This window comes from Avibacterium sp. 21-595 (assembly GCF_023611905.1).
In the GTDB taxonomy this organism is placed as follows: Bacteria; Pseudomonadota; Gammaproteobacteria; order Enterobacterales; family Pasteurellaceae; genus Avibacterium.
On sequence record NZ_CP091455.1, the window covers coordinates 115,343 to 173,013 of the forward strand.

Annotated in this window: 57 protein-coding genes (1 of these 57 cut by a window edge); 33 read left to right on the forward strand and 24 right to left on the reverse strand. The window is 41.0% G+C overall.

Annotation, left to right across the window (positions count from 1 at the left end):
* Positions 1-181 precede the first annotated feature (181 nt).
* From L4F92_RS00465 to L4F92_RS00490, 6 genes are all read right to left on the reverse strand, one after another.
* The gene (locus tag L4F92_RS00465; RefSeq protein ID WP_250363813.1) at positions 182-277 is read right to left on the reverse strand and encodes a methionine/alanine import family NSS transporter small subunit; all 96 of its coding nucleotides are present in this window, start codon (positions 275-277) and stop codon (positions 182-184) included.
* Entirely contained in the window at positions 267-1,799 is a 1,533-nt protein-coding gene (locus L4F92_RS00470) for a sodium-dependent transporter (RefSeq protein ID WP_250363814.1), read from the reverse strand. Before L4F92_RS00470 ends, L4F92_RS00465 begins: the two co-directional genes overlap by 11 nt.
* 339 nt (positions 1,800-2,138) lie before the next feature.
* A complete protein-coding gene (gene aroE / locus L4F92_RS00475) occupies positions 2,139-2,942 on the reverse strand; it encodes a shikimate dehydrogenase (RefSeq protein ID WP_250363815.1) in 804 nt (267 codons plus the stop codon).
* A gap of 11 nt (positions 2,943-2,953) precedes the next feature.
* Positions 2,954-3,517: a Sua5/YciO/YrdC/YwlC family protein gene (locus tag L4F92_RS00480; protein ID WP_250363816.1), complete on the reverse strand. Its 564-nt coding sequence runs from the start codon at positions 3,515-3,517 to the stop codon at positions 2,954-2,956.
* The gene (locus L4F92_RS00485; protein ID WP_250363817.1) at positions 3,510-4,073 is read right to left on the reverse strand and encodes a DNA topoisomerase family protein; all 564 of its coding nucleotides are present in this window, start codon (positions 4,071-4,073) and stop codon (positions 3,510-3,512) included. The genes L4F92_RS00480 and L4F92_RS00485 overlap by 8 nt, the downstream gene beginning before the upstream one ends.
* Positions 4,066-4,689: a Maf family protein gene (locus L4F92_RS00490; protein ID WP_250363818.1), complete on the reverse strand. Its 624-nt coding sequence runs from the start codon at positions 4,687-4,689 to the stop codon at positions 4,066-4,068. Before L4F92_RS00490 ends, L4F92_RS00485 begins: the two co-directional genes overlap by 8 nt.
* A 153-nt stretch (positions 4,690-4,842) precedes the next feature.
* Here L4F92_RS00490 and rmuC point away from each other — a divergent pair, with 153 nt between their 5' ends.
* On the forward strand, positions 4,843-6,462 hold the full coding sequence (gene rmuC / locus L4F92_RS00495; protein WP_250363819.1) for a DNA recombination protein RmuC: 1,620 nt from the start codon (positions 4,843-4,845) through the stop codon (positions 6,460-6,462).
* Between the two features lie 68 nt (positions 6,463-6,530).
* Positions 6,531-7,082: a TIGR00645 family protein gene (locus tag L4F92_RS00500; protein WP_250351261.1), complete on the forward strand. Its 552-nt coding sequence runs from the start codon at positions 6,531-6,533 to the stop codon at positions 7,080-7,082.
* A 146-nt stretch (positions 7,083-7,228) separates the two neighbouring features.
* On the opposite strand, the gene mutS is transcribed toward L4F92_RS00500, so the two are convergent.
* The gene (gene mutS / locus L4F92_RS00505; RefSeq protein WP_250363820.1) at positions 7,229-9,802 is read right to left on the reverse strand and encodes a DNA mismatch repair protein MutS; all 2,574 of its coding nucleotides are present in this window, start codon (positions 9,800-9,802) and stop codon (positions 7,229-7,231) included.
* 306 nt (positions 9,803-10,108) lie between these two features.
* Here mutS and recA point away from each other — a divergent pair, with 306 nt between their 5' ends.
* The 7 genes from recA to L4F92_RS00540 all read left to right on the forward strand — a co-directional run bounded on the left by recA (position 10,109) and on the right by L4F92_RS00540 (position 17,686).
* Entirely contained in the window at positions 10,109-11,176 is a 1,068-nt protein-coding gene (gene recA / locus L4F92_RS00510; RefSeq protein WP_250364517.1) for a recombinase RecA, read from the forward strand.
* Between the two features lie 87 nt (positions 11,177-11,263).
* Positions 11,264-11,722 carry a recombination regulator RecX gene (gene recX, locus L4F92_RS00515; protein WP_250363821.1) on the forward strand — a complete coding sequence of 153 codons (459 nt, stop codon included), beginning with the start codon at positions 11,264-11,266 and terminating at the stop codon, positions 11,720-11,722.
* Between the two features lie 136 nt (positions 11,723-11,858).
* Positions 11,859-13,574 (forward strand): proline--tRNA ligase, encoded by a 1,716-nt coding sequence (gene proS / locus L4F92_RS00520; protein ID WP_250363822.1) that lies wholly within the window; start codon positions 11,859-11,861, stop codon positions 13,572-13,574.
* Between the two features lie 173 nt (positions 13,575-13,747).
* Complete coding sequence (gene trmB / locus L4F92_RS00525; RefSeq protein ID WP_250351276.1) at positions 13,748-14,500, forward strand: tRNA (guanosine(46)-N7)-methyltransferase TrmB; 753 nt, start codon at positions 13,748-13,750, stop codon at positions 14,498-14,500.
* A gap of 29 nt (positions 14,501-14,529) precedes the next feature.
* The gene (locus tag L4F92_RS00530) at positions 14,530-14,868 is read left to right on the forward strand and encodes a YggL family protein (protein ID WP_250351277.1); all 339 of its coding nucleotides are present in this window, start codon (positions 14,530-14,532) and stop codon (positions 14,866-14,868) included.
* Positions 14,869-15,415: 547 nt separating this feature from the next.
* Positions 15,416-16,897, forward strand: coding sequence for a ketol-acid reductoisomerase (gene ilvC / locus L4F92_RS00535; protein ID WP_250363823.1), 1,482 nt, complete (start codon positions 15,416-15,418; stop codon positions 16,895-16,897).
* A 156-nt stretch (positions 16,898-17,053) separates the two neighbouring features.
* Positions 17,054-17,686 carry a tellurite resistance TerB family protein gene (locus tag L4F92_RS00540; protein ID WP_250351279.1) on the forward strand — a complete coding sequence of 211 codons (633 nt, stop codon included), beginning with the start codon at positions 17,054-17,056 and terminating at the stop codon, positions 17,684-17,686.
* Positions 17,687-17,825: 139 nt separating this feature from the next.
* Here L4F92_RS00540 and mazG read toward each other — a convergent pair whose 3' ends face one another.
* Positions 17,826-18,617, reverse strand: coding sequence for a nucleoside triphosphate pyrophosphohydrolase (mazG, locus tag L4F92_RS00545; protein ID WP_250351280.1), 792 nt, complete (start codon positions 18,615-18,617; stop codon positions 17,826-17,828).
* Between the two features lie 222 nt (positions 18,618-18,839).
* Here mazG and uspA point away from each other — a divergent pair, with 222 nt between their 5' ends.
* From uspA to trmL, 7 genes are all read left to right on the forward strand, one after another.
* Positions 18,840-19,265 carry a universal stress protein UspA gene (gene uspA, locus L4F92_RS00550; protein ID WP_250351281.1) on the forward strand — a complete coding sequence of 142 codons (426 nt, stop codon included), beginning with the start codon at positions 18,840-18,842 and terminating at the stop codon, positions 19,263-19,265.
* Positions 19,266-19,442: 177 nt separating this feature from the next.
* Positions 19,443-22,067, forward strand: a complete 2,625-nt coding sequence (alaS, locus tag L4F92_RS00555; protein ID WP_250363824.1) for an alanine--tRNA ligase — start codon at positions 19,443-19,445, stop codon at positions 22,065-22,067.
* 149 nt (positions 22,068-22,216) lie between these two features.
* Positions 22,217-22,399: a carbon storage regulator CsrA gene (gene csrA / locus L4F92_RS00560; protein WP_103854347.1), complete on the forward strand. Its 183-nt coding sequence runs from the start codon at positions 22,217-22,219 to the stop codon at positions 22,397-22,399.
* A gap of 22 nt (positions 22,400-22,421) precedes the next feature.
* A complete protein-coding gene (locus tag L4F92_RS00565) occupies positions 22,422-23,786 on the forward strand; it encodes a phosphomannomutase CpsG (protein WP_250363825.1) in 1,365 nt (454 codons plus the stop codon).
* 139 nt (positions 23,787-23,925) lie between these two features.
* On the forward strand, positions 23,926-24,813 hold the full coding sequence (gene galU, locus L4F92_RS00570) for a UTP--glucose-1-phosphate uridylyltransferase GalU (RefSeq protein WP_250363826.1): 888 nt from the start codon (positions 23,926-23,928) through the stop codon (positions 24,811-24,813).
* Positions 24,814-25,067: 254 nt separating this feature from the next.
* Positions 25,068-26,369: a branched-chain amino acid transport system II carrier protein gene (gene brnQ, locus L4F92_RS00575; RefSeq protein WP_250363827.1), complete on the forward strand. Its 1,302-nt coding sequence runs from the start codon at positions 25,068-25,070 to the stop codon at positions 26,367-26,369.
* Positions 26,370-26,484: 115 nt separating this feature from the next.
* A complete protein-coding gene (gene trmL / locus L4F92_RS00580) occupies positions 26,485-26,964 on the forward strand; it encodes a tRNA (uridine(34)/cytosine(34)/5-carboxymethylaminomethyluridine(34)-2'-O)-methyltransferase TrmL (protein ID WP_250364518.1) in 480 nt (159 codons plus the stop codon).
* A gap of 47 nt (positions 26,965-27,011) precedes the next feature.
* On the opposite strand, the gene nfuA is transcribed toward trmL, so the two are convergent.
* Complete coding sequence (gene nfuA / locus L4F92_RS00585) at positions 27,012-27,596, reverse strand: Fe-S biogenesis protein NfuA (protein WP_250363828.1); 585 nt, start codon at positions 27,594-27,596, stop codon at positions 27,012-27,014.
* A gap of 105 nt (positions 27,597-27,701) precedes the next feature.
* Complete coding sequence (locus L4F92_RS00590; RefSeq protein WP_250364519.1) at positions 27,702-28,394, reverse strand: amidophosphoribosyltransferase; 693 nt, start codon at positions 28,392-28,394, stop codon at positions 27,702-27,704.
* A gap of 141 nt (positions 28,395-28,535) precedes the next feature.
* Between L4F92_RS00590 and L4F92_RS00595 the strand changes: the two genes are divergently transcribed.
* Genes L4F92_RS00595 through L4F92_RS00605 form a run of 3 tightly spaced genes read left to right on the forward strand, consistent with a single transcriptional unit; the run spans position 28,536 to position 31,165 of the window.
* Positions 28,536-29,348 carry a Cof-type HAD-IIB family hydrolase gene (locus L4F92_RS00595; protein WP_250363829.1) on the forward strand — a complete coding sequence of 271 codons (813 nt, stop codon included), beginning with the start codon at positions 28,536-28,538 and terminating at the stop codon, positions 29,346-29,348.
* A gap of 12 nt (positions 29,349-29,360) precedes the next feature.
* Complete coding sequence (locus L4F92_RS00600; protein WP_250363830.1) at positions 29,361-30,203, forward strand: hypothetical protein; 843 nt, start codon at positions 29,361-29,363, stop codon at positions 30,201-30,203.
* A 44-nt stretch (positions 30,204-30,247) separates the two neighbouring features.
* Complete coding sequence (locus tag L4F92_RS00605) at positions 30,248-31,165, forward strand: Dyp-type peroxidase (RefSeq protein WP_250363831.1); 918 nt, start codon at positions 30,248-30,250, stop codon at positions 31,163-31,165.
* 91 nt (positions 31,166-31,256) lie between these two features.
* On the opposite strand, the gene L4F92_RS00610 is transcribed toward L4F92_RS00605, so the two are convergent.
* The gene (locus L4F92_RS00610; RefSeq protein WP_250363832.1) at positions 31,257-31,970 is read right to left on the reverse strand and encodes a tRNA1(Val) (adenine(37)-N6)-methyltransferase; all 714 of its coding nucleotides are present in this window, start codon (positions 31,968-31,970) and stop codon (positions 31,257-31,259) included.
* Between the two features lie 81 nt (positions 31,971-32,051).
* Between L4F92_RS00610 and srmB the strand changes: the two genes are divergently transcribed.
* The 6 genes from srmB (at position 32,052) to yggU (ending at position 37,009) form a co-directional block, all read left to right on the forward strand.
* The gene (gene srmB / locus L4F92_RS00615; protein ID WP_250363833.1) at positions 32,052-33,371 is read left to right on the forward strand and encodes an ATP-dependent RNA helicase SrmB; all 1,320 of its coding nucleotides are present in this window, start codon (positions 32,052-32,054) and stop codon (positions 33,369-33,371) included.
* A 170-nt stretch (positions 33,372-33,541) separates the two neighbouring features.
* Complete coding sequence (locus L4F92_RS00620) at positions 33,542-34,597, forward strand: YeeE/YedE family protein (protein WP_250363834.1); 1,056 nt, start codon at positions 33,542-33,544, stop codon at positions 34,595-34,597.
* Between the two features lie 27 nt (positions 34,598-34,624).
* Positions 34,625-34,846, forward strand: a complete 222-nt coding sequence (locus L4F92_RS00625) for a sulfurtransferase TusA family protein (RefSeq protein ID WP_250363835.1) — start codon at positions 34,625-34,627, stop codon at positions 34,844-34,846.
* 347 nt (positions 34,847-35,193) lie between these two features.
* A complete protein-coding gene (gene corA / locus L4F92_RS00630) occupies positions 35,194-36,141 on the forward strand; it encodes a magnesium/cobalt transporter CorA (RefSeq protein WP_250351295.1) in 948 nt (315 codons plus the stop codon).
* A gap of 17 nt (positions 36,142-36,158) precedes the next feature.
* A complete protein-coding gene (locus tag L4F92_RS00635) occupies positions 36,159-36,722 on the forward strand; it encodes a YggT family protein (RefSeq protein WP_250351296.1) in 564 nt (187 codons plus the stop codon).
* Complete coding sequence (gene yggU / locus L4F92_RS00640; RefSeq protein WP_250364520.1) at positions 36,722-37,009, forward strand: DUF167 family protein YggU; 288 nt, start codon at positions 36,722-36,724, stop codon at positions 37,007-37,009. The genes L4F92_RS00635 and yggU overlap by 1 nt, the downstream gene beginning before the upstream one ends.
* Before the next feature lie 40 nt (positions 37,010-37,049).
* Here the strand turns inward: yggU and L4F92_RS00645 are convergent, their stop codons facing one another.
* Positions 37,050-40,373 (reverse strand): polysaccharide lyase 8 family protein, encoded by a 3,324-nt coding sequence (locus tag L4F92_RS00645; protein ID WP_250363836.1) that lies wholly within the window; start codon positions 40,371-40,373, stop codon positions 37,050-37,052.
* 390 nt (positions 40,374-40,763) lie between these two features.
* Between L4F92_RS00645 and L4F92_RS00650 the strand changes: the two genes are divergently transcribed.
* Genes L4F92_RS00650 through L4F92_RS00665 form a run of 4 tightly spaced genes read left to right on the forward strand, consistent with a single transcriptional unit; the run spans position 40,764 to position 43,697 of the window.
* Positions 40,764-41,426 (forward strand): amino acid ABC transporter permease, encoded by a 663-nt coding sequence (locus tag L4F92_RS00650; protein ID WP_250363837.1) that lies wholly within the window; start codon positions 40,764-40,766, stop codon positions 41,424-41,426.
* Positions 41,426-42,094 (forward strand): amino acid ABC transporter permease, encoded by a 669-nt coding sequence (locus tag L4F92_RS00655; protein ID WP_250363838.1) that lies wholly within the window; start codon positions 41,426-41,428, stop codon positions 42,092-42,094. The genes L4F92_RS00650 and L4F92_RS00655 overlap by 1 nt, the downstream gene beginning before the upstream one ends.
* Positions 42,095-42,106: 12 nt before the next feature.
* Positions 42,107-42,871, forward strand: coding sequence for an amino acid ABC transporter ATP-binding protein (locus L4F92_RS00660; RefSeq protein ID WP_250351300.1), 765 nt, complete (start codon positions 42,107-42,109; stop codon positions 42,869-42,871).
* Positions 42,855-43,697, forward strand: a complete 843-nt coding sequence (locus tag L4F92_RS00665) for a cysteine ABC transporter substrate-binding protein (RefSeq protein WP_250363839.1) — start codon at positions 42,855-42,857, stop codon at positions 43,695-43,697. The genes L4F92_RS00660 and L4F92_RS00665 overlap by 17 nt, the downstream gene beginning before the upstream one ends.
* A gap of 68 nt (positions 43,698-43,765) precedes the next feature.
* Here the strand turns inward: L4F92_RS00665 and L4F92_RS00670 are convergent, their stop codons facing one another.
* Entirely contained in the window at positions 43,766-44,146 is a 381-nt protein-coding gene (locus tag L4F92_RS00670) for a hypothetical protein (RefSeq protein WP_250351302.1), read from the reverse strand.
* 48 nt (positions 44,147-44,194) lie between these two features.
* On the reverse strand, positions 44,195-44,629 hold the full coding sequence (locus L4F92_RS00675) for a GNAT family N-acetyltransferase (protein ID WP_250351303.1): 435 nt from the start codon (positions 44,627-44,629) through the stop codon (positions 44,195-44,197).
* A gap of 167 nt (positions 44,630-44,796) precedes the next feature.
* Here L4F92_RS00675 and tpiA point away from each other — a divergent pair, with 167 nt between their 5' ends.
* Both tpiA and L4F92_RS00685 read left to right on the forward strand, forming a co-directional pair.
* The gene (gene tpiA, locus L4F92_RS00680; RefSeq protein ID WP_250363840.1) at positions 44,797-45,564 is read left to right on the forward strand and encodes a triose-phosphate isomerase; all 768 of its coding nucleotides are present in this window, start codon (positions 44,797-44,799) and stop codon (positions 45,562-45,564) included.
* A 233-nt stretch (positions 45,565-45,797) separates the two neighbouring features.
* Complete coding sequence (locus L4F92_RS00685; RefSeq protein WP_250363841.1) at positions 45,798-46,751, forward strand: ROK family protein; 954 nt, start codon at positions 45,798-45,800, stop codon at positions 46,749-46,751.
* A gap of 171 nt (positions 46,752-46,922) precedes the next feature.
* Here the strand turns inward: L4F92_RS00685 and cpdB are convergent, their stop codons facing one another.
* The 9 genes from cpdB to trxA all read right to left on the reverse strand — a co-directional run bounded on the left by cpdB (position 46,923) and on the right by trxA (position 54,864).
* A complete protein-coding gene (cpdB, locus tag L4F92_RS00690) occupies positions 46,923-48,896 on the reverse strand; it encodes a 2',3'-cyclic-nucleotide 2'-phosphodiesterase (RefSeq protein ID WP_250363842.1) in 1,974 nt (657 codons plus the stop codon).
* A gap of 369 nt (positions 48,897-49,265) precedes the next feature.
* Positions 49,266-49,928: an alpha/beta hydrolase gene (locus L4F92_RS00695; RefSeq protein WP_250363843.1), complete on the reverse strand. Its 663-nt coding sequence runs from the start codon at positions 49,926-49,928 to the stop codon at positions 49,266-49,268.
* Complete coding sequence (locus L4F92_RS00700) at positions 49,919-50,599, reverse strand: DsbA family oxidoreductase (RefSeq protein ID WP_250363844.1); 681 nt, start codon at positions 50,597-50,599, stop codon at positions 49,919-49,921. Before L4F92_RS00700 ends, L4F92_RS00695 begins: the two co-directional genes overlap by 10 nt.
* 189 nt (positions 50,600-50,788) lie before the next feature.
* Positions 50,789-51,100 (reverse strand): ArsR/SmtB family transcription factor, encoded by a 312-nt coding sequence (locus L4F92_RS00705; protein ID WP_250363845.1) that lies wholly within the window; start codon positions 51,098-51,100, stop codon positions 50,789-50,791.
* A gap of 480 nt (positions 51,101-51,580) precedes the next feature.
* Positions 51,581-52,366 carry an SDR family NAD(P)-dependent oxidoreductase gene (locus L4F92_RS00710; RefSeq protein WP_250363846.1) on the reverse strand — a complete coding sequence of 262 codons (786 nt, stop codon included), beginning with the start codon at positions 52,364-52,366 and terminating at the stop codon, positions 51,581-51,583.
* A 216-nt stretch (positions 52,367-52,582) separates the two neighbouring features.
* A complete protein-coding gene (locus L4F92_RS00715) occupies positions 52,583-52,903 on the reverse strand; it encodes a thioredoxin family protein (RefSeq protein ID WP_250363847.1) in 321 nt (106 codons plus the stop codon).
* Entirely contained in the window at positions 52,900-53,886 is a 987-nt protein-coding gene (locus L4F92_RS00720; protein ID WP_250363848.1) for an NAD(P)H-dependent flavin oxidoreductase, read from the reverse strand. Before L4F92_RS00720 ends, L4F92_RS00715 begins: the two co-directional genes overlap by 4 nt.
* 110 nt (positions 53,887-53,996) lie before the next feature.
* Positions 53,997-54,539, reverse strand: a complete 543-nt coding sequence (locus L4F92_RS00725) for an OsmC family protein (protein WP_250351315.1) — start codon at positions 54,537-54,539, stop codon at positions 53,997-53,999.
* Between the two features lie 10 nt (positions 54,540-54,549).
* Entirely contained in the window at positions 54,550-54,864 is a 315-nt protein-coding gene (gene trxA, locus L4F92_RS00730; RefSeq protein ID WP_250351316.1) for a thioredoxin, read from the reverse strand.
* Positions 54,865-55,037: 173 nt separating this feature from the next.
* Between trxA and L4F92_RS00735 the strand changes: the two genes are divergently transcribed.
* Together L4F92_RS00735 and L4F92_RS00740 are read left to right on the forward strand one after the other, a co-directional pair.
* Entirely contained in the window at positions 55,038-55,949 is a 912-nt protein-coding gene (locus tag L4F92_RS00735; RefSeq protein WP_250363849.1) for an AraC family transcriptional regulator, read from the forward strand.
* 390 nt (positions 55,950-56,339) lie between these two features.
* Complete coding sequence (locus L4F92_RS00740) at positions 56,340-57,467, forward strand: alpha/beta hydrolase (protein ID WP_250363850.1); 1,128 nt, start codon at positions 56,340-56,342, stop codon at positions 57,465-57,467.
* Positions 57,468-57,504: 37 nt separating this feature from the next.
* On the opposite strand, the gene L4F92_RS00745 is transcribed toward L4F92_RS00740, so the two are convergent.
* On the reverse strand, positions 57,505-57,671 hold the end of the coding sequence (locus L4F92_RS00745) for an MFS transporter (protein WP_250363851.1). The gene runs 1,150 nt beyond the window's last position; 167 of the gene's 1,317 nt are visible here — the last part of the coding sequence; its start codon lies beyond the right edge, outside the window — the gene reads right to left on this strand; it ends in the stop codon at positions 57,505-57,507.

Below are 57,671 nucleotides of genomic sequence, written 5' to 3' on the forward strand. Positions count from 1 at the left end.
ATATGATTTGCTGTTTTCTATGGTTCTTTCAGTTTAAAAGAAGACGAGGTAATGCAATGGGAATGCTCAGCGTGAATATAATTTGGCATTATTTTAAAATGGGATAATCTTATTTAACAGGACAATAAAATGAGTGTTAAAAATAGCCACATCATTTGTGGCTATTTTTCTATGTGTATTTTTATTTTTCTTTAGGTAATCTTTTTATGGAGAAAAGTAATCCTCCCCAAATGATGACTAAAGCGATGACCATCATAATAATTGCATTATTGCTCATTTGATTGTTCTCCTTTGCCGTGTTCTTTAAGATTGAATAATTCTTCATCTTTCCATTTTAATCGTGAAAGAAGGAATGAAATGACAACAAGGGCAACTGCCATTCCCCAACCGAAGGTATTCACAAACCAAGATGGGTAGCCTTCGTAACCGTTTGTAAAGACTTTTGCACCTTCACTTAATAGCATAAATGCTAAGATACCTGTGGTAAGTACAATACATAGGCGCCAAAAGAACCCTACTTTGAAAGAGGAGGTTTCATTTAAATGTTTACCTAAAATACCAAGCTTTTCATTTGCAACAATTGCAACTAATGAAACAAATGCAACAGCAACAATACCAAAATAATTAACAAATTTATCTAATACATCAAGCATTGGTAAGCCTGTTGTTGTACCGAATAGTGCGGTAGAAATAAACATCATCGGTAATCCAACAATAAATGTCGCTTTGGCACGGCGCATTCTAAGCTTATCTTGTAAAGCAGCAATAATAACTTCAAGGATCGATATAAAAGAAGTTAATGCAGCAAAGGTGAGAGAGGCAAAGAATAATACCCCTAATACTTCACCAAATGGGGCTTTATTGATAATCGTCGGGAAGGCAAAAAAGGCTAAACCAATTCCCCCTTTCGCCACTTCACTCACTTCTTGTCCTGATGCGGTTGCCATAAAGCCTAGGGCTGCAAAAACCCCAATTCCAGCTAATAGTTCAAAACTACTGTTTGCAAAGCCAACAACTAGCCCATTCCCAGTTAGATCCGATTCTTTTTTCAAATAAGAGGCATAGGTAATCATAATGCCGAAACAGATTGATAGGGAGAAGAAGATTTGTCCATAGGCAGCAATCCACACACTTGGGTCAGAAAGTTTTGACCAATTTGGTGTAAAGAGTGCATCTAATCCTTTTGCTGCACCGGGTAAAAATAGCGAGGAAACAACAAGAATAATAAACATCACCACTAATAAAGGCATTAAAATTGATGAAGTTTTGGCTATACCTTTTTGTACGCCTAGAGCAAGTACTCCTAATGCTACTAACCATACTGCAATTAATGGTCCAACAATCATTCCAACAAATTTAAAACTAACGCCCTGGGAAATATCCCCCATTTGCAAGAAGTCATGTAAGAAGAAATCTATTGGTTTATCTCCCCATGCACCACTTATTGCGAAATAGGTATAACTAGCAGCCCAGCCAAGTACAACAGCATAATAAATGGCAATAATAACGTTTACCATAACTTGCCACCAACCAAAGGTTTCAAAATGGCGGTTAAAACGACGATAGGATAACGGCGCACCACCACGATGGCGATGTCCAATAGCATAATCAAGGAATAAAAGTGGAATACCCGCAGTTAAAAGGGCAACAAGATAAGGAATGATGAATGCACCACCACCGTTTTCGTATGTAGTATAAGGAAAACGCCAAATGTTTCCTAACCCTACAGCAGAACCGATAGCAGCAAGAATAAATGCACGACTTCCTGAAAAGGTTTCACGTTTTGCTGACTGTGTCATAGTACCACCTGATTAAACGTTAAAGAAATGTAAAGGCTAGGAATATAGCGGAATATCAATTTTAGTCAATAGCAAAAAATACGCAAAATTGGATATTTATATCGTTATTTTTGAACTAAACTAGTTTTTTGTTTTGTAAATTGGTTTATTTTTAGTTTGATATACTTATTTGGGTGGATTGATAAATAATCGTGCTAAAAATGGCAACATATTGCCGAATAAAAAACTAGTAGAAAAATTCAAAAAATTTTATAAAAAATGACCGCACTTTTCTTTATCTTTCTGCCATAAAAACAAACCTCGCCTATTTAGCGAGGTATTTTATTCGGTTTAATCGGATTAAAGGCATTTTAGCAAGGGCGTTATGTCGGGCATTACCCCTCGCCATAAATAAAAGGCGTGGGCAGCTTGACCAACAAGCATTCCAAAGCCATCGCTATAATGCTGTACACCTTGCTGTTTGGCAAGGGCAATAAAGGGCGTGTCTTCGCCTTTGCTGTATTGCATATCGTACACCGCGCCTGCTTGTTGCAAAATGGTTGGATCAATGGCTACGGTTTGACCTTGTAAGCCTAAGGAAGTGGCATTGATAATAAGATCAAATTTTTGCACGGGAATATCAGTAAGGGTACAACCTTGAATATTGCCGTAGGCGTTGAATTTTTTCGCTAATTCCGTTGCTTTAGCTAAGGTGCGGTTAGCCAGCAAAATCTTTTGTTCCGCTTGTAATAGAGGAAACAGCACACCTTTGGTTGCGCCACCTGCGCCTAAAATGAGTACTGATTGTTGCGGTTTGAGCCAGCCTAAGCGTTGTAAATCGCTCACCAAGCCTGCACCGTCTGTGTTGTCGGCATAAAGTGTACCGTCGGGTAATTTTTTCAGCGTATTACAGGCAGTGGCGAGCAAACAACGATCACTATGTTGATCCGCCAATTGAAATGCGCGCTCTTTGAATGGGGCGGTGATATTGCAACCTTTTGCCCCTTCAGCAAAAAAGCCGAGGAGTTGTTGTTCAAAGTGTTGTTCATCACCGAGCATTGCCACGTAGTCTAATGTTTGCTGAGTTTGTTGGGCAAAAATTTGGTGAATTTGTGGTGATTTGCTTTGAGCAATGGGATTTCCCCAAACAGCATATTTATCCATAAAAATCCTTATTAACCTTGACGGAAAAGTTGTTGTGTAAACAGATCGCGTATTTCTGAAGGGTTTGTTGCGTTTCCCACCGCCATTTTTAACACAGGAAAGTGTTCGCCAAACTGGGCTTTCACGGCTTGATAGGTGCGACAAGGCGGTAAGCCGGTTAAATTGGCACTGGTGGAAGTGAGTGCAAAGCCCGCTTGTTCGCAGAGCTGTTTTACCGCAGGGTGATCGCTAATACGAACGGCAATAGTAGAGAACTGTCCCGTGAGAAATTTCGGTGTTGTTGGCTTTGCCGGTACCACCCACGTGGTCGGGTGATCATAATGGGCATTCAAGCGTTGCCAGTGCGTTTCATTAAGCTTACGTTCATCAATAAAAGGCAACAGAAAATCTAACTGCGGTGCGATTAAAATCAACCCTTTTTCCACAGGGCGCTGTTTTAAAAGCAATAATTTTTGCACCGCACTTTCACTGAGAGGATTACAGCCCAAGCCAAACACCGCTTCAGTGGGGTAAGCGATGATTTCATTTTGTTTTAATAGCTCAACGAGTTGAGCGATATTCTGTTCGTTATTCATTGTTTGTTTCAAATTGATGACGACACGCTTTGTTGGCACATAACCAAATGCGACGCAAAGTGCGGTCAGTTTTTTCTTCTTTTTTCAGCGTACTTATCGGATAACCACATTGAGGACAAGGCACTGCATAGGGTTGGCTGGCAAGGGTAAATTTACATTTTGGAAACTGATTACAGCCATAAAACACCTTGCCTTGGCGTCCGCGTCGTGGCACAAGGCTACCCTTTCCACAAGCAGGACAAGGCAGATGCTCTTGTTCGGGGTCAAGCTCTTCGTGAACGATATAATCACATTGCGGATAATCACTACACCCGATGAACATACCAAATTGCCCTTGTTTTAATTGTAAAAAATGACCGCACTTTGGACAGTATTGGTCTAATTCTTTCAAGACTTTTGTTTCGTGAGTGGGGTGTAAAGGCTTGATAAAATCGCATTGTGGATAGGCACTGCAACCTAAAAATAACCCTTTTTTGCCTTTTTTAATTTGTAATACCGAACCACATTGTGGGCAATGTTCGTCGTGTTTGCTGGCTTGAAATAGGCTTTTACTCATCACATTTCTCACTTGATGCGAATAAACTTATCCCAACTTGGCGAAGCAATTGGGCGGTTTCAAACACGGGCAACCCCATCACACCGCTAAAACTGCCATCAATACGCGAAATAAATAGTCCACCTAGCCCTTGAATCCCATAAGCCCCCGCTTTATCCATTGGCTCACCAGTGGCGATATAAGCCAAAATATCTTGCTTAGTCAATAAGCTAAAGGTAACTTGGCTCGTTTGTACAAGGCTATGGATTTGATTAGGCAAACTGACACACACAGCAGTTAGCACTTGGTGCGTTTTACCTGAAAGCAAGCTAAGCATTTGTACCGCTTGGGCTTCATCTTGTGGCTTGCCTAAAATTTTCCCATCGCAAACCACGCTAGTATCTGCGGATAAAATAGGTAAGTGCGGTACAAAATTAGCACGTTTTTCAAGTTGTTGGCGTGCGGCGTGATTTTTCTCTTGCGCCATTCTGCGTACATAATCCACGGGCAGTTCATCGGCATTTGGGGTTTCATCAATATCCGCATTAAAGATTTCCACTTCCAGCCCCAACTGTTGTAACAGTTGTAAACGGCGAGGGCTTTGCGAGGCAAGATAAAGTTGAGCTTGTTTTGACATTTTTTCCGCTGATTAAACAAAAATTGCATTATACTTTATTATAGTTCTGTAAAGATTTCATCTGAAAAATCTACCGCACTTGTTTCATTGTTGATCTTAATTTGAACGAAGAAAAAAGAGCGGGGAAAATTTTGTTAATTTTTAGGAAAAATAATGATCGAATTTACACAATCTCAATGGCTTGGGATAACCGTCCTATTGCTTATTTTATCCTTGGTGCTGTTTTTTATTAGCACCAAATATCAACGAGATAAGCAACAACTTGCCCAAGAACTGAATAAAAACGTCAATGATTTTAACCTGTTATTGGAAAAGTATGAAACCTTGTCGCAACTGCGTTACCAGCTTGAGCAGGACAGTGTGAAAGCACAAACACGCGCGGAAGGGTTGCAAACACGGCTGAATGAACGTGATGAAAAAATCCAATATTTACAACAAGAATTGGACGAAGAACAAGCACGCCACGGAAATATTGCAGAGAAAATCACAAGCCTTAAAGAGCAATTTGGTATTGCCACTGCACAAGTGCATAGTTTACAACATCAGTTAAATCAAAGTCGTGTAGAATTAAAAAGCAAGCAGCAGGAGTATGCCGATTTAAACGAAAAATCCACCGCACTTTTACAACAATTTACTGAACTCAAAACCACGTTAGCAGAAAAAGAAAAACATTTTACTCAGCAACAGGAAGATTTTGTTCAAACAAAACAGCAACTTAGCGTTGAATTTCAAAATTTGGCGAATCGTATTTTGGAAGAAAAGAGCCAAAAGTTCGATCAAACCAATCAAGCCAGCCTTGATGCCTTGTTAAAGCCATTTCGTGAGCAAATTGAAGGTTTCCAAAAACGCGTAAATGAAATTCATTCGGAATCCTTAAAGGGCAATGCCAGCCTTGAAAGTGAAATTAAAAAAGTGTTAGACGTGGGACTTACGATGTCGCAAGAGGCGAATAATCTCACTTCTGCTTTAAAAGGGGAAAAGAAAACGCTAGGCAATTGGGGGGAAATTCAGCTTGAACGCGCCTTGCAATTAGCGGGCTTGGTAGAAAATGATCACTATAAAGCACAAGATCATTTCCGCAATGCAGAAGGCAAATCGAATTATCCTGATTTTGTGGTGTATTTACCCGATAACAAACATTTGATTATTGATAGCAAAATGTCCCTTGTTGCCTATGAAAATGCGGTCAGTGCGGACAATGAGCAAAGCCAACAGCAATTTTTGCGTGAACACCACAAGGCGATCAAAAATCATATTGATGAGCTATCACGCAAGGATTACAGCAATTTAATTGGCGTGCATAGCCCTAATTTTGTGCTGATGTTTATTGCGGTTGAGCCAGCTTACATTGAGGCAATGAAACAGGATAGCAATTTGTTTAATTATGCCTATGAAAAAAATGTCATTTTAGTTTCTCACACCACCTTAATGCCGATTTTACGCACTGTTGCAAATTTATGGCGGATTGAACGAGGTAATGCGGAAGCACGAGAAATCAGTGGTAAGGCGGGCGATATTTATAATCAAATGTGCTTGGTGGCAGAACGTCTTGCTAAATTGGGAAATAGCTTGGCAACGGTAAGCGGGCATTATAATCACGCCGTTACCGCCTTTGCAGGGCAACAAGGTTTAGCGGGAAAAATTGAGCGATTTAAAGATTTCTCTGCCAAAGCTAACAAAGTGATGCCACAGGTTGAGCTATTACACAATGATCTCGATTTAGCGAAACTCAGCGCAATTTCAGCGGATCAGATTAAACCCGAAAATCATTGATATTTTGGTAAAAAACAGGTAATTTCATCGCCCACATAAAATGATGAAGGAACGAAGAGTAAACACAGATGGAACATCAATCTATGACATCAAAAGAATCGGTAAAATATAGAACCCCCGTCATATTTAGCCAAATTATTTTTGCTAGCCGCTGGTTACAATTACCCATTTATCTTGGCTTAATTGTCGTACAAGGGATTTATGCCTATAAATTTATGAAATCGCTATGGGAACTTATCTCAAATCTGCAAGAGCTAGATTCCAACGCTATTATGCTTTCCGTGTTAAATTTAATTGATGTGGTAATGATTGCGAATTTATTGGTTATGGTGATTGTGGGCGGTTATGAAATTTTCGTTTCTAAGCTACACACAGATGGACATCCTGATGAGCCTGAATGGCTAAGCCACGTTAATGCTTCTGTGTTGAAAGTAAAACTTTCTATGTCAATTATCAGTATTTCCTCTATTCATATGCTACAAACTTTCGTCAATGCAGCAAATATGCCAGAAGAAACGATGAAGTGGCAATTATTGCTCCATTTAGGCTTTTTGGTTTCTGCCATCGCAATGGCTTATACCGATAAAATTCTGTATAGCACCAGCCATAAAAATCATTAATTTTTCCTTTTTTGCTGGGGCTTGCAACCTGCTAAGGCGATGAGCAAAAAATAGGTAGGGCGTTTAAGTTTAAGCATTTAAATCAGGGGCGTGGAAGAACGCCCCTTTCTTTTTCTTGTGGCGATGCTGCGCTAGCGAAATGTGTATTAGACCATTTTCTTTAATTGATACAAATAGGCTAAGGCTTGTTTTGGTGTCATTTCATCAGGATCGAGATTTTCTAACATTTTTAGTACCGCACTTTGATTTTCCTCTTCGTCTATCAAATGCAATTCGCCTTGTAATTGCTGATTTATCGGATTGGTTAAGTGCGGTGTATTTTCTGATAATTTTTCTAATTGGGTTAATTTTTGCTTCGCTAATTTTATTACGGCTTTGGGAACACCTGCCAGTGCAGCCACTGCTAAGCCGTAACTTTTACTTGCCGCTCCTTCTTGCACTGCGTGCATAAAGGCGATGGTGTCGTTATGTTCCACCGCATCTAAATGCACATTGGCGATCCCTTTTAACTGCTCAGGCAAGACGGTAAGCTCAAAATAATGGGTGGCAAATAAGGTGAGTGAGCGGACTTTTTGTGCCAGCCATTCCGCGCAAGCCCACGCAAGAGAAAGTCCATCATAGGTGGATGTGCCACGTCCAATTTCATCAATAAGTACTAAGCTGTTTGCGGTGGCTTGGTGCAAAATATTTGCCATTTCTGTCATTTCAACCATAAAAGTTGAACGCCCTGATGCAAGATCATCTGAGGCGCCAATACGCGTGAAAATGCGGTCAAGCGGTCCAATCACCGCACTTTCTGCTGGCACGAAAGAGCCTATATAAGCCATTAATGCGATCAATGCGGTTTGACGCATATAGGTACTTTTTCCCCCCATATTCGGCCCTGTTATGATCAATAAATGGCGATTAGCACTCAGATTTACTGGGTTTGCAATAAAAGGGCTTTTTGATACCTGCTCCACCACTGGGTGGCGACCATTTTCGATATTCACGCCGATTTCATCACTAAAAGTGGGGGCGACATAGTTTAGGGTTTCCGCTCTTTCAGCCAAGTTGGTTAGCACATCTAGCTCTGCTAAGGCAAGGCTCGCCAACTGCAATGCACCTAAGTGCGGTAATAATTCATCAAAAATTTGCTCATAAAGTTGCTTTTCCAGAGCAAGGGAAGCCCCTTTTGCTTTCAGGACTTTATCTTCATAGGTTTTTAATTCAGGAATAATGTAACGTTCCGCATTTTTTAAAGTTTGACGGCGTACATAATGAATAGGGGCTTTGTGTGCTTGCCCTTGCGGAATTTGAATATAGTAGCCGTGTACGGCATTAAAGCCAATTTTTAGGCTATCAATCCCGGTAGTTTCTCGTTCTCGTTGTTCCAGTTCTTCCAAATAACGGGTTGCACCGTCAGAAAGGGCGCGCCATTCATCAAGCTCTGCATTAAATCCTTCCGCAATGACACCACCATCGCGAATTAATAAAGGCGGATTTTCAATAATCGCGCGTTCTAATAAATCTAATTGTGGTGAAAAGTCAGCAATCTGTTGAGAAAATGCGGTAAATTGCGGACAGTTTTGTTGATTAAGATAATGTTGAATGGCGGGAATTTGTGACAATGCCGTACGTAAACGAGTGAGATCTCTTGGTCGTGCTGAACGCAATGCTACGCGTGCTAAAATACGTTCCATATCCCCGACTTGTTGTAAGTGCGGTTGAAATTCTGCAATTAAATCTTGCTGTAAAATTTGGCTAATGGTTTGTTGGCGTAAGGTTAATTTTTCACGATCACGAATGGGTTGGTGAATCCAACGCTTCAACAAACGACTGCCCATTGGTGTTACGCATTTATCTAATACAGAAGCTAATGTGTGTTCTGTGCCACCAGCAAGATTTTGCGTAAGCTCTAGGTTTCTTCTTGTTGCGGCATCTAACTGAATATTATCGGTATTTTGCAGTAAACTCAGACTTTGAATATGAGGTAACGCGGTTCGTTGGGTCTCTTTTGCATATTGTAATAAACATCCTGCTGCACAAAGTCCAAGCACCGCTTTTTCTACACCAAACGCACGCAGATCTTGCGTACCAAATTGACGATTGAGTTGTTCAATTGCGGTTTTTAATTCAAATTCCCAAACAGGGCGACGACGTAAGCCTTTCATATTTTCAATTAAATGAAACGCCTCAAAATCTTCACAATATAAGAGTTCAACAGGTTGAATACGTTGTAATTCTGCTTGTAAGCTCTCTTTACTCGTTGGCTCACTTAACTGAAAACGTCCTGAGGTCATATCTAATGTTGCCAACCCAAACTTGTCTTTTTCCTGATAAACAGCGGCAATCAGATTATCCTGACGTTCAGGTAATAATGCTTCATCACTGATTGTTCCGGGGGTAACAATGCGTACAATTTGACGTTCTACCGGCCCTTTTGCTGTGGTAGGATCGCCAACTTGCTCACAAATCGCCACACTTTCGCCTAGCTGAACTAATTTTGCTAAATAACCTTCCACCGCGTGATAGGGTACACCTGCCATTGGAATCGGTTGCCCTGCTGACTGCCCACGTTTAGTTAAGGAAATATCCAACAATGCCGCCGCTTTTTTAGCATCATCATAAAATAATTCATAAAAATCCCCCATTCGGTAAAACAACAAAATCTCTGGGTTTTCCGCCTTTAAGCGTAAATATTGCTGCATCATTGGGGTGTGTTGTTCAAAATTAGTCATCAGGTTTACTCAATCTGTTATTTTCAATTTGGGCAAATTATAACGAAATTTTTCTTATTTGATACTGTACGAATTATTTTACTGCTAGCAATTAATGCGCTTTATTTTTTTATACCTTTAACCTCATTAGGCTGTTGCATAAAAAGTCTTATTTGGAATACACCTCACAAAATAGAAAAAAGATCAAAATTTTACTTGATACTGTATATCAATACAGCTATATTATGCAGCAATTCTGATGATGAATTTATAAGGATAAGCAAAATGGCTAAAGAAGAGAAAGCGAAAAAAAGCGAGAAACCACAAATTACCACTCAAGAAGAAAAACAAAAAGCGCTTGCGGCCGCACTTGGTCAAATTGAAAAGCAATTTGGTAAAGGGTCTATTATGAAATTGGGTGAAACCCAAGAATTAGATATTGAATCTATTTCTACTGGCTCACTTAGTTTAGACATTGCCTTAGGTATTGGTGGTTTGCCAATGGGGCGTATCGTAGAAATTTATGGGCCAGAATCTTCAGGAAAAACCACATTAACCCTTTCTGTTATTGCACAAGCACAAAAATTGGGTAAGACCTGTGCTTTCATTGATGCAGAACACGCTTTAGATCCTATCTATGCGGCAAAACTTGGGGTTGATGTAAAAGAATTGCTCGTTTCTCAACCAGATAATGGTGAAGAAGCATTAGAAATTTGTGATGCCTTGGTTCGTTCTGGTGCGATTGAAGTGGTGATAGTGGACTCTGTCGCTGCACTTACACCAAAAGCAGAAATTGAAGGGGATATGGGCGATGCACACGTCGGTTTACAAGCGCGCTTAATGTCGCAAGCCTTGCGTAAACTAACGGGGCAAATCAAAAACTCAAACTGTTTGGTGATTTTTATCAACCAAATTCGTATGAAAATTGGTGTAATGTTTGGTAACCCAGAAACCACTACGGGGGGTAACGCATTAAAATTCTATTCTTCTGTGCGTCTAGATATTCGTCGAGTAGGTGCAGTAAAAGATGGTGATGAAATCATCGGTAATGAAACACGTGTCAAAGTGGTGAAAAATAAAGTCGCGCCACCATTCCGTCAAGTGGATTTCCAAATTCTTTATGGTGAAGGAATTTCACGCAACGGTGAATTAATTGAATTAGGTGTAAAACACAAATTAGTTGATAAAGCGGGTGCTTGGTTCTCTTATAACGGTGAAAAAATTGGTCAAGGCAAAGCGAATGCGATGAAATGGTTAGCAGAACACCCTGAACAAGCTCAAGAATTAGAAAATAAATTACGTGAAGAGCTTTTAGCTAATCCAGATAAATCACTCATTGCAGATATTGAAGCCGATCAAAATGCAGAGATGGTAGAAATAGATTCTGAATTTTAAACCTTTCGATTAAGTAATATTAAAAAAGTGCGGTAATTTTTGACCGCACTTTTTCTAAATATAATTGACCTATAAAAGCGAGGAAAAATGACTTCATTGGCGTTAAATTATGTGGTGAACTTACTTGCTCGTCGTGAATATAGCGAATATGAATTACGTTGTAAAATGCAAGAAAAAGCCTTCAGTGAAGAGGAAATTGAACAGGCTTTGGCTTTTTGTCAGGAAAAAAATTGGCAAAGTGATCACCGTTTTACAGAAAATTATTTACATTACCGATCACAAAAAGGCTATGGATTAAACCGCATTAAGCAAGAGCTTACTCAATTAAAAGGGATTTCATCAGAGACGTTAAATGATGTTCTTGCTGAAACGGAGATTAATTGGTCTGAGATTGCACAGACTGTTTTACGCAAAAAATTCCCTCTGTACGCCCAACAACAAGATTTTAAAATGAAACAAAAAATCTGGCGTTATATGCTTTCACACGGTTTTCAACGTGAAGAATTTGCTGATTTAGTCGGTGCGGGGGAAGATGATTTTTACTGAAAGAAATAAGATTGACTCAGCACCTTTTCTTTTCTACAAAATATTTGCACAAATAGCCCTTTCTTCTTTGAGTGAACCTCACTCAATGATAAACTAACGCCAATTTTTTCTTAAATAATGAATATAGGAAACAACAATGCGAGCGAGTCGATATTTATTTGCTACTTTAAAAGAAACCCCAAATGATGCACAGGTGGTAAGCCATCAATTAATGCTACGTGCTGGAATGGTACGCCCTTTAGCCTCAGGGCTTTATAACTGGCTACCAACAGGGTTGCGCGTACTCAAAAAAGTGGAAAATATTGTACGTGAAGAAATGAATAAAAGTGGTGCAATTGAAGTAGAAATGCCCGTTGTTCAACCCGCTGAATTATGGCAAGAATCCCAACGTTGGGAACAATATGGCCCAGAATTATTACGCTTTCAGGATCGTGGGCAACGTGATTTCGTCCTCGGCCCAACCCACGAAGAAGTGATTACGGATTTAGTTCGCCGTGAAGTGAGTTCTTATAAACAACTTCCGCTTAATTTATACCAAATTCAAACCAAATTCCGTGATGAAGTGCGTCCACGTTTTGGGGTAATGCGCGGTCGCGAATTTTTAATGAAAGATGCCTATTCTTTCCACACAACAAAAGAAAGTTTGCAAGAAACCTATGAGGTGATGTACCAAACTTACAGCAACATTTTTACCCGTTTAGGTTTAGATTTCCGTGCTGTTCAGGCGGATACGGGTTCTATCGGTGGGAGTGCCTCGCACGAATTCCAAGTGCTAGCACAAAGTGGTGAAGATGATATTGTGTTTTCCACAGAATCTGATTTTGCAGCGAATATTGAACTCGCAGAAGCAGTGGCTCAAGGTGAACGAGCAGTTCCAACATTAGCAATGGAATTAATTGATACGCCTAATGCCAAAACAATCAATGAACTTGTTGAGCAATTTAATGTGCCAATAGAAAAAACCGTGAAAACGCTGATTGTCAAAGGTGCAAATGACGCTCAACCATTGATTGCGTTAATCATCCGTGGCGATCACAACTTGAACGAAATCAAAGCACAAAAATTAGCACAAGTGGCTGATCCTCTCGAATTTGCTGATGAAGCTGACATTAAAGCAAAAATTGGTGCAAGTGTTGGTTCTCTTGGGCCTGTAAATTTACCGATCCCAGCCATTATTGATCGTAGTGTGGCATTAATGAGTGATTTCTCAGCTGGCGCAAATATTGATGGCAAACATTATTTTAATATCAACTGGGAACGTGATGTGCCAATGCCAGAAATTGCAGATTTGCGCAATGTAGTAGAAGGTGATCCTAGCCCAGATGGTAAAGGGTCATTATTAATCAAACGTGGTATTGAAGTAGGACATATTTTCCAACTGGGTACAAAATATTCTGAAGCAATGAAAGCCACTGTACAAGGCGAAGATGGTCGCCCACAAACGATGATTATGGGCTGTTACGGCATTGGTGTGAGCCGTGTGGTTGCCGCTGCGATTGAACAAAGCCACGATGAGCGTGGCATTATTTGGCCAACAGATGCCATTGCACCGTTTACCGTTGCTATCGTCCCAATGAATATGCACAAATCAGAAAGCGTGCAAGAATTTGCAGAAAATTTGTACCGCACTTTACTTGCTGAAGGAATTGAAGTGATTTTTGATGATCGTAAAGAACGCCCGGGTGTAATGTTTGCAGATATGGAACTCATTGGTGTACCGCATATGTTAGTAATTGGTGAGAAAAACCTGCAAAATGGCGAAATAGAATACAAAAATCGCCGAACAGGTGAAAAACAGATGATCAACAAAGATCAATTAGTCGAATTTGTGAAACAACAAATCAAATACTAAATAACGGGATTGGGCGGCAAAAGTCGCCCAATTTTTTATAGGGGCAACATTAAAATTTGCATAATATTCCGACCGCACTTTTTCCTTGCGCGATCTTGCCCTAAAACATAGAATAGCCCTCGTAAAAATGAGATTAGCTCATTTTGTAAACGATATTGAGTAGTAGATTTTTAATGACTGAACAACAAACCAGCTTTGCGGATCAAAAACGCAAAACCGTTGAAACCGCTGAATTTACCGCAGATGGACGCTACAAACGTAAAGTGCGTAGTTTTGTATTGCGTACAGGACGATTAAGTGATTTTCAACGTAATATGATGAATGAGAATTGGCCAACTTATGGTTTAGCACATCAAACAGAACCTTTTGATTTTAAACATATTTATGGCAATGATAAGCCAGTTATTTTAGAAATTGGCTTTGGGATGGGAAAATCCCTTGTTGAAATGGCGGAACAAAATCCAGATAAAAATTATCTCGGTATTGAAGTGCATACTCCCGGCGTGGGGGCTTGCATTGCTTATGTGGTGGAAAAAAACGTGAAAAATTTACGTGTTATTTGCCACGATGCCACAGAAATTTTACGCGATTGCATTGCAGACAGTAGCCTTGCTGGTTTACAGCTCTTTTTCCCTGATCCTTGGCATAAAGCTAAGCATCACAAACGCCGTATTGTACAGCCAAATTTTGTGCAAACAGTTTGCCAAAAGCTTGTTAGTCAAGGCTTTATTCATATGGCAACAGACTGGGAAAACTATGCAGAACAAATGTTAGACGTGTTGCAAAATAATCCGCAGTTACGCAATACATCTGCCACCAATGATTATATTCCACGCCCAGAAAGCCGTCCGCTGACGAAGTTTGAACAGCGCGGTCACCGCTTAGGACACGGTGTATGGGATTTATATTTTATTAAAACTGAATAATATCACTCAAATAATACGAGGAGAAAACAATGGCAATTCAACGTAACAGAAGACAACGCAAAAAAATGCACCTTGCCGAATTCCAAGAATTAGGCTTTTTAGTAAACTGGCAATTTCCTGAAAATACGCCAATTGATACAATTGACGAGGTTGTTGATCGTTTTATCAACGAAGTGATTCGCCCAAATGGCTTAGCTTATGAAGGTAGTGGTTATTTGCATTGGGAAGGTTTAGTCTGTTTAGAAAAAATTGGAAAATGTGATGAAAATCACCGCGAGTTAGTGAAAAACTGGTTAGAAACCAATGGATTACAGCAAATTGAAATTAGCGAACTGTTTGATATTTGGTGGGAATATCCAGCAAAATAATGGGATTATAAACAAAGTTTATTTTTTGTTGTTAATAAGCGTATGTAATCCCTTTGCGGATATATTTTGATTTAGGGGAGGATGATTTCTCCCCTTAATGTTATACGGCTCATTAAATTCATCACTATCACCAAAATAATACCATCTACCTTATACTTTTAAGTAAGCCCCCTAGTCAGCACTATTGTATGAGAAAGGGGCTTAAATTGCCTATTTAGCCCATTATTAAAAAACTGGAACTCAATAACGCCAACGTTTTTGAGTCTGCTTGCTGATAATCTTTCGGTATTTAAGTTTGATTGTATCTTTGGTTTAGTTGCCGAGTTATAGCCTTTGTAATAATGTTTTTACTTCAAGCCATAAATATACATATTTATTTGCTGTTATTTTTTATTGGATTACCCTCTTTTATAAGGACTATGCTAGGTTTTTTGTTGCAAAATATGCAATATTTAATTTTAATAATATCAATTTACGCAATGTAAAGAAACGGTATAATTCCACCACAATAAGTAACAAACACAATATCTCAACATAAGGATACAAAATGGCTAATTATTTCAATACATTAAACTTACGCCAACAATTAGATCAATTAGGTCGTTGTCGTTTTATGGATCGCGAAGAATTTTCTGATGAAGCGAATTTCTTAAAAGGTAAGAAAATTGTTATTGTCGGGTGCGGTGCGCAAGGCTTAAACCAAGGGTTAAATATGCGGGATTCTGGTTTAGATATCAGTTATGCGTTACGCCCAGAAGCCATTGCAGAAAAACGTGCGTCTTTCCAACGTGCCACTGAAAATGGGTTTAATGTTGAGACTTATCAAGAACTGATTCCAAGTGCCGATTTAGTCATTAATCTAACGCCTGATAAACAGCATAGTAAAGTGATCGCCGATGTGATGGGATTAATGAAAGAAGGTGCGGCACTAGGGTATTCTCACGGGTTAAACATTGTTGAAGTGGGCGAGCAAATTCGTCCTGACATTACCGTTGTGATGGTTGCACCTAAATGTCCGGGGACGGAAGTGCGTGAAGAATATAAACGTGGTTTTGGTGTACCAACGCTTATTGCCGTTCACCCTGAAAACGATCCAAAAGGTGAAGGTATGGCGATCGCAAAAGCTTGGGCTGCGGCGACAGGTGGACATCGTGCCGGTGTATTAGAATCTTCCTTTGTCGCAGAAGTGAAATCTGACTTAATGGGAGAACAAACCATCCTTTGCGGTATGTTACAAGCGGGGTCAATTCTTTGTTATGACAAATTAGTGGCTGACGGTAAAGATCCTGCTTATGCTGGGAAATTAGTGCAATATGGCTGGGAAACCATCACCGAAGCCTTAAAACAAGGTGGTATCACACTTATGATGGATCGTCTATCCAACAGCGCTAAATTACGTGCCTTTGAACTTGCAGAAGAAATTAAACAAGAGTTGGATTTCTTATTCAAGAAACATATGGACGATATTATCAGCGGTGAATTTTCCCGTGTGATGATGGAAGATTGGGCAAATGGCGATGCTAATCTATTAAAATGGCGTGAAGAAACAGGAAAAACCGCCTTTGAAAATGCACCAAAAGCAGAAGGAATCAAAATCAGCGAACAAGAATATTTTGATAACGGTGTATTAATGGTTGCAATGGTAAAAGCAGGCGTGGAGTTGGCGTTCGATACGATGGTTTCAGCGGGCATCTTTGAAGAATCTGCTTATTATGAATCCTTACACGAATTACCATTAATCGCAAACACCATTGCACGTAAACGCTTATATGAAATGAATGTAGTTATTTCAGATACGGCAGAATATGGAAACTACCTCTTTGCTAATGTTGCAGCACCAATTTTAGCGAAAACAGTAATGCAACATTTACAACGTGGTGATTTGGGTGAACCAACCCCAACCGTAGAAATTGACAATATCACCTTACGTGATGTGAATGATGCAATCCGCAACCACCCAATTGAATTAATCGGTCAAGAATTGCGTGGTTATATGACAGATATGAAACGCATTTCTTCACAAGGATAAGTCGTTGCTTGAACTAGAAAGCCAGCATAATTGCTGGCTTTTTTGTTGATAAAAAATGTTATAAAAATGCACCGCACTTTACTAGGTGGCAAAATAAAATGAACTAATTGCTAAATAAATTGCCATATTAAGGAAATAACTATTGAGGAAGTTCTTATGGATTTTAACCAAATTTTAAATCAAGTATTTAACGTTGCTAAAGATCAACTAGGTAAAACAATGAATGGTAATTCCACCGCTGACAAAATTACTAAAGCGGGCGGCGGTGCTGCAGCAATTGGATTGCTTTCTATGATTTTAGGACGTAATGGTGGGGCAAGTCTGACCAAGTTAGGTTCTCTTGCCGCACTTGGTAGCTTGGCGTATCAGGCTTATCAACAATATCAACAAAAAAATTCGCAAAATTCTACCGCACTTAGCGAAGAAATCTTTGTCGATACCGTAGAAAAGGCGACTTCAGGACAATTAATTTTACAAACAATGATTGCCGCTGCGGCAGCTGATGGTGCTATTACTGATGAGGAAAAACAAGTCATCATTACTGAGGCTGGGAATGATCCCGAGGTGTATCATTGGTTAGAACAACAAATCAGCCAACCGATTTCTATTGCTCAGATCGCTCAACAAGTCGGCAACGATACCGCATTAGCTTCACAAGTCTATTTGGCCGCCCGTGTCGTGTGCGGTGAATTAGATCGTAAAGAAATTATCTTTCTAGCCAATCTTGCCACAGCATTAAATCTTGATGATGCTTTAGTTGAACAATTAGAGAAACAAGCGGGTTTCTAATTGCATCAAAGGTCGCTTTTAAATCAAACGGTGTGTTTAACAACACACCGTTTTTGTTTGTCGTCGGATAGATACAATGAAGAAATCATATTCCCTCTTTTCTCATAGTGTAGAAGAGAGATTGAAGTGCGGTGCTTTTTTAGCAATTTTCTTGTTTTTTCACATCGTCCCACAATAGGTCGAGTTCTGTCAGTGTGCTGCTTTGCAACGATTTACCTTGTTGTTTGACACGCGTTTCTACTTGACGAAAACGGCGTTCAAATTTTTGATTCGCTTTGCGTAAGGCTTCTTCTGGGCAGCAATGCAGATGGCGGCTTAAATTCACCACAGCAAAAAGTAAATCACCAATTTCTTCTTCAATTTTTGCTTGTTCTTGTTGTGGACGAGCAAGTTCAGTTTGTACCTCTTGCAGTTCTTCTTGCACTTTAGCTATAACAGGTTGGATGTTATCCCAATCAAAGCCGACTTTTGCACAGCGTTTCTGTAATTTTTCTGCGCGCATTAAGGCGGGGAAGGATTGGGGAATATTATCCAAAATGGATTGGTAGGCTTTATTTTTATTTTCTTGTGCTTTGATTGTATTCCAATGACGCAGAGCTTCTTGCTCGTTGTGTGCTTTTGCTTCACCGAAAACGTGTGGATGGCGACGCAAAATTTTTTCTGCCACCTCATTGATAACCTCATCAAAGGTGAATAAATTATCTTCTTTGGCAAGTTGGCTGAAAAAGACCACTTGGAGCAATAAATCGCCGAGTTCTTCGCGTAAATTGTCCGTATTTTGTTGTTCGATTGCTTCCACCACTTCATAGCTTTCTTCTAATAAGTGGGGGATCATTGTTTGATAGGTTTGTTCAAGATCCCAAGGACAGCCTCCATTTGGATCACGCAATTTGGCAATGAGTTGTACAAAATCTTGAATAGAATAGTTCATTTTTATCCTTTATGTATCAGGGTTGGCACGCAAGAAATGGGGCGATAATAGCACAATGTTTAGTGGGCTTAAGTAAAATTTTATGGCGAATTGCGATTTTTTTACAAATAAAAATAAATGTTTTTTCTAAAACGTGATCAAGTGCAAATTTTTTTTATTTGACTAGTGCTAGTATTACACCAAAAGAAATTGATTAACCTCTAAGATAATAAGGAGTTAGTTATGTATAAACACATTTTAGTTGCTGTTGATCTTTCTGAAGAAAGTGCATTCTTGGTGGAAAAAGCGGCAGGCGTTGCCAAACGCAATGAGGCGAAGTTATCCATTATCCACGTTGATGTAAACTTCTCTGATCTTTATACGGGGTTAATTGATGTGAATATGTCTTCAATGCAGGATCGTATTTCCACCGAAACCCATCAAGCCTTAGTTCAATTAGCGGAGCAATCTAGCTATCCAGTTTCAGAGAAATTAAGTGGTAGCGGTGATTTAGGGCAGGTTTTAGCGGATGCCATTGATAAATATGATGTGGATTTATTGGTGACAGGTCATCACCAAGATTTTTGGAGTAAATTGATGTCTTCCACTCGCCAAGTGATGAACACAATTAATGTTGATATGTTAGTTGTTCCATTACGCGAAGAATAGCGATTTAGCTGATTTATTCTGATTTGTGATCTGTACTTTGGCGATGAAAAACATCATCGGAAAAAGTGCAGATCCTTTTTATTTTGGGAATTGAAAAAAGTTTTTTCTAAATGTTAAAAATGTGCCAAAATAGCAAGATTCGTAACGAATTTAATGAAGATAAAATAAGGCAATTTAATGAAAACAACCGCAGAAATTAGAAAATCATTTCTTGATTTTTTTCATAGTAAAGGGCATCAAATTGTCCCAAGTAGTTCACTGGTTCCAGAAAATGATCCAACATTATTATTCACCAATGCAGGAATGAACCAATTTAAAGATGTATTTCTTGGTTTAGATAAACGCGCTTATACCCGTGCAACCACCGCTCAACGTTGTGTGCGTGCAGGTGGAAAACATAATGATTTAGAAAATGTGGGTTATACCGCGCGCCATCATACGTTTTTTGAAATGTTAGGTAATTTCAGCTTTGGCGATTATTTCAAACAAGATGCGATCACTTTCGCTTGGGAATATTTAACTTCAAGCGCGTGGTTAGGCTTACCAAAAGAAAAACTTTGGGTAACTGTATATGAAACCGATGATGAAGCCTATGATATTTGGCATAAACAAGTAGGCGTGCCAGCAGAGCGTATTATTCGTATCGGCGATAACAAAGGCGCACCTTATGCTTCGGATAACTTCTGGCAAATGGGTGATACAGGTCCTTGTGGTCCTTGTACAGAAATTTTCTACGATCACGGTGATCACATTTGGGGAGGTCCACCGGGTTCACCAGAAGAAGATGGCGATCGCTATATTGAAATCTGGAATATCGTATTTATGCAGTTTAACCGCCAAGCAGATGGCACGATGGAAAAATTGCCAAAACCGTCAGTGGATACGGGAATGGGGTTAGAGCGTATTACGGCGGTATTACAACACGTTAATTCCAACTATGATATTGATATTTTCAAAGTATTGATTGCCAAAGCGGCAGAATTAACGGGGGAGAAAGATTTAACTAATAAATCCTTGCGTGTCATCGCCGATCACATTCGCTCTTGTGCTTATTTAATTGCAGACGGCGTGTTGCCTTCTAATGAAGGGCGAGGTTATGTGTTACGCCGTATTATTCGCCGAGCAGTGCGCCACGGGCATTTACTTGGTGCGAAAGACGCCTTTTTCTACAAGCTTGTGCCAACTCTTGCAGAAGTAATGGCTGAAGCAGGTAAAGAGATTAAAGAAAATCAAGTACATATCGAAAAAATCTTACGCTTAGAAGAAGAACAATTTGCACGTACCTTAGAGCGTGGCTTAGCGTTATTAGATGAGGCGTTAAGCCAAGTGAAAGATAACGTGCTTTCTGGTGAAGTTGCCTTCAAACTTTATGATACCTTTGGTTTCCCATTGGATCTTACCGCAGATGTGTGCCGTGAACGCAATATCGTGATTGATGAAGCGGGCTTTGAACGTGAAATGGAAGCACAACGCCAACGTGCGCAGTCGGCAAGTCAGTTTGGTATGGATTATAACAACGTTATCCGTGTGGACGGTTCAACGGCGTTTGAAGGTTATAGCGAATCAGAAAGTCTCGCAAAAATCACCGCACTTTTCTGTGAGGGAAAATCCGTAGAACAAATTAGCGCAGGGCAACGTGCGGTAGTCATTTTAGAAAATACGCCATTTTATGCAGAATCTGGCGGTCAAGTGGGGGATACGGGGCGTTTAGAAGGGCAAAATGTCTTATTTAACGTCACAGACACGCAAAAATATGGTCAAGTGTTTGGACATATTGGTGAATTAGCCGAAGGCACGTTAAGTGTTGGACAATCAGTAAATGCCGTGGTGGATGTAGCACGTCGTAAACAAATTTCCTTAAACCACAGTGCCACTCACTTATTACACGCCGCATTACGCCAAGTGTTGGGTAACCACGTTGCACAAAAAGGCTCATTGGTGTCAGACAATTTATTACGCTTTGATTTTGCACAACCTGAAGCCATTTCTAAAGCACAATTGTTTGAAGTGGAAAAATTAGTCAACCAACAAGTGCGTGCGAATCACCCTATTCAAACTGAGATTATGGACCTAGAGGCAGCGAAAGCAAAAGGTGCAATGGCATTATTTGGTGAAAAATACGCCGAACAAGTGCGTGTTTTGACAATGGGTGATTTTTCTATTGAACTTTGTGGCGGAATTCACGCCCAATATACAGGTGAAATTGGGTTATTCAAAATCATCAGTGAAAGTGCAATTGCGGCAGGAATTCGCCGTATTGAAGCCGTAACGGGAGAAACTGCGATTGATTGGCTTCACCAACAGCTTGGTGTGTTAAATCAAAGTGCAGATTTATTGAAATCTGATGTTTCCTCACTGACGGATAAAATTCACCAATTGCAAGATAAAGCGAAAAAAGCGGAAAAAGAATTGCAGCAATTAAAAGAAAAAGCGGCAATGCAAGCTGGATCGGATATTGCAAAAAGTGCGGTGAAAATTAACGGCGTTTCTGTGGTATTACAGCAACTCGACGGTATGGAAACAAAATCACTGCGTGTGATGGTTGATGATTTAAAAAATCAACTCGGTTCTGCCGTGATTGCCTTTGTTTCTGTCTTTGACGGTAAAGTCAATTTAGTTGTTGGTGTAACAGCGGATTTAACTGCAAAAGTAAAAGCGGGTGAGTTAGTTAATCTAATGGCACAACAAGTAGGCGGTAAAGGCGGCGGTCGTCCAGATATGGCAATGGCTGGTGGCTCACAGCCTGAAAATGCAGAGAAAGCCCTTGCTGTTTGTTCTGAATGGCTAAATTCTCACTTATAAAATAAAAATTTTGTGTCGTAGCTCACAACTTTGCATTTCAGTCATCACGTTGTGAGCGTAAGTACGGTAATATTTTGGGGAGATGTACCCTAGGATATAAGGGGTAAATGATCGATAGGGATGTCGAAGAAAGGAAATGAGGAGGTTGTATGCTAATCTTAACCAGAAAAGTTGGCGAAAGCTTACTCATTGGTGATGAGATTTCTATTACGATATTAAGTGTTCGTGGTAATCAGATTAAAGTTGGTGTGAATGCGCCAAAAGAAGTATCTGTCTATCGAGAAGAAATTTACCAACGTATTAGAGAAGCAAAAGATGAGCAATCATCTTAATTAGGAAAAGGAAGTGGATGTTATGGGTAAATTAACTTGTTTTAAAGCGTATGATATTCGTGGTCGTTTAGGCGATGAATTGAATGTGGATATTGTCTATCGCATTGGTCGAGCATTTGGACAGTTTTTAAAGCCTAAAACTATCGTTGTTGGTGGTGATGTGCGTTTAACCAGTAAAGAATTAAAAAGTGCCGTCACAAATGGCTTATTAGATTCTGGTGTGAACGTCATTGATTTGGGTGAAACGGGAACTGAGGAAGTTTACTTCGCCACTTCTTTTCTTAAAGCCGATGGCGGAATTGAAGTTACCGCAAGCCATAATCCAATGGATTATAACGGCTTAAAATTGGTGCGTGAGGGGTCGCGTCCAATTAGTGCGGATACTGGTCTTGCGGATATTCAGCGTTTAGCAGAGGAAAATCATTTTCCACCTGTAGAAAAACGAGGAGAGTATAAGCAACTTTCCGTGTTAGGTGATTACGTTGAGCATTTATTGTCTTATATCAATTTAGATAATTTAAAACCAATGAAATTGGTGATTAACTCAGGAAATGGCGCAGCAGGACACGTTATTGATGCGATTGAAGCGCAATTCCGAGCAAAACGCGTGCCAGTGGAATTTGTGAAAGTTCATAATAATCCAGACGGCACATTCCCAAATGGGATTCCAAACCCCATTTTGCACGAAAATCGTCAAGATACTATTGATGCGGTGCTTGTGCATAATGCAGATATGGGGATTGCTTTTGATGGCGATTTTGACCGTTGTTTCTTATTTGATGAAAAAGGCCATTTTATTGAAGGTTACTACATTGTTGGGTTGCTTGGTCAAGCTTTCTTGCAAAAAAATAAAGGGGCGAAAATCATTTATGATCCACGCCTGATTTGGAATACCATCAAATTAGTGGAAGAAAATGGCGGTGAGGCAGTATTGTCTAAATCTGGCCATTCTTTCATTAAAGAAAAAATGCGTGCTGTTGATGCTATTTATGGTGGGGAAATGAGCGCGCATCACTATTTCCGTGATTTCTTCTATTGCGACAGTGGAATGATCCCTTGGTTACTCGTAATGGAATTAGTTTGTACCACAGGCAAGTCTCTTGGTGAATTAGTGAATGAAAGTATTAATACTTTCCCATCACCGGGCGAAATTAATAGCAAACTGACGGATGCTAAGGCGGCGATTGCCCGTGTACGGGCGGCCTATGAAAAAGACGCCATTTCGGTCAATGAAATTGATGGCATTAGTATTGAATATCCTACTTGGCGTTTCAATTTGCGTACCTCAAACACGGAGCCAGTCGTACGCTTAAACCTTGAAACTCGTGGTGATAAGCAATTAATGACAGAAAAAACCGAAGAAATTCTGGCGTTATTACGTCAATAATATGTAAAAAAGCACCGCCCTTTGGTTTATGGTGTCGCATATCAACGTGGCTATCTGAGATAGCCGCTTTGCTATTTTCACGACAACCCTATTATTAAAGTACGGTTGTTTTTTTAGAAATTTTAGAAAAGGAAAACCAATGAAAGTCATTATTCCTGTTGCAGGTCTTGGTACGCGAATGTTACCTGCGACAAAAGCCATCCCTAAAGAAATGCTGACGTTAGTGGATAAACCCTTGATCCAATATGTAGTGAATGAGTGTGCCGCAGCGGGGATAAAAGAAATTGTCCTAGTTACCCACTCTTCTAAAAATGCGATTGAAAACCACTTTGACACCTCTTTTGAGCTGGAAACAATGCTGGAAAAACGGGTAAAACGCCAGTTATTAGAAGAAGTCCGTTCCATTTGCCCGAAAGATGTTACCATTATGCACGTTCGTCAAGGTAACGCCAAAGGGTTAGGGCACGCCGTATTATGCGCACGTCCAGTGGTAGGGGATGCCCCTTTTGCGGTTGTGTTACCTGATGTGTTATTAAGTGATTTCAGTGCAGATCAACGCAAAGAAAATCTGGCGGCAATGATCAAACGTTTTAAAGAAACCAATGCGAGCCAAATTTTGGTTGAGCCAGTTTCTGAACAGGATATTAGTAGCTATGGTATCGTAGATTGCCAAGGTGTGCAGTTTAACCCGGGTGAAAGTGCAAAGATTAAACGAATCGTAGAAAAACCCGCGGTGGAAGATGCTCCTTCTAATCTAGCTGTGGTGGGGCGTTATGTTTTCTCAGCGAGCATTTGGGATTTATTAGCTAAAACCCCTATTGGTGTAGGTGATGAAATTCAATTAACAGATGCCATCGATATGTTAATTGAAAAAGAAGAGGTTGAAGCCTTTCATCAGACTGGGGGGAATTTCGATTGTGGTGATAAATTAGGCTATATGCAAGCCTTTGTGGAATATGGCGTAAATCACCCTAAACTAGGCAGTGAATTTAGTGCTTATTTGAAGCAATTTGTTAAAACGCTTTGATCGTTTCTATTCAGTAAAGGAATGAGGGTTAAACATCATTCCTTTTTTATTTTTCTTGTATATTTAAATTTTGTCAAAATTTTCCCCTTATTTTTAAGTGATTTTAATATTCTCCACGCGAATTCCTGAGAAATCCCTTCTCTCGCTTGACAATAAAATCATAAAACTCTATAACCTTCCCATTTTCTAGTGGAAAATCATTTTGATTATTCATTAATATAATATTAAATGCTGAGTTTTAAGAGGTTAATAAAATGTTATCTGGAAAAGATGTTGCGATTTTGGGAATGATGATTTTTTCTCTCTTCTTAGGTGCTGGGAATATTATTTTTCCACCAATGGAAGGATATTATGCTGGAAGTCTGTGGTTTTGGGGGGCGTTAGGGTTTCTATTAACAGGCGTACTTATGCCTTTTATTACCTTAATTGTCGTAACCTTAAAAGGCTGTGGGGAAGAACTTTCCCTCGATTTACCTAAGTGGGCTCAGGTGGCGTTCTGGACAATTTTATATTTAGTCATTGGCTCAACCTTTGCAATGCCGAGAGTCACAAATGTTGCTTATGAAATGGCGTGGCAGCCCTTGAATTTATTGTCTGGTGAGTATTCCCATATTATTTTTGTGACGGTATTTAACTTAATCGGAATGAGTTTTATGCTAGGGCGCAGTACAATGATTTCTAGTATTGGTAAATTTATGGCGCCTGCATTACTGGTGCTATTAACCATTGTTGGGTTTGAAGTGGTGAATGCGCCGCTTTCAGATATTGTTGAACCAAGTCAGGCTTATAAAGATCATTCTGCGATTGCAACGGGGTTGATTGGTGGCTATCAAACAATGGACGTGCTTTCCGCAATGGCATTTGGCGGCATTGTCGCACGGGCATTAGCGGTGAAAGGGGTTTCAAATAAACGCGCGATTTTACGTTATACCCTGACGGCGGGCGCTGTCTCAGTGGTGTTATTGAGTTTACTTTACTTATGTCTCTTCTATTTAGGCGCGACGGGTGAACAAGTGGCTCAAACATCAAGTAATGGTGGACAACTGTTTGCGCAATATGTGAATGCGTTATTTGGGCGTGAAGGATCTTGGATTATGAGTGCTATCGTGCTGTTAGCGAACTTGACAACCCTTGTCGGCGTCACCAGTGCTTGTGCGGATTATTTTTCAAAATTCCATCCTCGTTTAAATTACACCTTCTTCGTGGTGCTATTTACCATTTGTACCATTATTATTTCTGAAACAGGATTGAACACGTTATTACGCGTTACTATTCCAGCATTGTTATTAATTTATCCTATCGCCATTATGCTGGTTGTTATGCAGTTATTACGTCATAAGTTAGGCATTACTCGCACAGGGTACAACTTTATTATGGGGATTACTGCCTTATTTAGCGTAACTGATAGCCTAAAAAATATGGAATTATTACCGCACTTTATTCAGAACCTATTAGCGCATATACCGCTCCATCAGGAAGGCCTAACGTGGTTATTGCCAACCTTAGCAATGATGATGCTCTGCACGGTATTTAAAACAAAAAACGTTTCTGCCTAACATAAAGCCCTCCTTGTGAGGGCTTTATATTAAAGTGCGGTGCTTTTTTTATTATTTTGATCTTTCATTATTCAGCGGTAAAATTCGCACACGAAAATTGAACGAGAAAAAAATGATGCTAGATATTGTCTTATATGAGCCAGAAATTCCCCAAAATACAGGAAATATTATTCGCCTATGTGCTAACACGGGATTTCGTTTGCATTTAATTGAGCCACTTGGCTTTACTTGGGACGATAAACGTTTGCGCCGTTCTGGCTTGGATTATCACGAATTTGCCGAAATTAAAAAGCACAAAACCTTTGCGGATTTTCTTGCCACAGAACAGCCTAAACGCTTATTTGCAATGACAACCAAAGGGCGTTTAGCACATAGCCAAGTTTCGTTTCAAGCTGGGGATTATTTAATGTTTGGACCAGAGACCCGTGGTATTCCAATGGCGATTTTAGATGAAATGCCAATGGAACAAAAAATTCGCATTCCAATGACAGAAAATAGCCGCAGTATGAATTTATCTAATTCTGTTGCGGTAGCGGTTTATGAAGCGTGGCGGCAACTCAATTATTCTGGTGCGATCAATTTTGATCTCGAGTGATAACAAAAAGGCACGAAATAATTCGTGCCTTTTTATTTGTTTTACGATTAATAATAAGAATGTTCACCGCGTTGATGCTCGGTTACATCTTTAGCGCCTTTCAATTCATCAGGGAACATACTGACTAATTGTTTTTCAACCCCATCTTTAAGGGTAACATCAACCATTGAACAACCATTACAACCGCCGCCAAATTGTAAAATAGCATAGCCCTCTTCGGTTAAATCAATCAGCGTAATATGCCCACCGTGTCCTGCCAGTTGCGGATTAATTTGGGTTTGAATGACATATTCTACACGCTCAATTAAAGGCGCATCATCTGCGACTTTACGCATTTTCGCATTGGGTGCTTTGAGCGTAAGCTGAGAGCCTAATTCTTCTGTTACATAATCAATTTCAGCGTCTTCCAAAAACGGTAAGCTCACCTCATCAACAAAGGCGGAAAAGGTATCGTATTTCATTTCGGTATCGGTGGCTTCTACACTGTTTGGCGGGCAGTAAGACACCCCACATTCCGCGCTTGGTGTTCCCGGATTAACCACAAAAATACGAATATTCGTGCCTTCTTCTTGTTGATCTAATAAACGGCGAAAATGAGCTTGTGCCGCATCAGAAATCGTAATTTGTTGCATTATTTATTCCTCAGTAATACTTGAGCTAGATAGTCAGGCATCATACCCCTAGATAGATTTTTTTTCCACCTTTTCTTTTATTCGGTATTTTCTATACACAAGATACTACTCGGTGTGGAAAGCCCGCGCTAATCCCCAAACTTGAATATTTTCCACGCCTAATTGACGAAAATGTTGAGCGATTTCATTTAAGGTTGAGCCAGTGGTGATCACATCATCAACCAATGCAATAGAGCGGTAATTGAATGTTTGGTTTTCAAACCTAAAGGCGTGTTTTAAATTTTGTTTACGCGCTTTAGCGTTTAAACCAAGCTGAGGGGGCGTGTGTTTTATGCGTTGAATAAATGATGAATGACAAGGAATAGCTAACCATTTTGCTAAACGCTTGGCGATTAAATCAGCCTGATTATAGCCTCGTTTCCACTGGCGAAAATGGTGCAGTGGCACAGGAAAAATGGCTTCTGGAAAGTGAAGGGAATGTTGTCGCCTTGCCTCATAAACCGCTAATAAAAGCAAGCGTGCTAGGGGATTGTCTAACCAAAAGAGATGGTGGAATTTAAATTGCTGAATTAATTTCGATAAAGGTGGATCATATTTGCTAACCATAACAATTTGATCCCAGCGAGGAGGAGTTGCTGTGCAATGTCCACAATGTTTAACGTAACTTGGCGTTGGCATTCCGCAACAACCACAATAGACGTAACGTTTCATTGCTTTATTGCAAGTTGTGCATATACCCTGTTTCTCTTGCGATAAAACTTGATGGCATAAGACACAACGAAAACCGAAAAAATTCACCAATTTTTCCACCGCACTTCTCTTTTGGTTGAACCCACTATAATTGATTTTTCTAAGAAAAACACTTTTTCTGATCAATTTTCCGATCTTGATCGCAAAAAATGGTAAAATTTGCTCAAAATTTAGTAAAAGAGGATAAAAATGACCGTACCTAACTATCGCAAGCAAATTAAAGCCGTTTTTTTTGATATTGATGAAACCTTATTTGTAAAAAATAAAGTTCATTTTCCAGAAAGTGGCAGACTTGCCATTCAAAAATTGCACGCGAACGGGATTTTAGTCGGCATAGCAACAGGGCGCGCACGTTGCAGTTTTCCCGCTAAAATTAATGAAATGGTGGCGCAAGAAGGGATTCACACTTTCGTCACAACCAACGGACAATTTGCTGTGCATAATGAAGAAGTGATTGAAAAACACCCTATTCCAACAGAAAAAGTGCAACGGCTAGTGAATTTCTTTGATCTTCATCATATTGCCTATGCGTTTGTTTCTAATGATAAAATTCGTGTTTCTGAAATGACGCCAATGTTAAAACACGCCCTTGATCCAATCACCACAGATTATCAAGTGGATAAAACCTATTATCAACAAAATGATGTGTACCAAGTGTTAGCATTTTATGCAGAAGACAAAGATGAACTCGTCGCGCAGGCACATATTTTGGACGATCTCAAAACCGTGCGTTGGCACGAAAATTCTGTCGATATTTTTGATGCGGAAGGCTCAAAAGCGAGAGGAATAGAAGCGATTGCCCGTCATCTTGGCTTTTCGATGGAAAATGTTATGGCATTTGGAGACGGCTTAAATGATCTCGAAATGCTCAGTGCAGTTGGCGTTGGCGTAGCAATGGGAAACGGACACGATACCTTAAAAGCCGTCGCCAATCACGTTACCGATCATATTGAACAAGACGGTATATATAATTTTCTTGTAAAATCTGGTTTGATTGAATAAGAAGGAAAACCAATGCTAAACCTTGATGCACTAAAAACAATGCGTCCCGTTATTATGACGCCAAGCCACGACGGGAAATATTTTCATAATTATGTGATTTCATTACTTAATTTGACAAGCTCAGCAACAAACCTTGGTTTGCACTTACAGATTTCTTTACAGCGTGGCGAAAGTTTAATTACACGAGCAAGAAATAATGCTGTCGCAGAATTTTTAGCGAATAAACAGTGGACACATTTATTTTGGATTGACTCCGATATTGGCTTTTCTGTTGAGGCGGCTTTGCGTTTACTACTTTCGGACTATGATATTGCCGCGGGAGTTTATCCCCTAAAATACGAACAATTTCCAAGTGAAATTCCTGCTGGAATGACAAAGCAAGAATTTGAATCTGCCAGCACAAGATACACGGTAAATACAGGACGTGTAGAAGGCGATAAAGTGCAATTAGAAATTTTACCTGATGGTTTTATGGAAATGGATGAAGCCCCAACAGGATTTATGTGCATAAAACGTGAAGTCTTTGAGAAAATGATCGCGTATTATCCCGAATTACAATATGTGCCAGATAGCATTGGCTATCAAGATTTAGGGCTACATTATCGTTTTTTTGATGTAATGATTGATCCACAGACTCACCGCTATCTTTCTGAAGATTACGGTTTTTGCTATTTATGGCGTAAAATGGGCGGCAAAGTATATATTGATTGCCAGTCTAATCTTACCCACCAAGGGGCAAAATTATATACTGGCGATTTTGCCAATTCACTTATTCATAACTTACCAAATGCAATTGGTGCGCCAGCAGGCAAAATGATGCAAGTGAATGGCTTGCAATATTTAAAAACGGAATAAAAAACAACCGCACTTATTAAAGTGCCTCTAACGAAGGAAATAGTATGGCGACTTTACAAAATGTTCTTGATGAACCAAATAAAAATACCATTTTTATGGTGTGGAATTTTCACGATAATCTCGAGATTAAACCCGCATTCCAACAGCTTTGTGGTTTAGTGGGTAACTTAAATAATACAGCAAAAACACGTTTCCCCGATGCGAAAGCCAGCGTGGTGATGGGCATTGGACACGATGCGTGGCTACGCCTTGATTTACCTAAACCATTACCGAAAGAACTTGCCCCTTTTGAACCAATAAAGGGATCAAAATACACTGCAGTGGCAACGCGTGGTGATTTACATTTTCATATCCGTTGCGATCAGCCAAGTTATTGCTTTGATATTGCACAAAATATCGCAGATGTGTTGCGCGATGTGGCAAAATGTGTGGTCGATATTCAAGGGTTTCGTTATTGGGACGGGCGTAGTATTCTCGGTTTTGTGGACGGCACAGAAAATCCGCACGCTCCAGAAGAACGCATATTATTCGGTACCATCGGTGAAGAAGATCCCACTTACCAAGGCGGTAGTTATTTGTTCGTACAAAAATATGTACACGATATGCAAGCGTGGCGTGCATTACCTGTAAATGAGCAAGAAAAAGTATTTGGTCGTTCTAAAGCCGATGACATTGAAATGGACGATGATAGCAAGCCAAGCAACAGCCACAGCGCATTAGCCAATGTGGGCGATGATCGCAAAGTCATTCGCGACAATATGCCATTCTCCGCAAACGGCGAGGTGGGAACCTATTTTATTGCTTACGCGAATACCTTTACCACAGTACAAGCAATGCTAAACAATATGTTTATTGGTAACCCCGCTGGTAATTATGACCGCTTGCTTGATTTCAGCCGCACCCGCACAGGAACACTTTTCTTCGTCCCAACGTTAGATATGTTAGATGAATTTGCGGAGTAATTTTCATCAAATAACCAAAAGCCACCTAGTGTGGCTTTTTGTTTATTCTTGAAGAGGAATATCATTCTCTAACACCACATTACCATTTTTCTCAAAACTTCAAATAAAACGCCTTCGTCAATTCCACAAAATCAGGGTGATATTGATTATTTTCGTCATAAATAATCAGTTGGGAATGTTGCATTGGCGCGGGGTGTTTGCGGAAAGTGAGCAACAGGCGTTGCGCGGGCTTGCCGATTTTGGTGATCACATCACATTGTTCTGTACAGTAAAGTGCGGTGCTTTTTTGCAAGATTTTTCCTGCGTCATAAGGAAGAATAAATTGGATTTTGCCCTGTTCATTCAAGCATTGTGCTGCGATATTTAGCCAATCATTATGGCTCTGTTCAAGTGTATAACGAGCAAGATTGCGTTGGGGTGTTTTGCAATCTTGTGCAGGGGAAAAATAGGGCGGATTGGCTACGATCAAATCAAAAAGATGTGGGGGATTTTGTGCGAATGTTGCAATATCTGTATGATATAAGGTCATTTTTTTCGCCCAAGGGGAATGCTCAATATTTTCTTTTGCCTGCTCTGCGGTTGCGCGATCACGCTCAACGGCACTAATCTGGCAATGTTGCGCGGTACGTTGGGCTAACATTAAGGCGATCAACCCTGTGCCTGTGCCAAGATCTAACAGCGTCTGAGCCTCTTGGATATCTGCCCAAGCCCCAAGCAAAATGCCGTCTGTCCCGACTTTCATCGCACAACGATGATGATTTACGTGAAATTGTTTAAAGGTAAAGCCCTGATTTTCTTTTGTCATAAACTTCCTAAAAATTGACCGCACTTTAAACGCAAAGTGCGGTATAATTCGCGACAATTTTCCTTAATAGTAACAAGAAATATGAACTTAGCACAATTTGAACAATTGGATCTCGCCCCTGAATTATTAAAAGCCTTAGCCAAAAAAGGCTATCAACGCCCTACTGCCATTCAGTTAGAAAGCATTCCAGCAGCGATGGCGGAACGAGATGTGCTAGGTTCAGCGCCAACTGGCACAGGAAAAACTGCCGCTTTTTTATTACCTGCATTGCAACATTTGCTTGATAATCCACGTCGTAAACCAGGCACGCCAAGGGTGTTGGTTCTCACGCCAACCCGCGAATTAGCGATGCAAGTGGCAGAACAGGCGGAGCAATTGGCACAATTTACCTCTCTTGATATCACTACGATCACCGGTGGCGTAGCTTATCAAAATCACGGTGAGGTGTTTAATGATAATCAAGATTTGGTCGTCGCCACTCCCGGACGTTTATTGCAATATATTCAAGAAGAAAATTTTGATTGCCGTTCCGTAGAAATACTGATTTTTGATGAAGCGGATCGAATGTTGCAAATGGGCTTTGGGCAAGATGCGGAAAAAATTGCAGCGGAAACGCGCTGGCGCAAACAAACTTTACTCTTCTCAGCCACTTTAGAAGGTGAACTATTGAGGGATTTTGCGGGGCGATTACTCAATGATCCCGTACAGATTGATGCCGAACCAAGTCGCCGTGAACGCAAAAAGATTCAACAGTGGTACTATCACGCAGATAGCGATGAACATAAAGTAAAATTGCTTGCCCGTTTTATTGAACAAGAAAAGGTGAGTAAAGGCATTATTTTCGTTCGTCGCCGTGAAACCGTGCGTGAGCTTTCAGATACCTTGCGTAAACGCGGTATTCGTAGCACCTATTTAGAAGGGGAAATGGCGCAAACGCAACGCAATAATGCTATTGATAAACTCAAAAATGGCGTAGTTACCGTGCTAGTTGCCACCGATGTTGCCGCACGCGGTATTGATATTGATGACATCAGCCACGTGATGAATATGGATTTGCCTTACAGCGCAGATACCTATTTGCACCGTATTGGCCGCACCGCTCGAGCAGGTAAAAAAGGCGTCGCCGTGTCTTTTGTTGAAGCCCACGATTATAAGCTACTTGGCAAAATTAAACGTTATACTGAAGAGCTACTCAAACCACGCCTTATTGAAGGGTTAGAACCTCGCACTAAAGCCCCGAAAGATGGTGAAATAAAAAGTGTCAGCAAAAAACAAAAAGCGCGTATCAAACAAAAACGTGCAGAAAAGAAAAAATCGGCACAACAGAAAAAAACCAAACTTCGCCATAAAGATACGAAAAATATTGGCAAACGACGCCAGCCAAGCGGAGGAGAGGGATAGCCCTCTCCTTTATTTTTACTTACTTCCCATTATTTTCTATTCGATACAAAAATTTGCAAACCGATTTCTTATAACTAAAAGAAATATCTCTTCTCAATTAATTATTGGCTAGCCATAAAAAATTTCTCTCATAATACCTGCACTTAATGAAGAAATGAGAGGAGAAGTTTATGCTTTGGACGATTTTTTCGGGAGGAATTCTCGGTGTTATTTTTGGCTTTGTATTGCAGCGTACGCGTTTTTGTATGACGGGTGGTTTTCGTGATATGTACACGGCGAAAAATAACAAAATGTTTTATGCCTTTTTACTGGCGATTTTAATTCAAAGCGTGGGGGTGCTGACGCTTGTAGAGCTAGGTTATGTTTCATCGCCTTACGAAGATTTTTCTTTGCTAGGCACGGTTTTGGGATCTTACTTATTCGGTATTGGCATTGTGCTTGCTAGTGGTTGTGCTACGGGGACGTGGTATCGTGCAGGCGAAGGGTTAATCGGAAGCTGGCTGGCGTTGGCAATGTATATGCTGAGCGCGGCAATGATGAAATATGGCGTGTTGGTAGAGTTTAAAAACAGTGTCACCCGCTATACTAGAATGAATGATAACCTTGCGGCTCAATTGGGGATTTCTGTTTGGTGGTTAGTGGGATTATTGGCGATCGCGGTGGTATTTGGTATCTCGCGCACGCTAAGTAAACGTCCTAAAAATAAAGTGGCAACCTTACCTCAAAAATACCAAGGATTACGCCATTGGCTCTTTGAAAAGCGTTATCACCCCTTTGTTGCTGCGGTAGCAATTGGCATTATTGCGTTGGTCGCTTGGCCAGCGAGTGAAAGCACGGGGCGAGCCGGTGGATTGGGGATCACCACGCCTTCTGCAAACCTGATTCATTTTTTAGTAACGGGTGATGAAAAGCGGTTAAATTGGGGCGTGTTTTTGGTGATAGGTATTTTTATCGGTTCTTATCTTGCTGCAAAAGGAAGCCGTGAGTTTAGATGGCGCTTGCCCGATACTAAAACACTTTATCACGGTGTGCTAGGTGGATTTTCGATGGGCGTTGGTGCATCACTAGCGGGTGGTTGTACTATTGGTAATGGTTTAACAGCGACGGCGGTGATGAGTTCTAAAGGTTGGATCGCCCTTGCTTTCACCATTTTGGGCGTATGGACAATGGCACACATTTTATTTATTCGCCCGCGTAAATTGGCGTTGGTGAACGCTTCAGCATAAGCATCATTGACAGAGAAGGAGATTAAGATGATCGTAAAATTAGAAACCGCAGGGTTGGTTTGTCCATTTCCATTGGAAGAGGCCAAAGCGGCAATGGCAAAATTAAATGCTGGTGATGGCATTGAAATTGAATTTGATTGTACTCAAGCCACAGAGGCGATACCCAACTGGGCAGCAGAGGAAGGTTATGACGTGACCCATTTCGATCAAATTGGCGATGCGAAATGGACGATTACGGTGGTGAAATAACCTTTCTTTCAAGTGCGGTGGAAAATTCTTCATTTTTTCACCGCACTTTGATCTCGTTCTTTTCCTACATATCCCCTTGACGAATACGCCATTGAAGCGTAACATTCCGCACGATTTAGCAACAAGAGGACACACACTTTGGACAGTCATAGTCGATACCCAATTTATCGTTGATCTAAATCTCGTCCTCCACTTATCGGCGAGATTTCGCAGGTAAGTTTCATTACCTCAATTATTAGGTATCTTTAATTAAATAATCAAAAATTTTGTACCGCACTTTTGTGTTGATTATTTAGTTTTCTTTTGTTCATCGGGTTTGTTCATAATCCCCCAAGGAGTATGACAAAATGATTAATGCTTTTGCACTAGAAAATGCACGTTTAATTCGGCTAGATGACGGTGATGAAAATCTTAATGCCGCCATTTGGATTGATTTACTCGAACCCTCAGGCGAAGAACGTGAAATGTTGCAACAAGGTTTAGGACAAAGTTTGGCATCCTTCCTCGAATTGGAAGACATTGAGGCATCAGCACGTTTTTTTGAAGATGAAGATGGCTTACATTTGCACTCGTTTTTCTATTGTGAAGATGAAAATGATTACGCTGACTTGGCTAGCGTGGCGTTCACCTTGCGTGATGGACGCTTATTCACCCTACGTGATCGTGAACTTCCTGCTTTCCGTTTATATCGAATGCGTTCACGTAGCCAGCGTTTAATTGAATGTAATGCTTATGAAGTGTTATTAGATTTATTTGAGACAAAAATCGAGCAACTTGCTGATGTTATTGAAAACGTCTATGCGGATTTAGAAAAATTAAGCCGTGTTATCTTAGAAGGAAAACAAGGTGAGGCGTTTGATGAGGCATTGGCAACCTTAACGGAACAAGAAGATGCCAGTTCCAAAGTGCGCTTATGTTTGATGGATACGCAACGTGCATTGAGCTTTTTAGTGCGCAAAACACGTTTGCCCGCCAATCAGTTAGAACAGGCTCGTGATATTTTACGCGATATTGAATCTCTCCAACCGCATAATGAATCCTTATTCCAAAAAGTAAATTTCTTAATGCAAGCGGCAATGGGTTATATCAATATTGAACAGAATAAGATTATGAAATTCTTCTCAGTTGTTTCGGTAATGTTTTTACCTGCAACACTTGTCGCATCAACTTATGGAATGAACTTTGAATTTATGCCAGAATTGCATTTAAAATATGGCTATCCAATGGCGATTGGCTTAATGATTGTCGCTGCGCTTACGCCTTATATTTATTTTAAACGTAAAGGCTGGTTATAGTTTTTAAGGAGGAAATAATGGGTTTAAATTCCCTTCAATTTTTAGTTTATACATTAATTAATGTGTTTAGTTTCGTCTTAATTTTACGTACTTGGTTTCAATATAGCCGTGTGGATTTTTATAATCCTTTTTCGCAAACCTTAGTCAAATTTACACAACCAGTGGTTGCGCCTTTACAAAAATTTCTTCCTACGGTTAAAGGATTAAATACCGCAGCATTAGTGCTATGTATTATTTTAGGTACAATAAAATACCCTTTGATTGATTTATTGGGTTCGGCAGAACTTGCGGCAAGCCCACAAGCTTATCTTTTTATTGGCTTGCTACATACCTTACGCACACTCGGGGAAGCGGTGATTTATGTGTTATTTATCCAAGCCATTTTGAGCTGGTTTAATCGTGGGCAAAATCCATTGCAATATACCCTTTATCAACTGACTGAGCCTTTGCTTAATCCTATTCGCCGTATTTTACCGAATACAGGAATGATTGATTTTTCCCCAATGTTGTTGGCATTTTTGTTATTTTATGCCAACCGTGTTATGTACGATATTGCCCCTATCTTATGGCAACTTGCTTAATGAATGCCGTCGAACAAACAGAGAAAGGAATTCGGTTGCGGATTTTTCTGCAACCGAAAGCAAGTAAAGACCAACTTGTTGGCTTACACGACAACGAGCTAAAAATTACCCTTACCGCTCCGCCCATTGATGGGCAAGCCAACGCCCATTTAGTTAAATTCCTAAGCAAACTGTTTAAAGTCCCCAAAAGCAGTATTATTATCGAAAAAGGCGAACTCAACCGCCATAAACAAATTTTTATTCCTGCACCCAAAATTATTCCTGAACAGGTTTTGACGTTATTGTGATAAGAAAAATGCTCTCAATTCGTGAGAGCATTTTTATTTTTTAGAATTGATAATTAAAGGTTGCTATCATCTTGCGTTCTTGATGGTTGTTAGTTTGTACACTGAAATCAAAGGTGTAATTACCAATATTTTTGGCAATTCCGAGTTTGCCTATCCATTCTTGTTTTGAACGAGTGAGTTTGTATTCTTGTCCATTTAATTGAAGACGATATGGTTCATCTAAGTTTACTTTCCAAGTTGGCTCAAGGTAAAGTGCTATGCCACCAATATGGTAGCTAAATTTACTTGATAGCTGTGTTTGAACAGCAAAATGATGGGCGAGTTTGCCATCATCTGGCAGTTTGCTATCTAGTAGATAAGAACCTAGCACACCAACGCGTGGTTGAATGGTAAATTGGCTAATAGCAAAGGTTTTATCATAACCAAGATAAAGGTCGAGATAATCTGCGTGTACAGTGCTATCAAAAACGTGACGATAACGAATAAAGCTAGAAAAATCATACCATTTCGCGTTAGTACCAATACCTAACTGATGAATATCATTATAACGATATTCTGCAAACGCCCCGACTTTTGTATGATCATTCAAGGATTGGTTAAACCCTGTTTGGAATTTTCCACCTAACCCCTGTTTATTGCTTTCACTTAATGTCGCTGTGAAATAATGATCATAGTTGAAGTTATCAATGATAGAAACATCTACATCGGTTAGATTTCTTAGGGTTTTTGCATATTTATCAAGATAATCTTGGCTAAACGCAACCTGTTCAGAGGATGTTTGAGTGGTAAGATTTTCTTCTTCATCATTAGATTCCACCGTTTCTTCTAAGGTTACAGTATGATTATTATCCTCAATTTGAGTTGGTGTAGGCATTGTGCTGCCTTTATCATCCTTATCCACATTAGATTCAACGGCATTGTCTGATGTATCCGAGAGTGTATCCGTATTGTTATTTGATGTTACCGCTGGATTATCTTCAGAATTTTCAGATGTGGTTTCTGTTTTTGGGGGTTCTACGGAGTTATTTTCCTTATACTGGCTTTCCTCAATAGCTGAGAAATATTTTTGGTGATTATCAAGCTTAAAGGTAAATTCTGTTTTTTCTCCTAAAATTGTGGCGGTGACATCATTACCAACTTGTAAGATATATTTACCAAGTACTGACAAATTAATTTCATCGTTAAGTGTCAAAGTTGGATCAGCAACATACACATCTAATCGCCCATTTTCTTCTGTTTTGATAACAGAAAGCGGTTTATTAACAGATAAACCATCAACTTCCCCAGCTTCGAAGAAATTAATAAATACACTGTTGCCAGATTTTACAGCGTGTTGTTGTGCGTTTTGTTTTAAAATTTGAATGGTATTTGTATCAAAATGGTTTGCTTCATCTGCACGATAACCCGGCATAATGAGGTAAGCATAACTCGCCTCTTTTGGTTTTGTTCCGTGGTTTAACCAAATTTTAGCAAATTCTGTTGAATCATCTTTACCCTTCTCAATAGCCGTATAGGGTTGCTGCTTATCAAGGATTTTATAACTGATAGTTTGTTGCGTGGTAGGATCGGTAAAAGAAATGGTATCACCAACCTGAGATAAAGTTTGCTTGCCATTGATGACTCTATTATCAATTGTTGTTAATACTTCACCTTTATCTGTGCTAGCAATATTTGAGCCTAGCGCGAGTACCATATCACCTAGCAGAACCCAAGATTTTTTCGCAGTCGTCTTATCATTATAAGACGTGAAATCCATTGCAATAATGGCTTTAGTGGCATTGCCTTGTGAACCATCTGCCTTAATACCATTATCTACACCACCTACAAAGGTTTTACTACTACGATCTTTTAAATATCGACGTTGCTTAGAGCTATCTTTCCGAATAGCGGTGCTTTCGGTCGTTCCCGGTAGCATATAGGTATCGACATTATGCCAATAATTTGTAAATGAATCGGTACGTTGGTTATCATAAATATAGGTCATTCCATCACCAGTGTACCAACCTTGAAGGTTCTCACCATTCATACTTTCATAGGCAGCAGTCCGATTAGAATGCATTGCAATAATCACTGTTCCCTTAGGACTTTTTTGCACAGCACGATCCATAAAAGAAAAGCGTTTTACCCCAATGGTTTCGGTTGGTTTAATATTTGGGTTATCAAGGATATTTTTTAAAATATTCCGCACTGTATTGTTTGGCGCATCCTCAATAGAATAATGCTGTTCAAGTAGCGTGCGTTTTAATAGTCCTTGTAATGCTGGTTTGTATTTTTCTGGTGCACTATCAATTAATAAGGAAATATCACTAATAAAGCGTTTTGCACGGGTAATATCACTACTATTTTCTCGGGTTATAGCACGTCCATTTACAGCGTCATTCATTCCTCCATTTACTAATAACCAGCTATATCCTTTAAGAATCGACTCATAAATATTATCCATTTTGGGATCACTAAAAACAAAGTTAGGTGAATCTTTAAGCATATAAGCAAAAAGTCCTAATCCTTCAATTAAGACAGAGGCATAAGTGCCATTGTAAGCCACAGAAGAGTGTTGAATAAATGAACCATCAGCATAAAATCCATCATTTAATGTTGCATCATCTGTATCTCTAATTCCATTTTTAAGTTCGCCCACATCATAAATTGCTTGAATAGCCTGTTGAACCTCCTCATTATTATGAGTTAATAAACCGCGTGCCAGTGATACAGTTGAAGTATCCGTGCGGTTTCCACCTGTACTTATTCTTTCATATTTTGATGTGGAATATTTCGCCGCTTCAGCATTTGCGCCACTTTTTGTTGGATCTGGTTGGAAATACGTTGTCGCAGCGATTAGTTTTTCTTTCAAATCAGCTGGTATGTCATCGTTCATCAAAATTAAGACATCATTTAACGATTTGGGAATACCAATTTCCCAGTGCCACCAGTTACCATATTCTTTACCGCCGACTTGATAACCGCCCGTATGAATTTTTTCCAAAGAAGAAATAATTAACTGTTTAGTCTCTTGGTTTTGGTAAAATTGTGAGCCAGATTTATTATAGCCTACGGCTAAATCTCTGATTGTATTCACTGTTGAGCGAATTTTTGCGCCAGCTGTTTTTTGTTCACTAAAATCAAACGTGTCGTTATTTAATAATGCCTGTTGTGCATTGCTAGCCATATTATTTGTGGTATCTACTGATATCCCTGTAAGGTGAGTTTTCCAGTTTTGCAAGATTTGATCATAGGCATTTTGTGTTTTGCCCTGTTCTACGGTTAAAACAGAATTTGTTACAGCTTGGACAGGGAAAGTTGGAATGGCGGCTAACATCACGGGAGCTAGCATACACATCACTTTTGATAAACGAAATTGAGGCATTTTTTTCTCCTTAATTAATAGTAGTAATGCACGTTATGCTACGCGGATGAAAAAGAGAACTCAATTTCTCTGCTTTGAAAATATGAACAAGATCACAATAAAAATAAAACGCTTTTTTATTTTTATATGTTGGATGTTAAATATAAGAGAATAATACATTACAAAGATATGATTATTGAATGGCACACTAAACGGTCGTGAAAGTTAATGAAGGATGATATTGAGGAATTGAGCAACAGAGGATTTGTTCTACGAAACAAAAGTGCGGTATGTTTTCACCACACTTTTTATATAACTAAAAAATCTAACCAATGAATTTTTATTCTTTTTCAATCAGCAATTTTATTGTTTAGAATGATTGCTCGTTTATGACTTCAATAGGGAAGAAAAATGAATTGGCAGTATGTTTTTGATAATATTCCAAAATTTATTGATGCCAGCATTATCACTTTACAGCTATCGTTTTTGAGCATTGTGTGTTCTCTCCTCATTGGGTTTTTGTGTGCTGTGGTAACCAGCTATAACGTTCGTTTTTTTCATTCCTTCGCTAAAGTCTATATTGAACTTTCTCGTAATACCCCATTGTTGATCCAGCTTTTCTTCCTTTATTTTGGATTATCCAAATTGGGAATTAAGTTAGAGGGATTTACTTGCGCCGTTGTGGGCTTAAGTTTTCTTGGGGGAAGCTATATGGCTGAGGCGATTCGAGCGGGGATTGAAGGTGTTCCAAAAGGGCAAGTTGAATCGGCTTTGAGCTTAGGATTAACACCCACACAAGCTTTTATTTATGTCATCACGCCGCAAGCCTTAAGCCTTTCACTGCCTGCGATTGGGGCAAACTGTCTTTTTTTAATGAAAGAAACCTCTATTGCCAGTGCGATTGCCATTGCAGAATTAATGTTTATGGCAAAAGAGTTAATTGGCTTAGATTATAAAACGAACGAAGCATTATTTTTATTAGTCACCTTTTATCTCATTATCTTATTGCCAGTTTCATTTTTTATTCATTATTTAGAAAAATGTAGCCGTTACGCTAAATATGGGAGGATTTAATGGGATTAGCTATTTTATTAGATGGAAATAACCTTCAACGGTTATTAAATGGTTTAGCCGTAACCGCAGAAATTGCATTTCTTTCCGTATTATTTTCTTGCGTTTTAGGTATATTACTTGGCATAACAATGACAAGCCAGCAAAAAATAATACGAGGAGTTTGTCGTTTATATTTGGAAATAGTGCGAATTATTCCTTTATTAGTTTGGTTATTTATTGCGTATTTTGGTTTAGCTAAGTGGTTCAATATTCATTTAAATGGAATGGCAGTATGTATTTTAGTATTTATTTTTTGGGGAACTGCTGAAATGGGCGATTTAATGCGTGGGGCATTAAGTTCTATTGAAAAACATCAAAGAGAATCTGCTTATGCCTTAGGATTGAGCGCAACACAAACCTTCCTATATGTATTGATTCCGCAAAGTTTAAAACGGGTTACACCAAGTGCAATTAATTTATTTACCCGAATGATTAAAACCAGTTCATTAGCAATGTTAATTGGCGTGTTAGATATAGTAAAAGTAGGGCAACAAATTATCGAAACCTCCTTATTTACTGATCCTTCTGCTGCATTTTGGATTTATGGACTTATTTTTCTTTTATATTTCGCAATTTGTTATCCCTTATCTCGATTTTCTCGCTATATAGAAAATCATTGGGAACAGTAAAAGGAAATCAAAATGGCATTATTAGAAATAAAACAACTGATAAAAAAATATGAAAAAACTACCGCACTTCAAGGAATTAATTTAGCTATAAAAAAGGGCGAAGTTGTGGTGTTGCTTGGGCCTTCAGGCTGCGGAAAAAGCACCTTACTACGTTGCATTAATGGGCTGGAATCCATTCAAAGTGGCGAAATTACCTTGCAAGATCAAGGTGTATTAGGCAAACACGTGCCTTGGGTAAAAGCGCGCCAGCATATTGGAATGGTTTTTCAAAACTATGAATTATTTTCTCATCTTTCAGTGATTGACAATATTTTGCTTGGGCCAATAAAAGTTCAGAAACGCTTGCGTACGGAAGTAGAAAAGCAGGCTGATGAATTACTTAAACGAGTAGGGTTGCAAGATCGCAAAAATGCCTATCCGCGTGAGCTTTCTGGTGGGCAAAAACAGCGTATCGCGATTGTACGTTCTTTATGTATGAACCCAGAAATTATGTTGTTTGATGAAGTTACCGCAGCCCTTGATCCCGAAATGGTGCGTGAAGTGTTAGATGTGATTTTAGCACTTGCTAAAGAAGGAATGACAATGCTCATTGTTACGCACGAAATGGCGTTTGCTCGCCAAGTGGCTGATCGCATTATTTTTATGGATGCAGGAAAAATTGTGGAGGAAAACACGCCAGACTTATTTTTCACTAACCCGACTTCCGATCGGGCAAAAGCCTTTTTAAACATCTTAAACTATGAACCAAGAGGAATAGACTATGCAGAAAACATTTAAAAAAATCACCGCACTTTTTGCCACCACATTGCTTGCAGTTAGCTTAACGGCGTGTAATGACAACGAAAGTAATAACGCACAAAATCGTCTTCAGCAGTTACAGAAAGCTGATAGCATACGCATTGGCGTTTTTAGTGATAAACCGCCTTTTGGCTATGTAGATAATCAAGGTAAAAGCCAAGGTTTTGATGTAGAAATTGCTAAAGCTATTGGAAAAGATTTGCTTGGTGATGAAAACAAAGTGCAATATGTTTTAGTGGAAGCGGCAAATCGCGTGGAATATTTACAGTCTAACAAAGTAGATATTATTCTCGCCAACTTTACCGTTACCCCAGCCCGAAAAGAAGCGGTGGATTTCGCCAAACCTTATATGCAAGTCGCGTTGGGCGTGGTATCAAAAGATGGCGCGGTTATCACTGACATCAATCAATTAGCAGGCAAAACCTTGTTAGTCAATAAAGGCACAACGGCAGATGCTTACTTCAGCAAAAATTACCCCAATATCAAATTATTAAAATTTGAACAAAATACAGAAACCTTTGACGCTTTAAGAGATGGACGTGGCGATGCACTTGCCCACGATAACACCTTGCTCTTTGCTTGGGCAAAAGAAAATCCGGGCTTTACCGTTGGGATAAAAAACCTGGGTGATCAAGATGTTATTGCGCCTGCAGTGAAAAAAGGGGACAGCGCATTGCGTGCGTGGCTAGATCAGGAAATCGAGAAATTAAGCGAAGAAGGCATTTTAAAACAAGCTTATGATAAAACCTTGTTGCCTGTTTATGGTGATACCATCAGTGAAAAAGAAATCTTAGTAGCTTATTAAGCTTAAACCTGAAGAATAACAAAAAGTGCGGTATGTTTTCACCGCACTTTTTCGTTCTATAAATCCTCTTATTTGATTTGAATATTCACTTTATAACGTGAAGTTAAATTTTTAATGGATTGAGCTTTAGGCTGGAGTACGCGGACTTCATAACGCCCTGTTTTGGGTAGCGTATAAGGTTCATTTTGTACAAAATCATCGTTACCATAAATAATCGCTTCCGCTGCGCCTTTTGTGTTTAAGTTAAAGGTTAAGGTTTGCCCTGCTTTGGCATAAAACGCATAAGTGCGACATTGCCAACCTTTAATTTTCCCATTGTAGCTGGCTGAAGACGCACCCTTTTTAAATTTCACATTGGTAACGGGACAATCAGCCGCATAACTTGGTACCGTTGCTAAAATGGCTGAACCAATGACAATGGCTGAAGCCAAGGTTTTTATCGCTTTCATAAATAACTCCTAAATGTGTTTTTGATAAGCCTATTGTTAGACTTTGCCCTACAAACGAAGTTCAAAAATTTGTTTATCTGGGTTTACTTTAAAGCCTGCCATTTCTAACAAATTATGCTGTTGACTACGCTGTTCTACAATAAGTCGAGTGGCTTGCGTATAACGAACAAACTCCGTTGCTTTCGCAATAAGTGCGGTATAAATTTTTGATGAATTTGCGTGTTGCTGCACAAAAATATCGGTAAGTTGCCAATAACGTTGAAGTTGTAACGAAGAAAGACGCGGATAAAGTTGAATAAAACCCAGTGCTTGATTTTGTTCATCGACAGCAAGGAAAAAAATACTTTCACTGAAGCGAATTCGATTGGTTAGAAAAATTAAGGTTCGTTCTGGGTTTTCCACCATACCTTGTGAAAGACGATATTGCTCAAAAAGGGGGAGCAATAGCTCTAGATTCCATTGTTCAGCTTTAAATATTTTCATATTGATGATTTTTTGTGAAATTTATACAGTGAATTGTATCTTTTTAACACAAAATAATCATCTTTTCGGAAAAATTTTTTTCAAATTTGCCTAAAATCAACGGTAGAACATAAAAAATTTGATATAGTAATGCGGTTATTTTTTATTAATTACTATGGAGAAAAATTATGGCACGTCGTCCTTTAGTTATGGGTAACTGGAAATTAAATGGTAGTAAAGCGTTTACCAAAGAATTAATTGAAGGTTTAAAAGCGGAACTTGCCGGTGTGAATGACTGTGATGTGGCAATTGCGCCACCTGTGATGTATTTAGCGGAAGCGGAATCGGCATTGGCGGGTAGCCAAATTGCGTTAGGCGCACAAAACGTTGATGTGAACGTGCAAGGTGCATTTACAGGCGATATTTCAACCGCAATGTTAAAAGATTTTGGTGCGAAGTACATTATTATCGGACATTCTGAGCGCCGTACTTATCACAAAGAAAGCGATGAATTTATTGCGAAAAAATTTGCGGCATTAAAAGAAGCTGGTTTAGTCCCTGTGTTATGTATTGGGGAATCAGAAGCTGAAAACGAAGCAGGCAAAACAGAAGAAGTATGCGCTCGCCAAATTGATGCTGTGATTAATGCGCTAGGCGTAGAAGCCTTTAATGGTGCGGTGATTGCCTATGAACCAATTTGGGCGATTGGTACAGGGAAATCAGCAACGCCTGCACAAGCACAAGCGGTTCACGCCTTTATTCGTGGGCATATTGCTGCCAAGTCACAAGCTGTTGCCGATCAAGTAATTATTCAATATGGTGGATCAGTAAATGATGCCAATGCGGCGGAATTATTTACTCAGCCAGATATTGATGGCGCATTAGTCGGCGGTGCGTCACTAAAAGCCCCTGCTTTTGCGGTGATTGTAAAAGCAGCTGCGGTGGCAAAAAACTAATTCCATTTTCCTTTTCATCAAATCTGCTCATCTTGGGCAGATTTTTTTATCTCCTAATTTTACCTCCACATATCAGTGAGTAAGCCTAGCCTTTAAGCATTTAAAACAAATTCCGCACACCAGTTTGCAAAATTGTGATCCCTATCACTGCATAACTATGATATTTATCATAGTCTGCTTTGGGTAAATTAGTTATGTTGAAATTTAGGTTTATAAAATAAATGGAGTTGATAATGAAATATTACGCAGGTGTGGACATTGGCGGTACAAACACAAAAATTGGTATTTTAGATAGTCATTTTAATATTCTCGCAGAACAAAGCATTGCAACACTATCTCAGCAAGGTGCAAGAACCACTTTTTCTCGCATTTGGCAGACTATTTTGGCTTTGCTTGCACAAAACCAGCTTTCAGAAACCCAATTAGAAGGGATTGGTTTGGGCATTCCCGGCCCCGTAGTGAATCAATCGGTAGTCAAAATTGCGGCTAACTTTTCTTGGGGGAATGATTTTAATGCCAAACAATTAATGGAAGACATCTCTCATAAAAATGTGGTGGTAGAAAATGATGTACGCGCCATTACCTTAGGAGAACATTTATTTGGTGCGGGAAAAGGAATTGCGAATCTTATCGTTGTCCCCATTGGTACTGGCATTGCTTCAGGTATTTTGTTAAATGGCAAGGTATTGTCTGGTTCTGGCGGCTGCGCAGGCGAATTTGGGCATATAATGGTGAACGAACAAGGAATGAAATGTGGGTGCGGATTAACAGGTTGCTTAGAAACCTATACCTCTGCACCGGGGTTAGTTAGAGAGGCAAAAAAATTATTACTTGAAACGAAGTGCGGTGAGTTTTTTCAGCGTTTTTCCACTGATTTAGATGCCCTTCAAGCACATCATATTTTTGAATACGCCAAAAAAGGAGATGAACTAGCCCTACAAGTGGTGGATAATTTTGCAAAATATTTAGCTTACGGTTTAGGCGTGCTGATCAATATTTTTAACCCTGAACTTATTGTCCTCGCTGGTGGGGTCGCAAAATCCGCCGAGTTCATCATTGAAAAAGTACAAAAATTTCTACCGCACTATGCCCTAGGCGTTTCCTTACAAAACTTACAAATCAAACCAAGCCAATTACTTGATTCCGCAGGCGTAAAAGGGGCAGCAGCATTGGTGATTAAATCATAGTTAGAATTATCACTGTTTAAGTTTGGAATAAGGCAAAGCACCCGACACGACGGCATTTTAAAATCAAGCAGCGATAATAATTTTCAATCATCCTTGAGATGTAAAGAATAATACAAATGAATACTTAAGTATATGGCGATGCGAAAACATCGCCATATTAGAAAGTGCGGTCTATTTTTGGCTTAAATTTATTTTATAGACTGCAAAACCAAGTTCATCTTGACCGATATAATCCATAGGGTATTGGGCTTTTTCTTTGATAAACGTATTGGCTTTCTCACTTGGTGACGTTTCCACTTGGATATTGAGTGGTACCTTTGTTGCAATAGGGGCTAATCGCCAGTTATTGTCTGCTGAAGGTACAACCTCGCCTTTTTCTTTTGTGGTTTGGCTGATATAGTTCGCTAAAATTTGGCGATTTTCATCTGGTGCGGCAAAGACAATATGTGCATCCCCCGTTCCCGGGAATTTGCCAGAATATGCACGATAATTATTCGTTGCGATTAAAAACTGATCGCTCTCTTGCACGGGCTTACCTTGGTAAGTCAGGTTGATAATGCGCGAGGCGGTAGGATTGATGAGTTTGCATTCTCCATCATAACGTGCGGGTTGGCTCACATCAATTTGATAATTAACCCCATCAATTACGTCAAAATTATAGGTGCGGAAGCCATTCCAGTTTAATAAAGGTTGTGCTTTATCACTGTGTGGATCAATCTGATTAAACATTCCCGCACTGCATTCAAGCCATTGTTTCAATTCTGCCCCACTCACTTTTACAATCACTAAGGTGTTGGGATAAAGGTAGAGATCGGCAGCGTTGCGGAAGGTTAAATTCCCTTTATCTACCTCAACATAGGCGGTTGGATCGTTTTTACGTCCGCCAACTTTAAAAGGGGCAGCCGCACTTAACACGGGAATTCCTGCCAGCTCTGGTAGGTTTTTAACGACATTTTCAGCATAGGCTTTCTGTGCTTGATTCACAATTTGTACCGTTGGATCATCTTGGAATAGCGCGAGGAAACTATACATATTGTCTGATGCTTTACCAATCGGTTGTGCAACAAATTCACGCGTTGCTTGATGAATAGGTGCAAGTAATGCCGCAATTTCAGGATGGTTGCCTATGAGGGCTTTCTTTTTATCCGCATCATAAATTGGGCGCAATGCCGCTTTACCGTCAGTTACAAACCATTTGCCATTATGCTGGTTTAAGGTTAAATCAACCACACTGATATTATTTGCCCAGTAACCCGCCATACTTTCAGGTACGCCGTTCATTGTGCCTTTTTCAATATCTGCGCCTTTACTGTGGGCAAATTCTTTATTCGGGAATAAACGGTGTGAATGCCCAAAGATAATCGCATCAATTCCTTTTACATCAGCTAAATGGAATGCGGCATTTTCTTCCCCTTCTTTATAAGGTTCATCGGAAGGCCCTGTATGCGCCAACGCCACAATAATATCTGCCCCTTTTGCTTTTACAATAGGGACATAGTGTTCTGCGGTTTTCTTAATATCATAGGCTTTGACTTTACCTTCTAAATTTGCTTTATCCCACACCATAACCTGTGGTGGAACGAAACCAATATAACCAATCTTAATCTGATGCGATTTTCCGGCATTATCGGTTACGGTTTTTTCTTGAATAAAATAAGGTTGGAAATACGGCTTTTCATCGTTGGCATTGACGACATTTGCATTAATAATTGGAAAATCAGCTTGCTTAATGGCGCGATCTAAATAGGCTAAACCATAATTAAATTCGTGATTACCAATTGTTCCCACATCATAATGCATCGCATTTAAGGCTAAAATAGCGGGGTTGGGTTTCCCCTCTTTATCACCTTTTGCGGCTTGATAATCTGCGATCGGGTTGCCTTGAATTAAATCGCCATTATCGACTAACACGGAATTTTTCACTTCTTGCCGCGCTGCTGCGATTAAACTGGCAGCACGTGTAAAACCAAATTTATCGGTTGGTGCATCTTTATAATAATCAAAATCGGTTAAAAAACCGTGAATATCTGTCGTCGCAATAATGCGCAAAGACAACGCATTATTTTGTTCAGCTGCACTTAATTTTAAACTATTTACCGCAAATAAACTTAATGCCCCTACGCGTAAGAAATGTCGTCTATCCATTTTTTTCTCCTTTTGATGTTCACTAAAAGCGTGATGATTGTACGTTGTTTCTTTCCTCGCTTCTAGTGACGTTTTGTGATTAAAATCAAGTGCGGTGGTTTTTTGAGAGATTTTTTTACATTTTAGGCGATTGCTTAGCAAGGCTGTTTTCTGTTCCTGATGTATTAGCGGTACCTTTTAAATCGTACAGGTTTCTCTGCTTTTTTGGGGGAATGGTAATAAATCAAATTTCATTGTTCATTTTATAAGATCACCAGCCTCTGGTTGATGTAACTTAGCCCCACGATTTTTTGTTATTTGATATAACCCAATAAGGCTTGCTGTTATGGTGAAAAATAGCAAAGCAAGCCTGTTCCGTATGATTTAAGATCACTGCGTGATATTTATTAGCCACGCTGCCAAATCATCGATTTCCATCTGGCTGATTTCATGACCGATCGGATAGCTGTGGAAGCTGAAGTTTTGCCGTTTGGCAAGGGCATTCACAGCAGGCTGTATCTGCGTTTCGGTGATGAGCTGGTCGTATTGCCCCTGTGCCATAAAAATCGGCGTGTGCAGATTGGCGGCCGTTTCATAATCTTTGCGGGATTCTGCAAGCGGCAGGTAGCCCGATAGGCTAAACAGTCCGCCAAGCGGCTGTGCGGCAGTCAGTCCTGCCAGTAAGGAAATCGCACCGCCTTGCGAGAAACCGCCCAGCACGATGTTTTGACTGGCAATGCCTTGCCGCTGTACTTCTGCAATCAGGCGATGCACGTAGGTGGCTGCCTCTTGCAATCCGTCTTTATCCTCATTGTGCAAAAAATTATCACCGCGTAAGTCGTACCAACCTGAAGTGTTGCCGCCAGCCCAAGTAACTGGGCGAATCGGGGCGTGCGGCAGGATAAAGGCGGTATGCGGCAGTTTTTGCTGCAAATATTCAGCCAGCGAACGGAAATGTTGTCCGCTTGTGGTCAATCCATGCAGAAAAATGATGCAGGATTGGGCGGCATTGGGGGCAATGACGAGCGGTTCGGCACGTGGAATTAGTGGCATCCGTCTACTCCGCATGAAGCCCCTTCAATAGCTTGCTGATTTTGCTGCTGCCAAGCGTCTTGCAGTACCGCCAAGAAATGTGATGCTGGCAAAGCACCGTTGATGGGTATGCCGTCCACTTCAAAATACGGCACTGCGTGTACGCCTTTTTGCTGGGCGGCGGTTTCATCGGCACGCACTGCTTCGGCAAATTCATCAGAGGCAAGCATCTGCTCCACGCGGCTGCGTTCAATGCCCACTTCTTCGGCAAGGCGGCAGAGCGTTTCGTGGTCGGCAAGAATCAGGCTGTCGGTGAAATAGGCGGCAAACAGGCGTTCGGCCATTTGTTCTTCTTTGCCCAGCGTGGTGGCCAGTTTGGTTAAGCGGTGTGCATCAAACATATTGGTGTTTTGGGCTTCGGCGTAACGCATATTGATGCCTGCAAGGTTGGCTTTTTGTTCAATGCCGCGGATCATCGCGAGAGCATCGCTTGGGCTTTTTTGGTATTTCCATTCAATCCGTCCTTGCGTGGTGTTGGTAACGGTTTTGCCTGCCTGCGGATAGAGTTCAAAGGCTTTGTGATGAATTTGCACTTGGTCGGCATGCTCAAATTGGGCAAGTGCCTGTTCAAGATAGCGTTTGCCGATGTAGCAGAAAGGGCAAGCATAGTCGGAAAAGAGGGTGATTTGCATGGGTTGCTCCTATATTTTTTTAATTCGTTAAATCTAGAAATTTAGATATATTCTGCCAAATTTAAAGTAATACGGTGTCAAACTCGCTTGCAGTATTAAGGTATACAGCTTCGCTCGTTTTCCTTGTCTTACTTTAAATTTGTTTGAATATTAGGTTGTAAAAACGCCCCGTAAAGGGCGGTTAAATGCTTACAAAACTTGCTGTAACTGATTTAAAAACTGTGCGGCGGCGTTAGCATCATAGCGGTAATACGTCCATTTGCCTTCACGTTTCATGGTCAGCAATCCTGCTTGTTTTAAGCTGTTTAAATAAGCAGAAACCACTGATTGTGCCAAACCGCTTTTGATGACCACCGCCTGCACGCAGACACCGCCTTCGGCATTGATGGCTTCAGCGGAAAATTCGGCAGAGGTGAAATGTGCGTGCGGTGATTTGAGCCATTGCAGCATTTGCAGGCGGCCTTCGTTGGCAAGCACTTTAAGGGTATCGGTAATCGGCATAGTGTTGTCTGATTAGTTAGTTGATGGGGAATATTATATCTATAAAAATAGATTTGTAAATATGTTTTTTGGAGGATCGTTTTGTTTGATAATTAGCCTTTATATTCCTATGCAACATCATTAGCGACATAACCCCAAAGTCTATCTACCACCCGCAAATCAGCCAACAAATCAAAGCTGTGCAGGCAGTGATTGATTTTTTGATGAGAAAGTTTATTGATAAGATGCGTACGATATAGAAATGCTTTACTGAAAGTTTAGGATATTCAAGTAGACTTTTATTCAATCAAAACACAAGATTTCCACCCAAGCCAGTAGAAAAATCATTCAAAAATCAAAACAAAAACCCATCAAATCAGGCTAAAAACCTTGAAGATTTTTGACCGCACTTTTAATCCCCTTTTTCCAATAAAAACGCTGCCTGAAAATCCTAAAACTTTCAGGCAGCTTTTTGCTGCAAAGGGCGGTTTGTGGGGCTTGCTATACGTCATCACGGCGTGTCATGGCACCGCCGTCCACATTCCAAATGCTGCCTGTAACCCAGCTTGCTTGGTCGGAGAGCAGGAAAACAGCTGTAGCCGCAACATCTTCTACCGTACCGTTGCGTCCTAAGGCGTGGTATTTTTTGAAGTTTTCTAGGGTGTCTTTTACCTGTTCGCCGCTTGCAAAGCGTTCAAAAATGCGGGTTTCAATGATGCCGATCGGCAGGGCATTGACGCGGATACCGTATTCGGCAAGTTCGGCGGCGGCGTTTTTGGTGAGTGCCTCAAGCCCCCATTTGGCCATGGAGTAGGCCGCCATCGGTGTGGATTTGATGGGCAAGTGCGATAAGGCGGCGGTGATGTTCACGATTGAGCCTGCTTTTTTGTTGTCAATCATCAGTTTGGCAACCGCTTGGGTGATGAAAAAGGTGGCTTTGTTGATGCCTAGATAGCCGTCATACTGGGCTTCATCGGTTTCCAAGAAGCGGTTGGGGAAGTACACGCCTGCACTATTGACCAATAAATCTATGTCGCTGTGTTCGGCGTTGAGCTTGGCTATCAATGCTTGCACGCTTGTCATTGAGAGCAGGTTGGCGGTTAAGGCACTGACTTTTTCTTGTCCGTAGCGTTCGGCTAGGGTTTGACGGGCGGTTTCGGCTTTGTCGGGATTATTGCCTAAAATAACGGCTTTGCCACCCTGTGCCAAAATGGCTTCAGCAATGGCAAGTCCTACGCCGCTCGTGCCGCCAACGACCAATAATTTGCGGTTTTCAAAGTTTTTCATGGGTTTTTCCTCTTGAGGTAAGTGATGTTTGGTAGATGCTTTATCTGCGTTAGGGTCAAATCTAGTCATTTAACTTCAAACGAATACAGCGTTGAAGGCTCCCTCATGTACTGCCTGTAGACTTCGTTCGCCTTCGCCTTGTCTTCGTGTGAATTTAAGCGACTATAATAACGTTTTTCTGCTATCTTGATTTTCCCAAAAGAAGCTTTTTCTTGCCTAATTTGATAAATCTTGGCAGCTGCTAAGTTTTGCCTCAAAGTCATTTAGGCGGATAAAATGTGCCTGCCGTAAGATTTCTTTTTGCTTCCAAAAAAGCAGCAGCGTGGGGGCAGTAAAGACCAAAAACCGCCCTGCAAGGCTTGGCAGCTGTGCGATGTCTGCTTCTATGACGGCAAGCTTCCCACGTTCGGCAAAGCTTTTGAGCTTGTGATGCAAGACGCTGCACACGCCGCATTTTGGGGCAGTGATATAAACAAGACTTAAATCATGGTCTGTGATATGACGCTCAGCTTCGGCAAGGCTTGTGGCTTTTTTCATGTATTCTGCCATGAGAGCATATCGGCCATCGCCTCTGCCACGCTTTTAATGCGGTGGATATGGCCAACGCCTAAGCCAAAGCTGCCCCAACCGCTGTCAAGGTCGCCTTGCATCATGCCTGTGCCAAATCCTGATAAACCTGCCAGACGCTGGCTGATTTCGGCATCATCTGCACCGTTTAGGGATTTTTCGGCAAGTTCTTTGGCCAGTTTGCCAGCGGTTGAGCGGACAAAGCTTGGCGGCGCCCGAAAGAGCAAGAGATCGGTCGGCTGGCTATCTATGAGTGCTTGTTTGACCTTGGGGTGGGCTGGGTTTTCGTGGGTTGCCAGCAGGGCGGTGCCAACAAAGATGCCTTCTGCACCCAAGGCAAAGGCGGCTTTGGCGGTTCGTGCATCGGCAATACCGCCTGCTGCCAGCACGGGGGCTTGACGCACGGCATCGGCAATCATGGGCACAATGGCAAAGGTGCCAATGGCACGTTCTGGCATCAATCCGCCTTCATCAAAGCCTGTGGCAACGATGATGTCGGCACCTGCCTCTTCTGCCTGACGGGTGTTTTGGACGGTTGGGGTGATGGCCCGATAGAGAATTTTGATGCCTGCCTGTTTGAGTTCGGCAAAGATTTCAGGCAGCACCGTGCCTTCGCCCATGCCCATCCACACCACGGCATGAACGCCTTCTTCTTTGATGACGTTGAGAATGGGGCGTGTCCATGGGTCTTTGGCTTGGTCGGCATTGGGGGCGAGGTTGACGCCAAAGGGCTTGTTGGTCAAGGCTTTGGTTTTGCGGATTTCTTGACGCATACGTTCTGCCGTCTCTTCGGGGCTTGTGGTCAAGGTGGTTTGTCCTGCGTTGGGCCCAAGCACGCCCAGTCCGCCTGCGTTGCTGACGGCGGCGACAAATTCGGCATTGGTTACCCAAGACATCGGGGCTTGGATAAAGGGTTTTTCAATATTAAGCAGCGATACAATACGGTTTGACATGATTTTCCTTAAAAAAATATGAGGTTCATGCAATAAAGGCTCACACAATAAAAGTTAAAAAGCCATCGGCAAAGAAAGCCAAAGCCAAGCTCAGGCTTTCTTTATTGTCCTTACACCGAGCGGTTAATCACGTTAACGGGATTGACCAGCGTGTCATACACGGGCGAATGATTGGCGATTTCATCAACCAAGGCATCAAGCTTTTCTTTATCGGTATTTGGGCTTTCTAGGTGAATATCCACACGGATTTGGCTTGCACCGCTGCGAACGTCTTTAAACTTCAAAAAGCCATTTAAATCAAAATCCACGCTAAGCTTTAAATCAATACGGCTTAATTCAATGCCCTTGCCAGCGGCAAGCAGCGTAAGGGTTGCGGTATAACAGCCTGCCAACGCCTGCAAAACGTACTCCATCGGGCTTAAGGCACGGTCTTCGCCCAGCACTGCCTGCGGTTCATCGCCAAGCGTGATGAATTTATTCACACGGCTGTTATCGGCAACACCGCCTTGCACCGTGATGCCTGTTGCGGTTTTTACGCCAACACCGCCGTTTGATTCACTGCTCATGTGCAGGGTAAATTCGCCAAGTTTGGCATCGTTTTGAATACGGGCGGCAAGCTCGTTAATTTTTGTAACATCAGCAAAAGGGGTCATCATGTTCTCCTTAAAGTTCTTTATCAATCAATTGGGCAAGGGCAGATTTGGGCATCGCACCTGCGTGGCGTGCTGTCATTTGCCCTGCTTTAAAAGTCATCAGCGTTGGGATATTGCGAATGCCATATTGGGCAGAAAGCTTAGGATTGTCATCAACATTGACCTTCACCACCTTGGCCTTGCCTGCGTAATCCTCTGCCAATTCATCAAGCAAAGGGGCAATCATTTGGCAAGGCGGACACCAATCGGCATAAAAATCAACCAGCACGGGCGTGTTTGCATTTAACACTTCGTCAGAAAAGGTCTTGTCTGTGGCATAAATCATAAAAAATACTCCGTTTAAAAAGTTTTGATGTTGAAAAGCTTTCATGTTGAAAAGCTTTGATGGCGTTATTATCGGTTAAACCCTGCCGCCATATTTGCCAAAACGAAGCCAATTCTTGCCTAATTTGACAAATTCCCTTAAAATTACCCTAAAAACATTTAGGGAGCCGCATCATGTATCAAGACCCATGGGAAAAACTTGCCAGCCTCATCAAACGCTTCACCCAGAAAGAAGGCAGCTTTTCTGACACCACCCTGCCCGCCTTAAATCTCTGCCGCCGCAACCACCGCACCCACCCTGTGCCCTGCATCTATCCGCTTAGCCTGTTTGTGGTCGTGCAAGGCGTGCAGCACGTCAATTTTGGCAACGAAATCATGCAGCTTGCCCAAGGCGATGCCGCATTGACCACCCTTGATTTGCCTGTGGTATCGCACGTTTTGCAGGCAAGCCAAAGCACGCCCTACCTCAGCTTAAGAATTGAGCTTGATGTGATGCTCTTGCGTGAACTTGCCGAACAGACCGACTGGCAGACCAAGCAATCAAGCCTTTCGGACAGCCTGTCGGTCGCCCCGATTGATGAGGGATTGCTTGATGCGGTGGTGCGTTACACCGCTCTGCTTGACGAACCCAAATGGCAGCCGCACCTTGCCCCCTTGATTGAACGTGAAATCGCCTTACGCCTCTTAAACGGCGTGCATCAGCCCATGCTAAAACGGCTCTTGATGCAAGGCAGTGCCGAACGCAACATTGCCAAAATTATTGCCTATTTTAACGAGCATTACACCCAAAAGACCGACATCAACCAACTGGCAGAACAGGCACACATGAGTCCATCTTCCTTTCGTCAGCACTTTAGAAAGCTGACAGGCGTAAGCCCCCTGCAATACCAAAAGCAGCTTCGCCTCCAGCACGCCAGACGGCTGATGTTTAAAGAAAATCAAGATGCCACCACCGCCGCCTTTGCCGTAGGCTATGAAAGCCCGACCCAATTTAACCGTGAATACGCCCGACTGTTTGGCGAACCGCCCCACCGTGATATACAGCGGCTCAAAGACAATGAAATGCAGTTTGGCAGGATTGTTTAGGATTTTAGGCTGCCTGAAAACTTTAAATAAGGATTTTCAGGCAGCCCAATTAAAAAAAAATACGCTTTTAAATAGCGGTTTGATTCAATAGGAATTTTCACCCGAGTTATTAGAAAAAGGGGTTAAAGATAAAAGCCAAAAATCCATCAAATCAGGATAAAAAACTTGAAGATTTTTGACCGCACTTTTATCCTTTTTCCAATAAAAAGGCTGCCTGAAAATTTAAAATGAGGATTTTCAGACAGCCTCATCTCAATATAATAACCACCCAAACCCATCACCCCCCCCATTACCCCAAAATTTCGATAAACCCTATCCAAAATCAGGGGCTAATCAATGCCCGCTTGCCTTGTTACAATAAAAAAACATCAACATAAACAAGGCAATCCTATGAAAAAATCCCTTATCGTGCTAAGCCTTACCGCTTTCATCGCAGGCGGTGTACAGGCAGCGGCTAAACCCCTATCCATCATTGAACAAGGCAGTTTTGCCACAGGCGGCAGCGTCAAACAAAGCCAAGGGCATTACAACCCACGCCCAGCCATCACGCAAAACACCGACAGCAACAGCTTTCTTGCCGTTTATCAAGCATCGGTTGCCGAAGGCGGGCAGACCTTGCACGGCGACCACGCTGCCGTTTTTTACCAAATTCCCGAAAATCCCAAAGCCCTACCCATCGTCTTTTTGCACGGTGCGGGGCAATCCATGCGGACTTGGCAGACCACGCCAGACGGCCGAGAAGGCTACCAAAATCTCTTTTTGCGGGCAGGCTACCCCGTCTATCTCATTGACCAGCCACGCCGTGGGCAGGCAGGACGTGCCACCGTGGACGGTAGCATTGCCGCCGCACCAGACGATCAATTTTGGTACGCCCAATTTCGCCTTGGCGAATACCCAAACCGCTTTGACGGCATCGCCTTTCCAAAAAGCAAGGCCGCCCTCACGCAATTTTTCCGTCAAATGACCCCAAACACCGCCCCCTTTAACAGCAAAATCATCGCCCAAAGCCTTGCCGCCCTGTTTGACCGCATCGGCAGCGGCATCTTGCTTGCCCACTCGCAAGGCGGCGACCCAGCTTGGCAAACCGCACTTTTATCGGACAAAGTCAAAGCCATCGCCACCTTTGAACCTGGCAACTTCCCCTTTCCCAAAAACGAAACCCCAAGCACGCTAAAAAGTGCCTTTGGCGACGTTACCCCGCAAAGCATCAGCGATGAAGACTTTGCCAAATTCACCCGCCTGCCCATCATCATCTACTACGGCGACAACATTCCTGCCGAAGAAGAAGTTACCAACAGCCAAAGCCAAGACCAATGGCGGATACGCCTTGCCCTTGCCCAAAAATGGATGGACACCGTCAACCGCCACGGCGGCGATGCCACGCTGATTCACCTGCCCAAAATCGGCATAAAAGGCAACACCCACTTCATCATGAGCGACACCAACAACGCCGAAGTCTTCAGTCATCTGCAAAACTGGCTAAAACAAAAAGGGCTTGATTATCGCTCTTTAGACTAAAAGAAAAGGCTACCTGAAAACTTGAAAACCAGCACTTTCAGGCAGCCTTCGTTTTCTCACCTTGCCAAATTTGCACCCACATCAGCACGCCGCTCACTGCAAATAATCCGATTGAAACCATCGGCTGCGACACCGCAAGGGCGGCGAGGGCGCTACCGAATGCGGCGGCGAATTGGGTGGCGAGGCGGCTGAGTAAGCTCGCTT

What these genes read in the sequence shown, in the direction of transcription:
- L4F92_RS00565 (WP_250363825.1), top strand. Translation starts at nt 22,422, where the DNA reads ATGGGTAAATTAACTTGTTTTAAAGCGTATGATATTCGTGGTCGTTTA.
- ilvC (WP_250363823.1), top strand. Translation starts at nt 15,416, where the DNA reads ATGGCTAATTATTTCAATACATTAAACTTACGCCAACAATTAGATCAA.
- yggU (WP_250364520.1), top strand. Translation starts at nt 36,722, where the DNA reads ATGAATGCCGTCGAACAAACAGAGAAAGGAATTCGGTTGCGGATTTTT.
- tpiA (WP_250363840.1), top strand. Translation starts at nt 44,797, where the DNA reads ATGGCACGTCGTCCTTTAGTTATGGGTAACTGGAAATTAAATGGTAGT.
- galU (WP_250363826.1), top strand. Translation starts at nt 23,926, where the DNA reads ATGAAAGTCATTATTCCTGTTGCAGGTCTTGGTACGCGAATGTTACCT.
- L4F92_RS00740 (WP_250363850.1), top strand. Translation starts at nt 56,340, where the DNA reads ATGAAAAAATCCCTTATCGTGCTAAGCCTTACCGCTTTCATCGCAGGC.
- L4F92_RS00705 (WP_250363845.1), bottom strand. Translation starts at nt 51,100, where the DNA reads ATGCCGATTACCGATACCCTTAAAGTGCTTGCCAACGAAGGCCGCCTG.
- L4F92_RS00465 (WP_250363813.1), bottom strand. Translation starts at nt 277, where the DNA reads ATGAGCAATAATGCAATTATTATGATGGTCATCGCTTTAGTCATCATT.
- L4F92_RS00490 (WP_250363818.1), bottom strand. Translation starts at nt 4,689, where the DNA reads ATGTCAAAACAAGCTCAACTTTATCTTGCCTCGCAAAGCCCTCGCCGT.
- L4F92_RS00710 (WP_250363846.1), bottom strand. Translation starts at nt 52,366, where the DNA reads ATGAAAAACTTTGAAAACCGCAAATTATTGGTCGTTGGCGGCACGAGC.
- L4F92_RS00600 (WP_250363830.1), top strand. Translation starts at nt 29,361, where the DNA reads ATGCTAAACCTTGATGCACTAAAAACAATGCGTCCCGTTATTATGACG.
- L4F92_RS00665 (WP_250363839.1), top strand. Translation starts at nt 42,855, where the DNA reads ATGCAGAAAACATTTAAAAAAATCACCGCACTTTTTGCCACCACATTG.
- trmB (WP_250351276.1), top strand. Translation starts at nt 13,748, where the DNA reads ATGACTGAACAACAAACCAGCTTTGCGGATCAAAAACGCAAAACCGTT.
- L4F92_RS00480 (WP_250363816.1), bottom strand. Translation starts at nt 3,517, where the DNA reads ATGAATAACGAACAGAATATCGCTCAACTCGTTGAGCTATTAAAACAA.
- nfuA (WP_250363828.1), bottom strand. Translation starts at nt 27,596, where the DNA reads ATGCAACAAATTACGATTTCTGATGCGGCACAAGCTCATTTTCGCCGT.
- srmB (WP_250363833.1), top strand. Translation starts at nt 32,052, where the DNA reads ATGAACTTAGCACAATTTGAACAATTGGATCTCGCCCCTGAATTATTA.
- cpdB (WP_250363842.1), bottom strand. Translation starts at nt 48,896, where the DNA reads ATGGATAGACGACATTTCTTACGCGTAGGGGCATTAAGTTTATTTGCG.
- L4F92_RS00625 (WP_250363835.1), top strand. Translation starts at nt 34,625, where the DNA reads ATGATCGTAAAATTAGAAACCGCAGGGTTGGTTTGTCCATTTCCATTG.
- L4F92_RS00715 (WP_250363847.1), bottom strand. Translation starts at nt 52,903, where the DNA reads ATGAAAAAAGCCACAAGCCTTGCCGAAGCTGAGCGTCATATCACAGAC.
- L4F92_RS00595 (WP_250363829.1), top strand. Translation starts at nt 28,536, where the DNA reads ATGACCGTACCTAACTATCGCAAGCAAATTAAAGCCGTTTTTTTTGAT.
- L4F92_RS00675 (WP_250351303.1), bottom strand. Translation starts at nt 44,629, where the DNA reads ATGAAAATATTTAAAGCTGAACAATGGAATCTAGAGCTATTGCTCCCC.
- alaS (WP_250363824.1), top strand. Translation starts at nt 19,443, where the DNA reads ATGAAAACAACCGCAGAAATTAGAAAATCATTTCTTGATTTTTTTCAT.
- L4F92_RS00660 (WP_250351300.1), top strand. Translation starts at nt 42,107, where the DNA reads ATGGCATTATTAGAAATAAAACAACTGATAAAAAAATATGAAAAAACT.
- L4F92_RS00700 (WP_250363844.1), bottom strand. Translation starts at nt 50,599, where the DNA reads ATGCAAATCACCCTCTTTTCCGACTATGCTTGCCCTTTCTGCTACATC.
- L4F92_RS00720 (WP_250363848.1), bottom strand. Translation starts at nt 53,886, where the DNA reads ATGTCAAACCGTATTGTATCGCTGCTTAATATTGAAAAACCCTTTATC.
- corA (WP_250351295.1), top strand. Translation starts at nt 35,194, where the DNA reads ATGATTAATGCTTTTGCACTAGAAAATGCACGTTTAATTCGGCTAGAT.
- L4F92_RS00530 (WP_250351277.1), top strand. Translation starts at nt 14,530, where the DNA reads ATGGCAATTCAACGTAACAGAAGACAACGCAAAAAAATGCACCTTGCC.
- proS (WP_250363822.1), top strand. Translation starts at nt 11,859, where the DNA reads ATGCGAGCGAGTCGATATTTATTTGCTACTTTAAAAGAAACCCCAAAT.
- trmL (WP_250364518.1), top strand. Translation starts at nt 26,485, where the DNA reads ATGCTAGATATTGTCTTATATGAGCCAGAAATTCCCCAAAATACAGGA.
- recX (WP_250363821.1), top strand. Translation starts at nt 11,264, where the DNA reads ATGACTTCATTGGCGTTAAATTATGTGGTGAACTTACTTGCTCGTCGT.
- L4F92_RS00605 (WP_250363831.1), top strand. Translation starts at nt 30,248, where the DNA reads ATGGCGACTTTACAAAATGTTCTTGATGAACCAAATAAAAATACCATT.
- L4F92_RS00635 (WP_250351296.1), top strand. Translation starts at nt 36,159, where the DNA reads ATGGGTTTAAATTCCCTTCAATTTTTAGTTTATACATTAATTAATGTG.
- L4F92_RS00725 (WP_250351315.1), bottom strand. Translation starts at nt 54,539, where the DNA reads ATGACCCCTTTTGCTGATGTTACAAAAATTAACGAGCTTGCCGCCCGT.
- brnQ (WP_250363827.1), top strand. Translation starts at nt 25,068, where the DNA reads ATGTTATCTGGAAAAGATGTTGCGATTTTGGGAATGATGATTTTTTCT.
- L4F92_RS00470 (WP_250363814.1), bottom strand. Translation starts at nt 1,799, where the DNA reads ATGACACAGTCAGCAAAACGTGAAACCTTTTCAGGAAGTCGTGCATTT.
- rmuC (WP_250363819.1), top strand. Translation starts at nt 4,843, where the DNA reads ATGATCGAATTTACACAATCTCAATGGCTTGGGATAACCGTCCTATTG.
- L4F92_RS00670 (WP_250351302.1), bottom strand. Translation starts at nt 44,146, where the DNA reads ATGAAAGCGATAAAAACCTTGGCTTCAGCCATTGTCATTGGTTCAGCC.
- L4F92_RS00610 (WP_250363832.1), bottom strand. Translation starts at nt 31,970, where the DNA reads ATGACAAAAGAAAATCAGGGCTTTACCTTTAAACAATTTCACGTAAAT.
- uspA (WP_250351281.1), top strand. Translation starts at nt 18,840, where the DNA reads ATGTATAAACACATTTTAGTTGCTGTTGATCTTTCTGAAGAAAGTGCA.
- L4F92_RS00540 (WP_250351279.1), top strand. Translation starts at nt 17,054, where the DNA reads ATGGATTTTAACCAAATTTTAAATCAAGTATTTAACGTTGCTAAAGAT.
- L4F92_RS00645 (WP_250363836.1), bottom strand. Translation starts at nt 40,373, where the DNA reads ATGCCTCAATTTCGTTTATCAAAAGTGATGTGTATGCTAGCTCCCGTG.
- L4F92_RS00650 (WP_250363837.1), top strand. Translation starts at nt 40,764, where the DNA reads ATGAATTGGCAGTATGTTTTTGATAATATTCCAAAATTTATTGATGCC.
- L4F92_RS00695 (WP_250363843.1), bottom strand. Translation starts at nt 49,928, where the DNA reads ATGCCACTAATTCCACGTGCCGAACCGCTCGTCATTGCCCCCAATGCC.
- trxA (WP_250351316.1), bottom strand. Translation starts at nt 54,864, where the DNA reads ATGATTTATGCCACAGACAAGACCTTTTCTGACGAAGTGTTAAATGCA.
- aroE (WP_250363815.1), bottom strand. Translation starts at nt 2,942, where the DNA reads ATGGATAAATATGCTGTTTGGGGAAATCCCATTGCTCAAAGCAAATCA.
- L4F92_RS00655 (WP_250363838.1), top strand. Translation starts at nt 41,426, where the DNA reads ATGGGATTAGCTATTTTATTAGATGGAAATAACCTTCAACGGTTATTA.
- mazG (WP_250351280.1), bottom strand. Translation starts at nt 18,617, where the DNA reads ATGAACTATTCTATTCAAGATTTTGTACAACTCATTGCCAAATTGCGT.
- L4F92_RS00500 (WP_250351261.1), top strand. Translation starts at nt 6,531, where the DNA reads ATGGAACATCAATCTATGACATCAAAAGAATCGGTAAAATATAGAACC.
- L4F92_RS00685 (WP_250363841.1), top strand. Translation starts at nt 45,798, where the DNA reads ATGAAATATTACGCAGGTGTGGACATTGGCGGTACAAACACAAAAATT.
- L4F92_RS00485 (WP_250363817.1), bottom strand. Translation starts at nt 4,073, where the DNA reads ATGAGTAAAAGCCTATTTCAAGCCAGCAAACACGACGAACATTGCCCA.
- mutS (WP_250363820.1), bottom strand. Translation starts at nt 9,802, where the DNA reads ATGACTAATTTTGAACAACACACCCCAATGATGCAGCAATATTTACGC.
- L4F92_RS00735 (WP_250363849.1), top strand. Translation starts at nt 55,038, where the DNA reads ATGTATCAAGACCCATGGGAAAAACTTGCCAGCCTCATCAAACGCTTC.
- L4F92_RS00620 (WP_250363834.1), top strand. Translation starts at nt 33,542, where the DNA reads ATGCTTTGGACGATTTTTTCGGGAGGAATTCTCGGTGTTATTTTTGGC.
- csrA (WP_103854347.1), top strand. Translation starts at nt 22,217, where the DNA reads ATGCTAATCTTAACCAGAAAAGTTGGCGAAAGCTTACTCATTGGTGAT.